We start from the raw sequence: 55,522 nt of genomic DNA on the forward strand, positions 1-55,522 counted from the left end.
GGTCGGCTTCGCCGTCGGCGGCGAATACCGCGCCGAAGAATTCGCCTTCAACCCCAGCCAGGATCTGGCGACCGGCAACCTGACCGGCTTCAACGCCAGCCCGCCCGTCTCGGGTCGCTTCGACGTCTACGAAGCCTACGCCGAACTGGCCGTGCCGATCCTGAAGGACCTGCCGTTCGTCAAGTCGCTGGACCTGGAACTGGCCGGTCGTATCTCGGACTACACGACCCAGCCGGATCCGGTGAAGACCTACAAGGTCGCCGGCACCTGGAAGCCCTTCGACGACCTGATGCTGCGCGTGTCGTACAACAGCGCCATCCGCGCTCCGTCGATCGGCGAACTGTACGCTCCGCAGAGCAACGGCTTCCCGACCTCGACCGACCCGTGCTCGGCTCGCGCCAACCCGAACGCCCAGGTCCGTCAGGCCTGTATCAACTCGGGCGTCGCGGCCTCGCAGGTCGGCGTGCTGAACGCCAACCAGCAGACCCAGACCCTGTCGGGCGGCAACCCGAACCTGAAGCCGGAAAAGGGCGAAACGACCACGGTCGGCGTCGTCTACACCCCGTCGTTCGTCTCGGGCCTGTCGTTCACCCTCGACTACTTCAAGATCGAGCTGAAGGACGCCATCGACACCTTCGGCGGCGGCACGGCCAACCTGATGGCGGTCTGCTACGGCCCGATCGTCAACGGCAACCCGAACTCGCCCTACTGCCAGGCCATCAACCGCCTCGGCAACGGCTCGATCGACTACGTCTCGTCGATCAACCAGAACGTCGCTGCGCGTAACCTCGAAGGCTTCGACCTGGGCGTTACCTACCGCACGCAACTGGAAGACATCGGCCTGCCCAACTGGGGCTCGCTCGCGGTCCGCTCGCTGTACACCAACACCTGGGAGTACACGATCATCCCGGACGAGATCTCGCAGCCGATCAAGTGCGCCGACAAGTTCGGCACGCGTTGCTCGGGCGCCGGCGTCAACCCGCTGCCGCGTCACAAGCTGAGCACCTCGGCCAACTGGCGCTTCAAGCAGTTCGGCGTGAACCTGGTCTGGAACTACCTGGACGACGTGATCGACGACGCTCCGGCGACCCGTTACACGGTCGAGGAAATCGGCCCGAAGAACTACTTCGACCTGTCGGCCGACTGGGACGTCAACGACAACCTGGCCTTCACCGGCGGCGTCAAGAACCTGACCCAGGAAGCCTACCCGATCCTGGGCGGCAACGCCTCGCCGTCGAACAGCGGCTACCCGGCCGTCTACGACGTGCTCGGCCGCGTGTTCTTCCTGAACGCGCGCCTGCGCTACTGATCCTGGACGGCGCGCTCCGCGAGGGGCGCGCCGGACCTGGCGTTTTGAAAGCCGGCGGCCTCGCGGTCGCCGGCTTTCTGCGTTCTGGGTGTTTCCCGGGGTTTAGCCGCGCTGGGCCGCCGCCGCGGCGAGATAGAGCTCGAGATTGGTGTAGCCCGAGCCGTCCTTGGCCGGCGCCGCGCCGTCGGCGGCGGTCTTGGGGTCGAGGCGGTGGGCCTTCTCCCAGGCGTCGGGGATCCCGTCGCCGTCGCTGTCCCTGGCCGGCTTGCCGGCGGGGAGGGCGGGCCAGCCGCCGACCTCGTTCTGGCTGTTGATGACCTTGCCGGTGCGGTCGCGCACGCCGGCGACGACGCGGGCGTCGACGCTGTCGCGGAACACTGAGGCGCCGGCGTCGGCCAGCACCCGCTCATAGGCCAGCGGCGCGGGCTCGGGCCTGACCGGGCCGACCTCGACCGGCGCGGGCAGGCGATAGCCGGCGGGCTCTGGGATGGTGAAGGTCACCAGGCTCCAGGGATCGGCGGGAATGTTGGTGAGCATGCTGTTGCCGGCGAAGTAGGCCCGGGCCAGGCCGTTGCTCTCCTGGAAGGCCACCGCCTTGGTGCTCTGCGGACCCATGATGTAGGCGTTGTCGACGAAGTTGTAGGCGACGACCGCCGCCTTGTCGGCGTCGTAGCCGGCATAGCCCTTGCCCCAGTTGTAGAAGACGTTGGAGCGGAAATCGAACAGGGCCCCGACCGGGTCCTTGTCGGGGCCGTCGTAGTTGCCGGGGCGCGGCATGCGGGCCATGTGGTTGGCCCACAGGTTGTGATGGAAGCTGATCCTCGAGCCCTTGCCGCCGCGGATCAGGCTGCCGTAGCCGTGGTCGCCCTTGGCGTGCAGCGACCGGGCCATGGACTCGGCGATGATCGACCACTGGACGGTCAGGTCGAAGAAGCCCTGGCCCTCCTCGCCATAGCGGGCCGAGGCCGACAGGGTCTCGTCCACCGACCAACTGGCCGAGACGTGGTCGAGGATGATCCGCCGGCCGTTGTTGATCCAGATCGCGTCGCTCTCGGTCTTGCTCTCGTCGCCCAGGCGCGAGCGGATGAAGCGGATGACCACGTCGTCGGCCGAGACGACCAGGGTGTGGTCGCGCAGGGTGATCCCGCCGCCGGGCGCGGTCTGGCCGGCGATGGTGATGCGCGGCTGGCTGATCTTCAGGTCCGACTTCAGCTGGATCGTGCCGGCGACCTCGAAGACGACGGTGCGAGGGCCCTTGGCCTCGACGGCGGCGCGCAGCGAACCGGGACCGGCGTCGTTCAGGTTGGTCACCTTGATCACCGCCCCGCCGCGGCCGCCCTGCGAGAACCGGCCCGCGCCCTCGGCGCCGGGAAAGGCCAGGGTCTGGGCGGCGGCCTGGCCGGCGAGGCCCAGGAGGGCGAGGGCGGCGACGCCGGCGAGCAGGCGGCGCGAAGGGCGACGGATCATGATGCTGTTCTCCCCGAGGCCGGCGAGCGTCGGTCGCGCATCGTCCGGATGGTTCGACCCTGCCCGGGAGATCTGAAAATGTCCACCGGTGTCATTTGGGGCGATCGAGCGACGGCGCGTGACGGTAACCCTATAGTCAGCAGGGGATTGCCGCTTGCCTGATCAATTCGTGCTCGAAATCCGGGCGAACCTGGCAGGCGCATTGCGGCCTGGGCTCGCCAGGCGAAGTTTTCTTCCGAAAATGGGCGGTCGAACCTGACGCTGGTGTCAACCTTACCGGATTGCCGTCGATTCGCGTCCCGGGGGGGAAGCACGCCATGTCCGCCGAAGAAGCCAGTCTCCGCCCGGAGCGCATCCTTGACCTGTCCGAACGCCTGAGCGTGGTGGCCGGGCAGAAGATCGGCGAGATCTCGACCGTCAACCGCGCCGCCAAGATGCTGGCGATCAACGCCCTGATCGTCGCCGCCCGCGCGGGCGAGGCCGGCAAGGGCTTCGCCATCGTGGCCGAGGAGTTCAAGAAGATCTCGACCCAGATCGACGAGGTGGCCGGAGCCCTGGAGAGCCAGGTGCGCGCCGACCTCGACGAGCTGACGGCGATCGGCGGGGCGATCCTGTCGCACCTGCGCGGCCAGCGCCTGGCCGACCTGGCTTTGAACGCCATCGAGATCATCGACCGCAACCTCTATGAGCGCACCTGCGACGTGCGCTGGTGGGCCACCGACAGCGCTGTTGTGGACTGCGCCATGGCGCCCTCGCGCGAGGCGGCGGACTACGCCAGCCAGCGCCTGAAGGTCATTCTCGACGCCTATACCGTCTATCTGGACCTGTGGATCTGCGACGCGGCCGGCCGGGTGATCGCCAGCGGCCGGCCCGACCGGTATCGCGGCGTGCAGGGCGCGTCGGTGGCCAACGCCAGTTGGTTCCAGGAAGCGCTGCGCACCAAGAGCGGCGACGATTTCGCCGTCGCCGATATCGCCCGCCAGCGGCTGCTGGACGAGGCGCCGGTCGCCACCTACGCCACGGCGATCCGCGAGGGCGGCCAGGCCCGGGGCAAGGTCATCGGCGTGCTGGGCGTGCATTTCGACTGGCGCCCGCAGGCCCAGGCCATCGTCGACGGCGTGCGTATGACCGACGAGGAGAAGGCCCGTTCGCGCGTGCTGCTGCTGGACCAGAACCACCGGATCCTGGCGGCGTCGGACGGGCAGGGCGTGCTGACCGACAGCTTCAAGCTCGACACCTCGCACGGCACGATGGGCAGCTACGCCCAGGGCGACCGCACCATCGGCTACGCCCTGACCCCGGGCTACGAGACCTACAAGGGCCTGGGCTGGTACGGCTGCCTGGTGCAGCGCCAGGCGGTGGACACGCCGCTGCCGGTGGCCGAGCGCAAGGTCGACAACGTGCTGCGGCTGAAGGCCTAGCCAGGATGCTCCCCCTGAAGGGGGAGCTGTCGCGGAGCGACTGAGGGGGAAGGGATTGCTGGCTTTGCTGGTGAACTGATCTCACAGGACACTTCCCCCTCCGGCCCTTAGGGCCACCTCCCCCTTCAGGGGGAGGATCTACTCCACCGCCGCCAGCACCTTCCTGATCGTCTCCACGACCTGATCGATCTGGACTTCCTCGACGATCAGCGGCGGCGACAGGGCGATGATGTCGCCGGTGACGCGGATCAGGAGGCCCTGGTCGAAGGCGGCCTCGAAGGCCTCCATGGCCCGCGCCGTCGGGGCGCCGGGGCGGGGTGAAAGCTCGATGCCGGCGATCAGGCCGAAGTCGCGGATGTCGATCACGTGGCGAGCGTCGCGCAGGGAATGGATGGCCGCGCGCCAGTAGGGCTCGATCGCCAGCGCCCGGTCGAACAGGCCCTCGCCCTGATAGATCTCCAGCGTCGCCAGCCCCGCCGCGCAGGCCAGCGGATGGCCCGAATAGGTATAGCCGTGGAAGAGCTCGATAGGCGCATCGGCGCCGTCGAGCATGGCGTCATAGATGGCGGTGCTGGCGGCGACGGCCCCGGCCGGGACGGCGGCGTTGGTCAGGCCCTTGGCCATGCACAGAAGGTCGGGCGTGACGCCGAAACGGTCGGCGGCGAAGGGCGCGCCGACGCGGCCGAAACCGGTGATCACCTCGTCGAAGATCAGCAGGATGTCGTGCCGGTCGCAGATCGCCCGCAGCTTCTGCAGATAGCCCTCGGGCGGCACCAGCACGCCGGTGGAGCCCGAGACCGGCTCGACGATGACGGCGGCGATGTTGGAGGCGTCGTGTAGGGCGATGATGCGCTCCAGATCGTCGGCCAGATGCGCGCCGTGCTTGGGCAGGCCCTGGGCGAAGACGTTCTCGGGGATCCCGTGGGTGTGGGGCAGGTGGTCGACGCCGGTGAGCAAGCTGCCGAAGTACATCCGGTTCTTGGGGATGCCGCCCACCGAGATGCCGCCGAAGCCGACGCCGTGATAGGCGCGCTCGCGGCCGATCAGCCGGGTCTTGGTCCCCTTGCCGCGGGCGCGGTGATAGGCCAGCGCGATCTTCAGTGCGGTGTCGACCGACTCCGAGCCCGAGTTGGTGAAGAAGATCCGGTCCAGCCCTTTGGGCGTCACCTGGGCCAGGCGCGAGGCGAAGGCGAAGGCCAGCGGGTGGCCGAGGTTGAAGCTCGGCGCATAGTCCATCTCGCCGGCCTGCTTGCGGATGGCCTGCGTGATCTGCTCGCGGCCGTGGCCGGCGTTGACGCACCACAGACCCGAGGTGGCGTCGAGGATCTGGCGACCGTCGGGCGTGGCGTAGTGCATGCCCTTGGCGCCGGCCAGCAGGCGCGGATTGGCCTTGAACCGCCGGTTGGGCGTGAACGGCATCCAGTAGGCGTCGAGGTCGTTGGCGCCGAAGTCGGGCATGGCGGGCTCGGGTCTGGCGTTGCGCGATGGTTCGTGCATTGTGATCGCAATTTCGCGTGGTCGCGCAACCCTAAACCGTTCGATCCCCGCGAAGGCGGGGACCCAAGCGGCCTTGGGTGCAGGACCTGGATGGCGCCGCGCATGGATCGAGCGTCGGCTTGGATCCCCGCCTTCGCGGGGATGATCGGAAAGGAGGGGGATAGGTGAAGGAAGTTCGCGCGCGCCGTCCCCTGGCCGATTCCACGGCGGTGCACGACCAGGTCTACGACGCCATTCGCCAGGCCCTGATCACCGGCAAGATCGCCCCGGGCGTGGGCGTGTCCTTGCGCAGCCTGGCGGCCGAACTGGGGGTCAGTCCGATGCCGGTGCGCGACGCCGTGCGCCGCCTCGTCGCCGAGCGGGCCCTCGCCATCAACCCCGCCAACAAGCGCCTCAGCGTGCCGTCGCTGAGCGCCGAGCGGCTGGAACAGCTGGAACTGGCGCGCCAGTGGATCGAGCCGGAGCTGGCCGCCCGTGCCGCGCCGAAAGCCGACGAAGCCCTGGTGCGCAAGCTGAAAGCCATCGACCAGGACCTGGAGGAGGCTCTGCGCGTGGGCGACGTCGACCGCTACATGGTCGCCAACCACGCCTTCCACTTCGCCATCTACGAGCGGGCCGGGGCCGAGGTGCTGCTGGCCATGGCCGGCGGGCTGTGGCTGCAGATCGGACCGTTCATGCGGGTGGTGTTCGGCCGGGTCGGCACCGGCAGCCTGCCGGCCGATCGTCACGCCGAGGCGATGGACGCCCTGAAAGCCCGCGACGCCGAGGGCGCCCGCCGCGCCATCGCCGCTGACCTGTCCGAAGGCATGGACAAGATGCGCGCGGCGGTCGAGGCCGGCGCCGGCTTGACAGCCGCCCCGACGGGGCAAACTGTGATCACAGTTTCATGAGGCCGGACGTGAGCGTTCCCGCAGCCATCTCCGAACAGCTGAGCCGACTGGTCCTTCCCGGCCGGGCGGTGATCGACGGCGCGCTGGTCGGCGCGGTCTCCGGCGGAACCTTCGACAATGTCGGCCCCCGCGACGGAGCGGTGCTGAACCAGGTGGCCGCCTGCGACGTCGCCGACGTCGAGCGCGCGGTGGCCGCCGCCCGGGCCGCCTTCGAGGACGGCCGCTGGCGCGACCTGCATCCGCGCCAGAAGAAGAAGCTGCTGTTCCGGCTGGCCGAGCTGATGGAGCGCGACGCCGAGGATCTGGCCCTGCTGGAGAGCCTGGACGTCGGCAAGCCGATCCGCGACGCCCGGGCCGTCGACATCCCTCTCGCGATCAACACCACCCGCTGGTACGCCGAGGCGCTGGACAAGGTCTATGGCGAGGTCGGGGCTTCGCCGGCCGATCGCCTCTCCTTCGCCACCCACGAGCCGCTGGGCGTGATCGGGGCCATCGTGCCGTGGAACTTCCCGCTGCACATGGCGATGTGGAAGGTCGCGCCGGCTCTGGCCATGGGCAACTCCGTGGTCCTCAAGCCMGCCGAGCAATCGCCGCTGACGGCGCTGAAGCTGGGCGAACTGGCCCTCGAGGCCGGGCTGCCGGCAGGGGTGCTCAACGTCGTGCCCGGGTTCGGAGCGATCGCCGGCCAGGCCCTGGCGCGGTCGATGGACGTCGACATGATCGCCTTCACCGGCTCTGGCCCCACCGGCCGTCGGCTGATGGAGTATGCGGCCCAGAGCAATCTCAAGCGCGTGTCGCTGGAGCTGGGCGGCAAGTCGCCCCAGATCGTCTTCGCCGATTGCCCGGATCTTGATGCGGCCGCGCAGGCCGCCGCCTGGGGCGTGTTCTATAACCAGGGCGAGGTCTGCACGGCCGCCTCGCGCCTGCTGGTCGAGGCCCAGGTCAAGGACGAGTTCCTGGAGAAGGTGGTCGCGGTAGCCAAGACCATCCAGGTCGGCGACCCGCTGGATCCGCAGACCGGCTTTGGGGCCATGGTCAGCGAGCGGCAGATGAAAACCGCGCTCTCCTATATCGACAAGGCCCGCGAGGAAGGCGGCGCGCCCCTGCTGGGTGGGTCGCAGGTGCGCATCGAGACCGGCGGCTTCTATGTGGAGCCGACGATCTTCGACGGCGTGCGGCCCTCGCACCGGCTGGCCCAGGAAGAGGTGTTCGGGCCGGTGCTGGGCGTCATGAGCTTTACGGGCGAGGAGGAAGCCTTCGCCCTGGCCAACGACACGGTCTACGGCCTGGCCGCGGGCCTGTGGACCAGCGACATCAATCGCGGCCTGAAGGGCGCGCGAAAGCTCAAGGCCGGGCTGGTCTGGGTCAACGGCTGGGACGCCTGCGACATCACCATGCCGTTCGGGGGCTTCAAACAGTCGGGCTTCGGCCGTGACCGCAGCCTTCATGCGTTGCACAAGTACGCCGACCTGAAGTCGGTGTCTGTAACGCTGAGGTAGCTTCCCATGACCGCCCTGAACCTTGTCGAAACAGCCGCCCTGATCGATGGCCTGTGGATCGAGGGCGAGGCGACCTTCGCCGTCACCAATCCGGCCGACGGCGAGACGATCGCCGAGGTCGCCGACCTGGGCGCGGCCGAGACGCGGATCGCCATCGAGGCGGCGCACCGGGCGTTTCCGGGCTGGGCGGCCAGGACGGCCAAGGAGCGGGGCGCGATCCTGCGCAAGTGGAGCGACCTGATGCTCGCCCACGCCGACGACCTGGCCCGGCTGATGACGGCCGAGCAGGGCAAGCCCCTGGCGGAGTCGAAGGGCGAGGTGGCCTATGGCGCCAGCTTCATCGACTGGTTCGCCGAGGAGGCCAAGCGCGGCTACGGTCACACCATCCCGACGCCCGATCCCAAGAAGCGCCTGGCCTCGATCAAGCAGCCGATCGGGGTGTGCGCGGCCATCGCGCCGTGGAACTTCCCGATCGCCATGATCACCCGCAAGGTCGGGCCGGCCCTGGCGGCCGGCTGCACCGTGGTGGTCAAGCCGGCGGCCGAGACGCCGCTGTGCGCCCTGGCCATCGCCCGGCTGGCGGTGGAGGCGGGCGTGCCGGCCGGCGTTCTCAACATCGTCACCGGCACGGACTCCAGCGCCATCGGCAAGGCGCTGTGCGAGGACGGCCGGGTGCGCAAACTGTCGTTCACCGGCTCGACCCCGGTGGGCAAGATCCTCTACGGCCAGTGCGCCGGCACGATGAAGAAGCTGTCCCTGGAGCTGGGCGGCAACGCGCCCTTCATCGTCTTCGACGACGCCGATCTGGAGGCCGCCGTCGACGGGGCCATCGCCAGCAAGTACCGCAACACCGGCCAGACCTGCGTCTGCGCCAACCGCCTGATCGTGCAGGCCGGAATCCACGACGCCTTCGCCAAGCGATTGGCCGAGAAGGTGGCTGCGATGAAGGTGGGGCCGGGGACGGGCGAGGGCGTCGTGATCGGTCCGCTGATCAACGAGAAGGCCATCATCAAGGTCGAGAACCTGGTGCAGGAGGCCGTCGCGGCCGGCGCCCGGGTCGAGGTCGGCGGCGAGCGCCACGAGATGGGCGGCCTGTTCTACCAGCCCACGGTGCTGACCGGCGCGACGCCGGACATGCGGCTGTTCAACGAGGAGATCTTCGGTCCTGTCGCGCCGATCGTGAAGTTCCACACCGAGGACGAGGCGATCAGCCTGGCCAACGCCACGCCGTTCGGCCTGGCGGCCTATTTCTACAGCCGCCACGTCGGCCGCTGCTGGCGCGTGGCCGAGGCCATCGAGGCTGGCATGGTCGGCATCAACGAAGGCCTGATCTCGACCGAGGTGGCGCCGTTCGGCGGGGTCAAGGAGTCGGGTCTGGGCCGCGAGGGCAGCTCCGAGGGGCTCGATGAGTATTTCGAGACCAAGTACCTGTGCTTTGGCGGGGTGGCATGAGCCACGTTTTCGCCAATTCCCTTTCCTCCCGTCATTCCCGCCCTTGTGGCGGGAACCCCTCTATCCGCCGCAAGGGCAGGGGTGTGGCGGGCCGGCCCGCCAAGGCGCTTCACCTGCGAGCTGAACCAGGGTTTCCCGCCACAAGGGCGGGAATGACGGACGATATGGGGGAGGGGGTGGCATGATCGCCGAACTCGCCCACCCCTCGACCCTGACCGACCTGATCGCCGCCGAGCGCGCGCGGTTCCTGGCCGAGCATCCGCGCAGCGTGGCCATGGCCAAGGCGGCCTCGGCCGTGTGGCGGGGCGGGGTTCCGATGCACTGGATGGGCGACTGGGCCTGCCCCAGCCCCATCTTCGCCGCCCAGGGCGTGGGCGCGCAGGTCACCGACGTCGACGGCAAGCTCTATGACGACTTCTGTCTGGGCGACACGCCGTCGATGTTCGGCCACGGCGAGCCTTCCGTGGCGGCGGCCGTGGCCGACCAGGCCAGGCGCGGCGCCGGGTTCATGCTGCCCACCGCCTCGGCGGTGATCGTCGGCAAGCTCTTGGCCGAGCGGTTCGGCCTGCCGCTGTGGCAGGCGGCGACCACGGCCAGCGACGCCAACCGCGCGGCCATCCGCTGGGCGCGGGCGGTGACGCGGCGGCCGGTCGTGCTGGTGTTCGACGGCTGCTACCACGGCATGGTCGAGGACGCCTTCGTCGTGCTGAAGGACGGCGCGCCCGCGATGAAGCCCGGCCTGCTGGGGCAGGTCCAGGACCTGACGGCCACCACCCGCGTCGTGCCGTTCAACGATCTCGTCGCCCTGGAAGCGGCCCTGGCCCCTGGCGACGTCGCCGCCGTGCTGGCCGAGCCGGTGATGACCAACTGCGGGATGATCCTGCCCGACCCCGGCTTCCACGACGCCCTGCGCCGGCTGACGCGCGAGGCCGGCGTCCTGCTGATCATCGACGAGACCCATACGATTTCGACCGGCCCCGGCGGCTACACCCGCGCCCACGGGCTGGAGCCCGACGTCTTCGTCCTGGGCAAGGCCGTGGCCGGCGGCGTGCCGGCGGCCGTCTGGGGCGTGACGTCGGAACTGTCGGCGCGGATGGACGGGGCGCAGGCGCGGATCGGTCCGGGCCAGTCGGGGATCGGCACGACGCTGTCGGGCAATGCGCTGGCCATGGCGGCCATGCGGGCCATGCTGTCGGAGGTCATGACCGACGCGGCCTACGGCAGGATGCTGGCCGGCGCACAGCGCCTGGCGGCCGGGCTGAACGGCGTGATCGTCGCGCGCGGCCTGCCCTGGTCGGTGGTGCATGTCGGGGCGCGGGTGGAGCTGGTTTTCGCCGATCCGCCGCCGCGCGACGCGGGGGCGATGCGGAAAGTTCTGGACCTTGATGCGGTGGAAGCGCTGCATCTGTGGCTGATCAACCGGGGGGCGCTGATCGCGCCCTTCCACAACATGATGCTGGTCTCGCCCGTCACCGAGGACGCGGCGCTGGATCGGCTGGTCGCGGCGGTGGACGCCTTCGCCGCGGCCGTCGGGGAGGTGAACTGATGGGGCCGATTTTCAACCACCTCTCCCAAGGGGAGAGGGAGGGGCCCGCCGCGAAGCGGTGGGAGGGTGAGGGGGTAAACCCTCGCCGCCTGAGCCCCTCACCCTCCCATGCTGCGCATGGGCCCCTCCCTCTCCCTCTGGGAGAGGTGGTTTCTGGCGGGGGGATCGAATGAGCGTCGCCGATCCGCAGGAATGCCGCGACTTCCTGGCCGCCCATCCGCAGGTGAAGTACGTCGAGGTGTTCTTCACCTCGATGACCGGCGTGCCGCGCGGCAAGCGCCTGCGGGTGCATGAGCTGCAGGCGATCTACGACTACGGCCGGTTCCTGCCGGGTTCGATCCTGGTGGTCGACACCGTCGGGGCCGACTGCGAGGAGACGGGCCTGGTCTGGGAGGACGGCGACGCCGACCGTCGCGCGCGGCCTGTGCCGGGCACCCTGACCTTGGCGCCGTGGCTGGGTCCCGACGTCGCCCAGGTGATGCTGTCGCTCTACGAGCTGGACGGGACGCCCAACGACCTGGACCCGCGCCACGTGCTGCAACGGGTGCTCGACCGCTACGCCGCCGATGGCCTCACCCCGGTCGCCGCCTGCGAGCTGGAATACTACCTCGTCGACATCGAGCGCGGCCCGAACGGCGAACTGCTGCCGGCCAAGTCGGTGCTGACCGGCCAGCGGCCGACCGGCATCCAGGTCTATGGCCTGCCCGAACTGGAGGCCAACGCTCCGTTCCTGCGCGAGCTGTGGGACACCGCCGACACGATCGGCGTTCCCCTGGAAGGCGCGATCTCGGAATTCGCCCCGGCCCAGGTGGAGCTGACCCTCAAGCACAAGCCCGATGCGCTGCGCGCCGCCGACGACGCGGTGCTCTACAAGCGCGCGGCCAAGGGGGTGGCCCTGCGCCATGGCTGCGAGGCGACGTTCATGGCCAAGCCCTGGGCCGACCGGGCGGGCAACGGCTTCCACGTGCATGTCAGCTTCAACGACGCGGACGGAAACAACCTGTGCGCCGCCGAGGATCCGGAAGGTTCTGACCTGCTCAAGCACGCCATCGGCGGCATGAAGGCGCTGCTGGGCGAGGGCATGGCGATCCTGGCCCCCAACGCCAACAGCTATCGCCGCTTCAAGGCCAATTCCTATGCGCCGGTGGCGCCGACCTGGGGCGTCAACAACCGCACGGTTTCCCTGCGCGTGCCGGCCGGTCCGGCGCCGACGCGCCATGTCGAGCACCGCGTGGCGGGCGCTGACGGCAATCCGTACCTGGTGATGGCGACGCTGCTGGCGGCCGCGCACCACGGCATCACAAACCGGATCGATCCTGGCCCGGCGGTGGTCGGCGACGGCTATGCCGCCGCGGCCAAGGAGAACGTGCGCCTGCCGTCCAACTGGTTCGCCGCCGTCGACCTCTTCGAGAAGTCGCAGGTGCTGGCCGACTATCTGGGCGAGCGGTTCGTCGAGATGTTCGTGTCGGTGAAGCGCACCGAGCAGGCGCGGTTCTTCGAGGTGGTCGGACAGCTCGACTATGACTGGTATCTGCGCAACGCCTGACGGCGGGGCGCTGGAGTTAAGGCTTTAGGTTGAACCGGCGGCGGGGAAGGGGCCTCGTCCGCTTCATGCGAACGAAAGAGGGAGTTTCGAGGCCATGAGCACCAACCACTTCCGGGGGGCCTCGCGCCGCTCGCTGCTGACCGCGTTCGGCGCGGCGGCCATCGGCCTGTCGTTCACCGCCTGCGGCGAGAAGCCCAAGCCCGGCGAGGCCGGCGGCGAAGAGGCCAAGCTGAACTTCTATAACTGGGACACCTATATCGGCGAGACCACGCTGGGCGACTTCAAGAAGGCCAGCGGCGTCGACGTGAACATGAGCCTGTTCGCGACCAACGACGAGCTGTTCGCCAAGCTGAAGGCGGGCAATCCGGGCTTCGACGTCATCGTGCCGTCGAACGAGTTCGTCACCCGTATGGCCCAGGCCGGCATGCTGGAGGCGCTGGATCACGCCAAGATCCCGAACATCAAGAACATCGACCCGGCCTTCCTGAACCCGGATTTCGACCCGGGCCGGAAGTTCTCGCTGCCCTACACCTGGTTGCTGCTGGGCATCGGCTATCGCAAGAGCAAGGTCGCGGGCGTGCCCGACAGCTGGAAGTACCTGTTCGACAGCAACCAGTACGCCGGCAAGATCGCGCTGCTGTCGGAAAGCGCCGACCTGGTGCGCCTGGCGGCCAAGTATCTGGGCCATTCGGTCAACGACATCCCGGCCGACATGCTGCCGAAGATCGAGCAGATGCTGATCAAGCAGAAGCCGTTCGTGAAGGCCTTCCACGACGACAACGGCCAGGACCTCCTGCTCTCCGGCGAGGTCGACCTGGTGCTGGAGTACAACGGCGACATCGCCCAGGCGATGAAGGACGACGACGACATCGACTTCGTGGTGCCCAAGGAAGGCAGCCTCATCAACTCCGACTGCCTGTGCATTCCGAAGGGCGCGCCGCGTCCGAACAACGCCCACAAGTTCATCAACTACCTGCTGGACGCCCAGGCCGGCGCCGAGATCAGCAAGACCATCCTCTATCCGACGCCCAACGCGGCGGCCAAGGCGCTGATGCCGGACGACTACAAGAACAACAAGGTGATCTTCCCCCCCGCCGACATCATGTCGAAGTGCGAATACGGGGCCTTCGAAGGGGCGGAAAAGGCCAGCCTCTACGAGGAGATCATCACCCGCGTGCGGGCGGCCTGATCGTTCAAGGGCTCGGGTCGTCATCCCGGCCGTAGCGCAGCGAAGAGCCGGGACCCAGGGGCCGTGCGCACCGCCCCTGGGTCCCGGATAGCGCCTGCGGCGCTTCCGGGATGACGAGCTTTTTTGCGGGGAAGGCATGGAACAGAGCTGGAAGAAGGCCAAGGCGGTGTTCGCCGCCGCGCTGGGACCGCCGCTGGTCTGGCTGGTGGTGTTCTTCGTCGCGCCGATGGCGATCGTCTGGGCCTACAGCTTCGGCCACAATGTCGGGCTGACCGAGATCTCGTTCACCGGCACGATCGCCAACTACGCCCGGGCGCTGGAGCCGCTGTACCTGAAGATCTTCGTCAAGTCGGCCTGGGTGGCGGCGCTGACGACGGCGCTGTGCCTGGTGATCGGCTTCCCGGTGGCGCTGGCCATCACCTTCGCCTCGCAGAAGGCCAAGACCTGGCTCCTGCTGCTGGTCATGCTGCCGTTCTGGACCAACCTCCTGATCCGCACCTATGCGCTGATCGCGGTGCTGCGCACCGAGGGCTACGTCAACCAGACCTTCGAGTGGTTCTGGAACCTGGGCGCCAAGGTCGCGCCGCTGGGCGCCTACCAGCCGCTGGAGCTGCTGCACAACAACTTCGCGGTGATCCTGGGCCTCGTCTACGTGCACCTGCCGTTCATGGTGCTGCCGCTCTATTCGGCCCTGGACCGGCTGGACAAGTCGCTGCTTGAAGCGAGCCTGGACCTCGGCGCGGGACACCTGCGCACCCTGTTCCGGATCGTCGTGCCGCTGGCCCTGCCGGGCATCGCCTCGGGCATCCTGATCACTTTCATCCCGGCGCTGGGCGCTTACCTCACGCCCGACCTGCTGGGCGGGCCCGACAGCCAGATGATCGCCAACGTCATCGAGCGCCAGTTCAAGCGCGCCAACGACTGGCCGTTCGGCGCGGCCCTGTCGTTCCTGCTGATGTACCTGACCTTCATCGCCATCGCCGTGCAGGCGCTGCTCTCCAGGGGCAAGAAGAAGGAGGGCGTGGGATGACCAAGCGCGCCCCGCCAGGCCCCCTGGAATATCTGCGCCGCTGGCCGATCCGGCTGTGGCTGCTGGCGGTGGGGGTGTTCCTCTACGCGCCGCTGATCGCCCTGATGGCCTTCAGCTTCAACGACAGCCGCCGCAACATCGTCTGGAAGGGCTTCACGCTCAAATACTACGAGAAGGCCTTCAACAACGACGGCCTGATCGAGGCCTTCGCCAACAGCCTGACCATCGCGGCGGTCTCGACCCTGCTCAGCGTCGTGCTGGGCGCGCTGGTGGCCCTGGCCCTGTGGCGCTTCCGCTTTCCGGGCAAGACGGTGGTGGACGGGGCGCTGGCCCTGCCGATCGTGGTGCCCGAGATCTGCATGGGCGTGGGCATGCTGGTGTTCTTCGCCAAGGTGCTGCCCTGGCCGCAAGGGCTGGTCTGGCCGCTGAACCTGGGGGCGATCATCATCGCCCACGTGACCTTCTCGTTCCCGTTCGTGGCGGTGGTGGTCAGGGCGCGCATGGCCAGCTTCAACCGCGAGCTCGAGGAGGCCGCGCGCGATCTTGGGGCCGGCGAGTTCCGCACCATCAAGGACGTGATCCTGCCGCACATGAYCCCGTCGCTGGTGGCCGGAGCCCTGCTGGCCTTTACGCTCAGCCTGGACGACTTCGTCATCACCTTCTTCACGGCGGGCCCGGACACCGTGACCTTCCCGGTGAAGGTCTATTCGATGGTGCGCTTCTCGGTGACGCCCGAGGTCAACGCGGCCTCGACCATCCTGATCGTGCTGACCGTGATCCTGACCGCCGTGGCGCTGAAGCTGCAGGGCGACCCGGCCGCGGCCGCCGGGGCGCATGGGGGGGATGGCAAATGAGTGTCGCCCGACTGGGACCTCCCCCCGTGGGGGAGGCGGCCGAAGGCCGGTGGGGGGAAGTTTTCAGCCGCCGCAGTCTTGGAGGGCTCGCAGTCACGCCCCCCACCGATCGCTACGCGATCGCCTCCCCCAGAGGGGGAGGTTCCTCGCGAGCCGAGGAACACAGGCCGCTGACGTTTTCGGGGGAAATGACGAAGTGACCGAAGCCAAACCCATCATCACCTTCGAGAACATCACCAAGCGCTTCGGCAAGCTGGCGGCGGTCGACAACGTGTCGCTGAGCATCCGGGAGGGCGAGTTCTTCGCGCTTCTGGGGCCGTCGGGCTGCGGCAAGACCACCCTGCTGCGGATGCTGGCCGGGTTCGAGACGCCTACCGAGGGGCGGATCCTGATCGACGGCCAGGACATCTCGAACGTGCCGCCCAACAAGCGGCCGGTGAACATGGTGTTCCAGTCCTACGCCGTGTTCCCGCACATGACCGTGGCCGACAACGTCGCCTACGGCCTGAAGGTCGACCGGGTGAGCAAGGCCGAGCGCGACCGCCGGGTCGAGGAGGCGCTGGAGCTGGTGCAGCTGGGCGGCCTTGGCCAGCGCAAGCCCGACCAGCTGTCGGGCGGGCAGCGGCAGCGCGTGGCCCTGGCCCGGGCGCTGGTCAAGCGGCCGCGGGTGCTGCTGCTGGACGAGCCGCTGTCGGCCCTGGACGCCAAGCTGCGCGAGCAGATGCGCACCGAGCTGTGCACCCTGCAGGAGAAGGTGGGCATCACCTTCATCATGGTCACCCACGACCAGGACGAGGCGCTGGCGCTGGCGTCGCGCTGCGCGGTGATGAGCAAGGGCGTGCTGCAGCAGGTGGCCGCGCCCAACGACCTCTACGAGTTTCCCAATAGCCGCTTCGTGGCCGACTTCATCGGCAGCGTGAACCTGTTCGAGGGCGTGCTGGCGGTGGATGAGCCGAGCCACGCGGTGATCCGTTCGCCGGGGCTGCCGACCGATATCTTTCTCGACCACGGCGTGACCGGCCCGCGCGGCGGCACGGTGTGGGCGGCGATCCGCCCCGAGAAGATCGAGCTGCACAAGCGTCCCGACGACGGCGAGCCGCCCAACATGGGCGATGCGCCCAAGGGCACGAACGCGGTGGCGGGCGTCATCAAGCACGAGGCCTATCTGGGCGGGGTGTCGACCTACGAGGTGGAAATCGAGGGAGGTCGCCGCGTGAAGGTGCAGCGCCCCAACCTGACGCGCTGGGACCAGGAGGACTTCCGGCTGGGCGAGGCGGTGTGGATCGCCTGGCACGCCTGCTCGCCGGCGGTGCTGCTGTCGTGATCTGTCTTCTTTCCAATCCTTCCCCCATCAAGGGGGAAGGCAGGTGAGACCCGTCGCCGGCGTCATCTGCTGCACCCGCACCGTCGGGATCGAGCCGGCCCAGGCGGTGATGAACCGCTATGTCGAAGGCGCGATGCGGTACGCCGACGCCGCTGCGCTTCTCGTGCCGTCGATGCCGGGGTTGATGAAGGCCTCGGAGGTCGCCGCCCGGCTGGACGGCCTGATGCTGACCGGCAGCCCGTCGAACCTGGATCCGGTGTTCTACGACGAGGCCGTCGAAGACGCGCCGGGGCCGTTCGACCGCGATCGCGACGTCATGACCCGCGACCTGATCAAGGCCATGCTGGATCTGGGCCGGCCGGTGTTCGGGGTCTGCCGGGGCTTCCAGGAAATCAACGTCGCCTTTGGAGGCTCCCTGCGGCGCGACATGGCCACCAGCGCCGAGCTGATCGCCCACCACGCGCCCGACGAGGTCGATTTCAACGGTATGTTCGACCACCGCCATCCGGTCGACCTGACCCCTGGCGGGGTGCTGGCCACGGCCTTCGGCGCCGAGCAGGCGGTGGTCAATTCGGTGCACTACCAGGGCGTCGACCGGCTGGGCGAGGGCCTGTCGGTGGAGGCCCGCGCGCAGGACGGCGTCGTCGAGGCGGTGTCGGCCAGCGTCAACGGCGCGCCGGTGCTGGCCGTGCAGTGGCATCCGGAATGGAAGCCGGAGGCCAACCCTCAGTCCCAGACCTTCTTCCAGCTTTTCGGACGGGCCCTCAGAGGCTCGCCGCTCGTCGTACGGGAAACCCAGACATGACCGCTCCCCTCCGCAATCACGACATCGCCGAGCTCAAGCGCCTGGACCTGGCCCACCACCTGCCGGCCCAGGCCGACCACAAGGTCATCGCCGAGCAGGGTGGCAGCCGGATCATCACCCGGGCCGAGGGCGTCTACATCCATGACGGGGAAGGCCACCAGATCCTCGACGGCATGGCCGGGCTGTGGTGCGTGAACGTCGGCTACGGCCGCGAGGAACTGGCCAAGGCCGCCTACGACCAGATGCTGGAGCTGCCGTACTACAACACCTTCTTCAAGACCGCGACGCCGCCGCCGATCGAGCTGGCGGCCAAGATCGCTCAGAAGATGGGCGGGCATCTTTCCCACGTCTTCTACAATTCGTCGGGGTCGGAGGCGAACGACACGGTCTTCCGCCTGGCGCGCCATTACTGGAAACTGAAGGGGGAGCCGCAGCGCACCGTCTTCATCAGCCGCTGGAACGCCTATCACGGCTCGACCGTGGCCGGCGTCAGCCTGGGCGGCATGAAGCACATGCACAAGCAGGGCGACCTGCCGATCGCCGGGGTCGAGCACGTGATGCAGCCCTATCAGTTCGGCGACGGCTTCGGCGAGGATCCGGCCGCCTTCCGCGACCGGGCGGTCAAGGCGATCGAGGACAAGATCCTCGAGGTGGGCCCCGAGAACGTCGCGGCCTTCATCGGCGAGCCGGTGCAGGGCGCGGGTGGGGTGATCATCCCGCCGGAAGGCTACTGGCCGGCGGTCGAGGCCCTGTGCCGCAAGTACGGGATCCTGCTGGTCTGCGACGAGGTGATCTGCGGCTTCGGGCGGCTGGGCGCGTGGTTCGGCCACCAGCACTACGGGATCAAGCCCGACATGATCGCCATGGCCAAGGGCCTGTCGTCGGGCTACCTGCCGATCTCGGCCGTGGGCGTGGCCGACCACATCGTCGCCGAACTGCGGGAGAAGGGCGGCGATTTCATCCACGGCTTCACCTATTCGGGCCACCCGACCGCGGCCGCCGTCGCCCTCAAGAACATCGAGATCATGGAACGCGAGGGCCTGGTCGAGCGCACGGCCGGCGAGACTGGCCCCTATCTGGCCCAGGCGCTGGCGTCGCTGAACGACCATCCGCTGGTCGGCGAGACCCGCTCGCTCGGCCTGATCGGCGCGGTCGAGATCGTGCGCGAGAAAGGGACCAACCATCGCTTCCTCGACAAGGAAGGCGAGGCCGGTCCGATCGTGCGCGACCTCTGCATCAAGAACGGCCTGATGGTGCGGGCCATCCGCGACAGCATCGTCTGCTGCCCGCCGCTGATCATCACCAAGGCCCAGATCGACGAACTGGTGGGGATCATCCGCAAATCGCTCGACGAGGCCGAGCCGGTGCTGCGGGCGCTGAAGCCGAAGGAGGAGGTGTGAAGATCGGTGTCACTGTGAAACTGTGATACTGTGAAATCATGAAAAACATCACAGTCTCTATCGATGACGAGACCTATCGGCGGGCCCGCATCAAGGCCGCCGAGCAGGAGACGTCTGTCTCGGCTCTGGTGCGGAAGTTCCTGGTCGAGGTGGCCCAGGACGAGAGCGAGTTCGAGCGGCTGAAGCGGCGCGAGGCGGAACTGCGGGCGAAGATCCGGGGCTTCCGCGCGGCCGACAACGTGCCGCGCGACGAACTCTATCGGCGCGGGGAGTAGGTGGCGGTCTTCTTCGACACCAACGTGCTGATCTATTCGATCAGCGAGGCGCCGGACGAGGCCGCCAAGCGCGAGGCCGCCAGGATTCTGTTGGATCGGACCGACGGGGTGCTGTCGGTGCAGGTGCTGCAGGAGTTCTACGTTCAGGCCACGCGTCCGTCGCGTCCTGGACGACTGGAGCCTGAAGACGCGGCTGAGTTCGTCCGGACCTGGACCCGCTTCAAGGTGCAGGACAACACCCTGGCCGTGCTGCTCTCGGCCCTGGAGATCAAGGCGCGCTACGGCTTTTCCTACTGGGACAGCGCCGTGATCGCGGCGGCCCGCGCCGCCGGCTGCACCGAACTTTTCACCGAGGATCTCTCGCACGGCCAAGTCGTCGAGGGTGTCCGCATCATCAACCCATTCCACTAGCCCAAACTTCAGCAAGCGCGAGGAGCGCCCCTATGAAGCCCAAGCACAAGAAGAACCACGACGGTCCGAAGGTCACCCGGGGGGTCAAGACGCTGGACGAGGCTCAGGCCTGGTTCCGCAGCCAGAACATCGAGGAGATCGAGTGCGTCGTGCCCGACCTGGCCGGCGTCGCGCGCGGCAAGATCATGCCGGTGCGCAAGTTCCTGGGGACCCCGTCGATGAACCTGCCGCTGGCGGTGTTCTACCAGACCATCACCGGCGATTTCCCCGAGTTCGAGGGGGCGGTGAACGCGGTGCAGTCCGACACCGACATCTTCCTCACTCCCGACTTCGCCACCCTGGCGGCCGTGCCGTGGGCGCAGGACCCGACGGCCCAGGTGATCCACGACGCCTTCCACCCCGACGGCCGGCCGGTGGAGGAAAGCCCCCGCCAGGTGCTGCGCCGGGTGCTGTCGCTCTATCGCGAGAAGGGCTGGAGCCCGATCGTGGCGCCGGAGATCGAGTTCTATCTGGTCGAGAAGAACGTCGACCCGGACTATCCGCTCAAGCCCCCCGTCGGTCGTTCGGGCCGTCCCGAGACCGGGCGCCAGGGCTATTCGATCAGCGCCGTCAACGAGTTCGACGCCCTGTTCGAGGACATGTACGAGTACTCCGAGCGCCAGGGCCTGGAGATCGACACCCTGATCCACGAGAGCGGGGTGGCGCAGATGGAGATCAACCTGCGCCACGGCACGCCGCTGGAGCTGGCCGACCAGGTGTTCATGATGAAGCGCACCATCCGCGAGGCGGCGCTGGAGCACGACATCTACGCCACCTTCATGGCCAAGCCGATGGCCACCGAGCCGGGCAGCGCCATGCACGTGCACCAGTCGATCCTGACCGAGGACGGCGACAACCTGTTCTCGGATCCGAAGACGGGCGAGGCGACGCCGGCCTTCTACGCCTTCATCGCCGGCCAGCAGCGCTACCTGCCGGCGATCATGGCCATCCTGGCGCCTTACGTGAACAGCTACCGCCGGATCGCCCGCGACAGCGGCGCGCCGGTCAACACCCAGTGGGGCTACGACAACCGCACCTGCGGCCTGCGGGTGCCGCCGTCGGACCCGGCCAACCGCCGGGTGGAGAACCGCATCCCCTCGTCCGACGCCAACCCGTACCTGGCCATCGCCGCGGTGCTGGCCTGCGGATACCTGGGCATGACCCAGAACCTGGCGCCGACCGCACCGGTGGAGATCGACGCCAGTGCGCGGGGGATCGAGCTGCCGCGCAGCCTCTTGGAGTCGGTGACCCTGTTCGAGGAGGCCAAGGCGCTGACCGACATTCTCGGCGCCACCTTCTGCAACGCCTACGCCCGGGTGAAGCAGGCCGAGTACGAGACCTTCATGCGCACCATCAGCCCGTGGGAGCGGGAGTTCCTGCTGCTGAACGTGTAGGGGCGGATGAACACCGGCCACCCCGCTGCCTCCTGGTACGCCGAGACGGCGCACGCCTTGCCGCCGCTGCCGGCGCTGGACGGCGAGACCACGACCGACGTCTGCGTCGTGGGCGCGGGCTACACCGGCCTTGGCGCGGCGCTGGAGCTGGCCACGCGGGGCGTGTCCGTCGTCGTGCTGGAGGCGGCGCAGGTCGGGTCCGGCGCCTCGGGTCGCAACGGCGGCCAGGTGCACATGGGCCAGCGCAACGACCAGGCCTGGCTGGAGAAGATGCTCGGCCGCGACGATGCGACGGCGCTGTGGCGGATGGCGCTGGACGCCCGTTCGCACCTGACCGCGACGATCGCCGAGCACGCCATCGCCTGCGACTTCGTCCCGGGCATGATCCACGCGCGCCACAAGAGCGGCGGCGAGGGCGAGGATCTCGACCACATCGAGTTCATGGCCGCCCGCTACGGCTATCATGAGCTGGAGCCGATCGACGAGGACGCCCTGGCCGAGGACCTGGGCACGGGGGTCTATCACGGCGGGGTGCGCGACAACGGCGGCGGCCACCTGCATCCGCTGAACCTGGCGCTGGGCCTGGCGCGGGCGGCGCTTTCGAAGGGCGCGGTCATCCACGAGCGCAGCCGGGCCCGGAGCTGGAGGCGCGAGGGCGGCCGGATCATGGTGGAGACCGCGGCGGGCCGGGTGCTGTGCGACCAGTTGATCCTGACCGGCGACGGCTATCTGGACGAACTGGCCGGCGGCGAGGCCCGCGCGCGGGTGATGCCGATCAACAACTTCGTGCTGGCCACCGAATCCTTGGGCGAGCGCGGCGAGGCGATCATCCGCTCGAACGCCGCCGTGGCCGACAGCCGCTTCGTCGTGAACTACTTCCGCAAGAGCCCGGATGGGCGGCTGCTGTTCGGCGGCGGCGAGAACTACCGGCCGGGCTTTCCGCCGGACCTGCCCGGCTTCGTGCGCCGGCACATGCTGAAGATCTATCCGAACCTCGCCGACGTGAAGGTGACCCACGCCTGGGGCGGAACCCTGGGGATCACGGTTCACCGCTCGCCCTATGTGCGCGAGCTGGCGCCGGGGGTGCGCGTGGCGGCCGGCTATTCGGGGCAGGGGGTGATGCTGGCGCCGTGGTTCGGCAAGCTGCTGGCCGATGCGGCCCTGGGCGAGCCGGCCGGGGTGGAGCTGCTGTCGCGCCTGCCGACGCCGCCGTTCCCGGGCGGGCGGCTGCTGCGCTGGCCGCTGACCGTGGCGGGGCTTTCCTGGTACGCGCTGCGCGACCGGCTATAGGGCCTTGGACCGAGCTCGCAGCGACAGGCAATAGGCGATCGTCACGGCCAGCCCGGCCAGGATCGCGCCGGAGCCGCCCATAACCGCCACGTCGAAGGGCGCGAAGGCCCAGAGCCCGGCATAGACCAGGCCGCTCAGCGCCATCGACCAGCCGCCGACCCGGTGCACCCGCCGCGCCAGGACGTTGGGGACGAAGCGCTTGGGCATGCGGTTGCCGAACCAGGCGACCATCAGGCCGATGGCGCCCATGACCAGCCGGTTGACCGTGTCGGTGTCGATATAGCCCAGCTTGCGCGCCAGGCTGGCGGCCAGGGCCAGGACGACGATGCCGACGCCCCAGGCGAGGTCGGCGATCACTTCCTTCTTCATTCCGCAACCTCCTGTCGGGGCGCCGATGCTTGCTCGCCGACACCGAACGAGTGGACGAAACCCAGCAGCGCCTCTTCGAGCACCGAGAGCTTCAGGTGGTAGATGACCGACTTGCCCGACTTCTCGGCGTGCACCAGGTCGGCCTCGCGCAGCACCGCGAAATGGGCCGACATGGTCGGCTTGGAGACGTCGAACTGGTCGCTGAGCTCGCCGGCGCTGAGCGGCCCCTTGCGAAGGAGCTGCAGCACCCGTCGGCGGGTGGGATCGGAGAGGGCCTTGAACACCTGGCTCATGATAAGACGATTAGCTAATCATCGAAATGAGTCAAGCGGCGACTGGCCTCGGCCCTCGCGTCGCGCTAACACCCCCTCATGGCGCGAACCAAGCTGAACCCTGAATTCGAGATCGAGGTCGACGGCGAGACCTATGTCTGGCGGCTGCAACGCACGCCCCACTGGTCGAAGGACCCGACCGAGCGGCACGGCATGGCCATCGCCGTCCATCACGTCGAGGGCAAGCGCGAGGTCGTCATCGAGTTTCCGCCCGGCGAGCAGCCCCGCTACGGCGCGCCGCAGCTGAAGACCGAACAGGTGCCCAAGAAGCTGGTGGCGACGGCCATCGCCTCGGCGCTTGAGGCCGGGTGGGAGCCCTGGTCGCGCGGCAAGCCGGTGATCATCGCGGTGGACGAGACCGGCGCCTGAGGGCGGCGGCTCGGCGAAGGGCGCGCAGCCTTAGGTCGGATCGACATTCCGGCAACCTAGCCTGTTTCCTCCGAGCTCCCCCGCGTAGGCGGGGGTCCAAGCTGCTTTTCGGGGGCAGTCAGGGCCGAGGACAATCCGCAGACGCCGCTTGGGTCCCCGCCTTCGCGGGGAAGAGCGGGTTTAGGGGACGTCTGTCGGGTGAATGTCGATAAGCCCTAGTCCAAGGCGGCCAAGCTGGGTTTGACGGCAGGCGGCCGGTCGGCGCGCCGGGCGTCGCGCGGCCGATTGACACCCGCCGCCCGCCGTTCTCCGATACCGTCGGTACCAAGCGTGGCGGGGTGAGATGCAAGGGCAGGTTTCGGAGCCGACGGGCAGTCTGGCCACCGCGCTGGGCCATGCGGCGCGGCTGCTGTCGCACGATCCCGAACTGGCGCGCGAGCAGGCCCTGGCGATTCTGGAAGCCGCGCCGCGTCATCCCGGCGCGACCCTGATCCTGGCTGCGGCCCTGCGGCTGGCGGGCGACCCGGCCGCCGCCTTGCCGGTGATCGATCCGCTGTCGCGCGCCCTGCCCCAGGCCGCGGAGGTGCAGCTGGAGCATGGCCTCGTCCTGCTGGATCTTGGCCGCACGCAGGAGGCCGCGGCGGCGCTGCGGCGCGCCACGACGCTGAACGCGAACCTGGGCGAGGCCTGGCGGGCGCTGTCGGTGGCCCTGACCGTGCTGGGCGACCTGGTCGGCGCCCAGGCCGCGGGGGATCGCCAGGTTAAGGCCTCGGTGCGCGATCCGGCGCTGATCGCGGCGGCCTCGGCCCTGGTCGAGGGCAAGCTGCCGCAGGCCGAGCATGGCCTGCGGGCTTACCTGGCGGCGCGCCCCGACGAGCCGGCCGCCCTGCGCATGCTGGCCGAGGTGGCCGCGCGGCTGGGCCGCTATGAGGACGCCGAACGGATTCTGACGGAGACCCTGGCCTTCGCCCCCGGGTTCACCGCCGCGCGGCACAACCTGGCCACCTTGCTCTATCGCCAGAACAAGACCTTGGAGGCGCTGGCGCAGCTCGATCTGCTGCAGGCGGCCGACCCGCGCCATCCGGCCTACGCCAACCTGCGCGCCGCCGCCCTGGTGCGGATCGGCGAGTACGAGGCGGCCGTGGCCATCTATCGCCAGGTGCTGGAGCATCATCCCCACCAGCCCAAGGGCTGGATGAGCTATGGCCACGCGCTGAAGACCCTGGGCCGCCGCGCCGAGTGCGAGGCGGCCTATCGCAAGGCCGTCGAGCAGGCGCCGATGCTGGGCGAGGCCTGGTGGAGCCTGGCCAACCTGAAGACCCTGCGCTTTTCCGAAGAGGACCTGGCCGTCATGGAGGGCCAGCTGGCCCGCGACGACCTGGCCGACGAGGATCGCTTCCACCTGCACTACGCCCTGGGCAAGGCGCTGGAGGACGCCGGCCGCTACGAGGCGTCGTTCGGGCACTACGCCAAGGGGGCCGAGCTGCGTCGTGTCCAGATCCGCTACGACGCCGACGAGACCACGGCCCACGCGACGCGCAGCAAGGCGCTGCTGACGCCGGCCTTCTTCGCCGAGCGCAAGGGCTGGGGCGCGGCCGCGGCCGACCCGATCTTCGTCGTCGGCCTGCCGCGCTCGGGCTCGACCCTGATCGAGCAGATCCTGGCCAGCCACTCGCAGGTCGAGGGCACGATGGAGCTGCCCGACGTCATCGCCATCGCCAAGCGGCTGGGCGGACGCCGGGGCGAGGGGCTGTATCCCGAGGCGCTGGCCGGGCTGGACGCCGAAGCCCTGCGGGCGCTGGGCGAGGAGTACGTCGAGCGCACCCGGGTGCAGCGCAAGACCGACCGGCCGTTCTTCGTCGACAAGATGCCCAACAACTTCGCTCATGCCGGGCTGATCCACCTGATGCTGCCCAATGCGAAGATCATCGACGCGCGCCGCCACCCGCTGGGCTGCTGCTTCTCGGGGTTCAAGCAGCATTTCGCGCGGGGCCAGACATTCAGCTACGGCCTGGAAGACATCGGGCGCTACTACGCCGACTACGTGGACCTGATGGCGCACGTCGACGCCGTGCTGCCGGGGCGCGTGCACCGGGTGATATACGAGGAGATGGTCGAGGATCCGGAAGGCCAGATCCGCCGGTTGCTGGATCATTGCGGCCTGCCGTTCGAGGCGACATGCCTGGATTTCCACCAGAACGACCGCGCCGTGCGCACGGCGAGCTCCGAACAGGTGCGCCAGCCGATTTTCCGCGACGGAGTGGACCAGTGGCGCAACTATGAACCCTGGCTTGGTCCGCTGAAGGCGGCGCTGGGCTCTGTCCTGACGGCCTATCCCGCCGCGCCTGTTATTTGACCACCGGAAGACGGCGCTGCCGTTTTTGCAACAGTCCGGTGAATTGCGCAGTCGCCGAGCTTTGCCGGATTGTCGGACTCACGACATTGAAAGAACGTCGTTCTCTCTGGGGCCAAGGAGCGAACACGTGTCGATTAGGCGTTCAAAAACAATGCGGTCGGGCCTTCTGGTCACGGCCCTGATGTCGAGCAGCGCGCTTTGTGGGGCGGCGCTGGCGCAGGAGAGCGGGGTGGCGCTGGAAGAGGTGGTCGTCACCGCCCAGAAGCGTTCGGAAAATCTGCAGGACGTGCCGGTCAGCATCCAGGCGCTGGGCCAGGCCAAGCTGGAGCAGCTGGAGGTCGCCGACTTCGCCGACTATGTGAAGTTCCTGCCCAGCGTGTCGTTCCAGGGCTCGGGGCCGGGCTTCAACCAGGTCTACATGCGCGGCGTCGCCAGCGGCGGCGACGGCAACCACTCCGGTTCGCTGCCCAGCGTGGGCATCTATCTGGACGAGCAGCCGATCACCACGATCCAGGGCGCGCTCGACGTCCACATCTACGACATCGAACGGGTCGAGGCCCTGGCCGGGCCGCAGGGCACCCTGTACGGCGCCAGCTCGCAGGCCGGCACCATCCGCATCATCACCAACAAGCCCAGCACGGCCGGCTTCAAGGCCGGCTACAGCCTGGAGGTCAACAAGGTCGACCACGGCGGCACGGGCTACGTGGCCGAGGGTTTCGTCAACCAGCCGCTGTCCGACACCATCGCCGTGCGCATGGTGGGGTGGAGCAAGCGCGACGCCGGCTACATCGACAACGTGCCGGGGGCGCGCACCTATCCGACCTCGGGCGTGACCATCAACAACGCCGGCGTGGCCGAGCAGAACTACAACGAGGTCGAGACCCACGGCGCCCGGGCGGCGGTGAAGGTCGAGCTGGGCGAGAACTGGACGATCACGCCCCAGGTCATGGGTCAGGTGCAGAAGAGCGGCGGCTTCTTCGGCTATGACCCCGACATCGGCGACCTGCAGGTCAGCCACTACTATCCGGAAAGCGCCGACGACCGCTGGTGGCAGGCGGCCATGACGGTCGAGGGCAAGATCAGCAACCTCGACATCGTCTATTCCGGTTCGTACCTGCAGCGCACGACCGACACCGAGCAGGACTACACCGACTACTCGTACTTCTACGACACGCTGTACGGCTACGGCGCCTACTGGACCGACGACGCCGGCAATCCGGTGGACCCGTCGCAGTTCATCCAGGGCAAGGACCGCTACAACCGGATCAGCCACGAACTGCGGGTCAGCTCGCCGCAGGACGCGCGCCTGCGCTTCGTCGCGGGCCTGTTCTACCAGCGCCAGGCGCACGGCATCCACCAGGACTACCAGATCTCGGCCCTGGGCGAGTCGCTGTCGGTTCCGGGCCACCCAGGCACCATCTGGCTGACCGAGCAGAAGCGCGTCGACCGCGACACGGCCGCGTTCGGCGAGGTGTCGTTCGACATCCTGCCCAACCTGACGGCCACCGCCGGCATCCGCTTCTTCGAGGCCGACAACTCGCTGGTGGGCTTCTACGGCTATGGCGCGGGCTACGGCTCGACGGGCGAGCGGGCCTGCTTCAAGGGGCCGGTGATCGCCGGTTCGCCCTGCACCAACCTCGACAAGCGGGTGAAGGAGACGGGCAACACGCCCAAGCTGAACCTCACCTACAAGATCGACCCCCACAAGCTGGTCTACGTGACCTATTCGGAAGGCTACCGGCCCGGCGGCATCAACCGGCGCGGCACCCTGCCGCCCTACCTGTCGGACTACCTGAAGAACTACGAGTTCGGCTGGAAGACCAGCTGGGCCCAGAACCGTCTTCGCTGGAACGGCGCGGTCTATCTGGAGAAGTGGAACAAGTTCCAGTTCTCGATCCTGGGGGCCAATGGCCTGACCGAGATCAAGAACGCCAACGAGGCCGAGATCAAGGGCGCGGAGACCGACCTGACCCTGGCGGTGTCCGAGGGCTTCACGATCAACGCCGCGGCCGCCTACACCGACGCCAAGCTGACGGCCAATTACTGCGGCGCCACCGACAGCGCCGGCGTGCCGATCACCGACTGTCCGCCGGGCTCGGTCGAGTTCCCCGACGGGCCGCAGGCCCCCAAGGGCACGCGCCTGCCGATCACGCCGAAGTTCAAGGCCAACCTGACGGCGCGCTACGAGTTCACCTGGAGCGACTACGACGCCTTCGTCCAGGGCTCGGTCGTGGGGCAGACCTCGTCCTATTCGGACCTGCGCACGGTCGAGGCGGGCATCCTGGGCAAGCAGGAGGGCTATGCGACCTTCGACCTGTCGGCGGGCTTCTCGCGCGCCAGCTGGTCGGTCTCGGCCTATCTGACCAACCTGACGGACGAGCGGGCCAGCACCAGCCGGTTCGTGCAGTGCGCCGAGGCGGTCTGCGCCGACAAGGTCTATGTCATCCCCAACCAGCCCCGGACCTTCGGCCTGAAGTTCGGCCAGAAGTTCTGATCGCTGACGAAAGCCCGCGCCGCCCCCGTCTCGCGACGGGGGCGGTTGCGCGTCCGGGACGGGGGTGAAAGCATGGCCGTATGAGTACTTCGTCGCCCAAGGCCCTCGGATTCTGGATGTGCAGCGCCCTGGTGGTGGGCAACATGATCGGCTCGGGCGTGTTCATGCTGCCCGCGTCGCTGGCGCCGTACGGTTGGAACGGCGTGCTGGGCTGGATCATCACCATCGCCGGCGGCCTCTGCCTGGCCTTCGTCTTCGCCCGGCTGTCGGCGGCCCTGCCGCGCGAGGGCGGCCCCTACGCCTATACCCAGGAGGCCTTCGGGCGGACGGCGGGATTCGTCGTGGCCTGGGCCTACTGGATCTCGCTGTGGGTGGGCAATGCGGCCATCGCCACCGGCGCGGTCAGCTATCTTTCCGTCCTGGTTCCCGGCATCGCCAAGACGCCGGGCCTGCATGCGCTGGTGACGCTGGCCCTGATCTGGGGCCTGATCGGCGTCAACTGCCTGGGCGCGCGGCTGGCGGGCGAGGTGCAGGTGGTGACCACGGTGCTCAAGCTGCTGCCGCTGGCGGCGGTGCTGGGCCTGTCGGCCTGGCTGCTGGGCCGCGACGGCGCCGCCGCGATCACCGCGCCGCTCGATACTGCGCAACTGGGCGGCCCGGGCCTCGTCGCCGCCTCGGCCCTGACGCTGTGGGCCTTGCTGGGCCTGGAGTCGGCCACCGTACCGGCCGACAAGGTCAAGGATCCGGCCCGCACCATCCCGCGCGCCACCCTGTTCGGCGCGGCCTTCACCGGCGTCGTCTACCTGCTGGTCTGCTCGGCGGTGGTGCTGCTTTCGCCCCCCGACGCCCTGAAGGCCTCCAACGCGCCGATGGCCGAGTTCATCGGCCGGTTCTGGGGCTCGGGCGCGGCCATGGCCGTGGCCGCCTTCGCCGCCATCAGCGCCTTCGGGGCGCTGAACGGCTGGGTGCTGCTGCAGGGCGAGATGCCCTACGCCATGGCCCGGGGCGGGGTGTTTCCGAAGTTTCTCGCCAAGTCGTCGGGCAGGGGAACGCCGGTGCGGGCCCACCTCGTCTCGGGCGTGTTCCTGACCGCACTGGTCGGGATCAACTACGCCAAGTCGATGGCCGACCTCTTCACCTTCATCGCCCTCCTGGCGACCACGGCCTCGCTGTTCACCTACCTGGCCTGCGCCCTGGCGGCGCTGAAGCTGCAGGCCAAGGGCCTGGTTCCCGGCTCGCGCCTGTTGACCGTGGTGGCGATCCTGGCCGGCCTCTACGCCGTCTTCACCCTGTTCGGCGCCGGCAGGGAGGCCGTGATGTGGGGCCTGGTGCTGCTGGCCGCCGGCCTTCCCGTCCATCTCCTGATGCGCCGTACGGCGCGCGCCTGAGGACCGACCCATGATGCTGCGCTCGACCCTGACGGCGGGCGTCGCCGCCCTGACGCTGCTGGCGGCCGGCTCCGCCCTGGCGCAGGTCTCCTACGTGCGGGCCGGCAGGCTGGTCGATCCGGTGGCCGGCAAGGTGCTGACCGACCGCCTGATCCGGATCGAGGGCGAGCGGATCACGGCCGTGAGCGCCTGGACCGGCGCGCCGACCGACGGGCCCGTGCGCGACTGGTCGGGCCTGACGGTGCTGCCCGGCCTGATCGACATGCACACCCACATCGTCGACCAGGAGCAGACCGAGAACATCGCCGAGCCGCTGCTGACCACGGCCGCCGAGCAGGCCTATATCGGCGCGGCCCATGCCCGCTCGACCCTGATGGCCGGCTTCACCAGCGTGCGCGACGTCGGGACCTGGCGGGCGTTCGGCGACGTGGCGCTGCGGGACGCCATCGACAAGGGCCTGGTCCCCGGGCCGCGGATGTCGGTCGCCGGGGCCTATGTGACCACGCCCGGCGGGGGCGGGGAGGTGACCGGCATCGCCGCCGACGTCGGCATTCCCGCCGAGATGCGCCGGGGCGTGGTGCAGGACGTGGCCGACACCCACCGCAAGACCCGCGACATCCTGGTGCACGGCGCCGACTTCCTGAAGCTGATCGCCACCGGCGCGGTGCTGACCGTCGGCACCGAGCCCGGCCAGCTGGAGCTTTCGAAGGAAGAGATCGAGGCCGCCGTCGAGGAGGCCGCCAAGCGCGGGACCTACGCCACCGCCCACGCCCATGGGGCCGAGGGGATCAAGGTGGCCGTTCGGGCCGGCGTGCGCTCGATCGAGCACGGCTCGCTGATCGATGACGAGGGGATCGCCCTGATGAAGGCCAGGGGCGCCTGGCTGGTCGCCGACATCTACAACGGCGATTACATCGACGAGATCGGCACGAAGAACGGCTGGCCGGCCGAGACCCTGCGCAAGAACCGCGAGACGACCGACGCCCAGCGCGAGGGCTTCCGCAAGGCGGTGAAGGCGGGCGTGCGCATCGCCTATGGCACCGACGCCGGCGTCTATCCGCACGGCCTGAACGCGCGCCAGCTGCCCTACATGGTCCGCTACGGCATGACGCCGATGCAGGCGATCCAGTCGGCGACGACCAGCGCGGCGGCTTTGATGGGCAAGGACAAGGACGTCGGCTGCGCCCAGGCCGGCTGCTACGCCGACCTGATCGCGGTGGCGGGCGATCCGCTGGCCGATGTCGGCGTGCTGGCGAACGTGGCCAAGGTCATGAAGGGCGGAGTTATCTACAAGGGCGAAACCTTGCCGGAGAATTAGCCATTTCGCGGCTGGCTCGGTGCGTGCATTGTGCGCCGCAACTCAATGTTGCTGTGCAGCATTGAAACAGCTGTCGCGAAGCGGTCCGTGGGGGAAAGCTGGCGTCAGCCTCGATGCAGGAGCCTCCCCATGGCCGACTCGAACCACTACTACGTCCGTCCCGTCGCCGGCGTCTGGCACGTGACCTGGAACGACTCGCCCGACCTGATCAGCTCGTGCCCCAGCCAGCATGAAGCCGTCGCCCTGGCCCAGCTTCTGGCCCGGCACATGACGAGCCAGGGCCGCTATGCCGAAGTGCACGTGGCCGAGCCGGAAGCCCGCCGCCCGACCTGGGGCCGCAAGGGCCTGGCCGGCGCCGCCGCCGTCGCGGCCTGATCCTTCCATTCCAATCTAGGCCGACTTGAAGCCGCTCCGATCCGTCGGGGCGGCTTTTTTCTCAAGGCAGCCAGGCCTTGGCCGCCGTCTCCAGCGCCAGCACGGCCTCGCCCGGGCTGAAGGTGCTGGGGTCCAGGCACAGTTCCAGCCACAGCCCGTCGACCATGGCCGTCAGGGCGATGGCCGCCAGGCGCCGGTCGCGCGCGCCGCAGTCGGCCAGCAGGGTCTCCAGCCGCGCCCGATAGGCGGCGTAGGAGGCGGCGTGGATGGCGGCGATGCGCGGCTTGGTCTTCACCAGCCCCCAGAAGCCGATCCAGGCCGCCAGCAGGTCGGGGTCCAGAACCGGCGGGGCGAAACTGGCCGCCAGATAGGCCGACAGGCGGGCGCGAGGGGCCTGGCCGGCGCCGGCCACTGCCGCCTCCAGCGCCGCGTCGATCCGCTGGTCCACCGCCTCGTAGGCGGCGGCGATCAGTTCATCGACGCCCTCGAAATAGTGCCGCAGCAGGCCGGCCGAGACACCGGCCTCGGCGCAGATCGTCCGCACGGAAGTCCCGGCCACGCCCTCGCGCGCCAGCACGGCCTCGGCCGCCGCGACCAGGGCCTGGCGGCGGACGTCGGGCGCTTCGCGGGTGAAGGGGGCGCGGGTCAGGGGAGGACCCCCTCAGTCGCTCCGCGACAGCTCCCCCAGAGGGGGAGCATCTTCAAAAGTCACTCCGCATCCCACCGGAACGCCGCGTCGATCCAGTCGCCGATGCGGCCGTCCGGACGCGCCAGGGCGTAGATCGCCGCCATCTCCTCGTTGGTCAGCGCGAAGTCGAAGATCGCGAAGTTCTCGGCCAGGCGCGCCGGGTTCTTGGTGCGCGGGATGGTGACCACGCCCTGCTGCACCTGCCAGCGCAGGGTGACCTGGCCCGGCGTCTTGCCGTACTTGTCGCCGATCGCCTTCAGCACCGGGTCGTCGCCGACCTTGCCCTGGGCCAGGGGCGACCAGGCGGTAATCGAGGCGCCCAGCTTGTCGGCGACAGCCCGCAGGGTCTTCTGCGACAGATAGGGATGGTACTCGACCTGGTTGGTGGCCAGCGGAGCCTCCGACAGCCTGGCCGCCTCCTCCCACAGCGCCGAGGGGAAGTTCGACAGGCCGATCGCCCGCGTGCGGCCGTCGGCCTTCACCGCGTTCAGGGCGGCGATGGTCTCGGCCAGGGCCGGCTTGGGCTTGGGCCAGTGCAGCAGCAGCAGGTCGACCTGGTCGACGCGCAGCTTCTTCAGGCTCTCGTCGACCGAGCGCTGCAGATCGCCGTCGGCGAACTTGTCGATCCACACCTTGGTGGTGACGAAGATATCGCCGCGGGCCACGCCGGTCGCCGCCAGGGCCGCGCCGACGTCCTGCTCGTTGCCGTAGATCTGGGCGGTGTCGACATGGCGATAGCCGAGCTCCAGCGCCTTCTCGGTCACGCCCTGGGCTAGGCCGTTCTCCAGCTGGTAGGTGCCCAGGCCGATGGCGGGGATCTCGACGTCGCCCGAACGGACGCCGGGGGTGGGGTTCGACATGGAAAGCTCCGCAAAATCTGGTCAGCCGGATATAGGCGCCGCGCCCGGCTTCGCCAGCCGAAGTTGCAGGTGCTGCAGGCCGGTCAGCAGCAGCGTGAGCGCGTAGAAGCCGGCCGACATCACGACCATGGTCACCAGCACGGCGGGATAGCCGCGCTTGGCCACGTCGAGGAACGGATAGGGATAGAACCCCGACACCGCCCCGTGCAGCAGCGTCCAGGCGCCGAAGGCGGCGGGGAAGACCAGCGCCTTCCAGGCCTGGTCCCAGCGCGCGGTCTCGCGGGGCGGGACCGCCAGCAGGTCGGCTAGGTAGAGCAGCGGGGCCGCCGTGTGCAGCAGGGTGTCGGCGACCCACTGCCAGCCCTTGGGGTCCCACAGCCCGGCCAGCAGCCAGTGATAGATGGCGCCGGTCACGGCGATGTAGACGCCGACCGCCACGCGGGTCCCCGCGCGTCGCGCCCACCCCGCCGGCCGCGATCCCGGCGCCAGGCCCGGCGCGACCAGCACCAGCCCGACGGCGATGTTGCTGAGGATGGTGAAGTAGCTGAAGAACCGTACGGTCGAGACCGCGGCCCGGGCGGCGTCCTCGCCCGCCACCATCAGGACGTACTGCAGCACGACGCCGAACCAGACGACGCCGGCGGCGATCAGGCGCCAGGAGCGGACGCGATCAGGCCTGCTGGTCATGGGCCTTGAGCACCTTCTTCGGCACGCAGGCGCGCCAGTGGCGCTCGAGCAGGCGGGTGACGGTTCCGGCCTCCGCCGCCGACAGCCGCGCCAGCACCATGGGATAGTTGCGATAGTGGTCGGTGAAATAGAAGGCCTCGGGCGCGGCCTCGATCAGCATCTCGCGCTCGTCGAACGGCACGCCGGGCAGGACCAGGCTGTCGCCGTCCTCCTTCAGCCGGGTCAGGAACTTGCCGTTCGCCTTGAGGCAGGGATAGCCATAGGACGTCCCGTCCGCGACCAGCGGCAAGGCGAAAGCAAAGGCGCGGACCTCGTCATAGGTGATGGGCATGGGCGAAGCTTCCTTTCCGCGACTATAGAGGGACCATGAGCGCGGAAAACACCCTGAAGACGCCGATCCTCGTGCTGGGCGCCACCAGCCTGATCGGGACGTTCCTGATGGACCGGCTGCAGGCCGCCGGCCACGAGCCGATGGGCCTGTCGCGGAGACCTCCGGGTGGAGACGCCTGCTGGATCGACGCCGACCTCAAGGGCGAAGACCTGGCCGAGCAGCTGCCGGGCGCGGCCACGGTGTTCTCGCTGTCGCCGATCTGGCTGCTGCCCGGCGTGCTGCCGCTCTTGCAAGCGCGCGGCATGAAGCGCCTGGTGGCCTTCTCCTCGACCAGCCGTTTCACCAAGGAAACCTCGCCCGAGGCCTCCGAGCGCGCCGTGGCCAAGGCCCTGGCGGACGCCGAGGACGCTGTCGAGGCCTTCTGCCGGGAACACGGCGTGGCCTGGACGATCCTGCGACCGACCCTGATCTATGCCGAGGGCCGCGACGGCAATGTCAGCCGCCTGGCCGGCCTGATCCGCCGCTTCAAGGTGCTGCCGCTGTCGGGGATGGGCGAGGGCCTGCGCCAGCCGGTCCACGCCGACGACCTGGCGGCCGGCGCCATCGCCGCCGCCACGGCGCCGGCCGCCCGCGACCGCGCCTACGCCCTGGTGGGCGGCGAGACCCTGCCCTATCGCGAGATGGCCCGCCGGGTGTTCGAGGGCCTGGGCCGTCGCCCGGCGATCCTCGTTCTGCCGCCCTGGCTGTTTGGCCTGCTCCTGACCCTGGCCCGCCCGTTCTTCCCCGGCGCCACCGCGGCCATGGGCGCGCGCATGAGCCAGGACCTGACGTTCGACTCGTCCGACGCGGTCAGGGATTTCGGGTGGGCGCCGAGGGATTTCCGGCCGCGGTTTTAAAACGCTCTCCCTGAAGGGGGAGCTGTCGCGAAGCGACTGAGGGGGAAGTTCCAGCGGCGCGTCCGCAGCCGCTTCCCCCTTCAGGGGGAGGATCGTCAAGCCAGCCCGGCCCGGCCGTAATACAGCATCCCCGCCGTCGGCCGCTTCAGCCCGCGACGAATGCGCGGGCCGAACTTGGTCGCCGACAGCAGGCGCGAGACCATCGCCTCGTCGCCGGCCCGGCGGAACGCCCGGGCCGAGGCCGACCACAGGGCCGTGGTGGTCGGATGGGGCAAGACGACGCCGCCGGCGGCGCCCAGGGCCAGCAGGCTCCAGCCGGCGAAACGATTGGCGGTGCGGTCGGGACGGGTCATCGGACATCTCCTTTCATGGGGTGGAGGAGGACCGCCGGGGCTGGGCGAGTGGCGGTCCTCCTCGGGCCGCCGAGCGAGCGTTTACTCGGCGGCGATGGGGGCCGCGTCGAACGCGATCCCCAGTCTGGAAGCGACGCCCGCGGCGTAGGCCGGGTCGGCGCGGTGGAAGTGAACCAGCTGGCGACGGACGATCGCCTCGGGCACGCCCCGCATGGCGCCGGCGATGTTGTCGAACAGCGCCGCCTGCTGGGCCGGGCTCATCAGCCGGAACAGCGCACCCGGCTGGGCGTAGTCGTCATTGCCGACCCGGTGATCGAAGCGGTCGGCGTCGCCGTACAGGGGCAGCGGCGGCTCGGCGGCCGACGGTTCCTGCACCGGCCCGCCGAAGCTGCTGGGCTCGTACCAGGCCTCCGTCCGCTTCGGCGCATCGAAGCGCATGGCGCCGTCGGCGTGGTAGTGGTTCACCGGGCAGCGCGGACGATTGACCGGCAGCGCCTCGTAGTGCGTGCCCACCCGGTAGCGGTGCGCGTCGGCATAGGCGAACAGGCGGCCCTGCAGCACCTTGTCCGGCGAGAAGCCGATCCCGGGCACAATGTTCGACGGCGAGAACGAGCTCTGCTCGACCTCGGCGAAATAGTTGTCCGGGTTGCGGTTCAGCTCCAGCACGCCGACCTCGATCAGCGGGAAGTCGGCATGCGGCCACACCTTGGTCAGGTCGAACGGATCGAAGGCCGTCTCGCGGGCCTGGGCTTCCGTCATGATCTGCACCTTCAGGGTCCAGCGCGGGTAGTCGCCGCCCTCGATGGCCTCGAACAGGTCGCGCTGGGCGCTCTCGCGGTCGCCCGCGATCACCGCATTGCCCTCATCGTTGGTCCAGGTGCGGATCCCCTGCTGAGACTTGAAGTGGAACTTCACCCAGACGCGCTCATTGGCGTCGTTGATGAAGCTGTAGGTGTGGCTGCCGAAGCCGTGCATATGGCGATAGCCCTGCGGCAGGCCGCGGTCCGAGAACAGGATCGTCACCTGGTGCAGGCTTTCAGGCGACAGGCTCCAGAAGTCCCACATCGCCGTCGGCGAGCGCAGGTTCGACACCGGATGGCGCTTCTGGGTGCGGATGAAGTCGGGGAACTTCAGCGGGTCGCGGATGAAGAACACCGGGGTGTTGTTGCCCACCAGGTCCCAGTTGCCCTCCTCGGTATAGACCTTGAGGGCGAAGCCGCGCACGTCGCGCTCGGCGTCGGCCGCGCCGCGCTCGCCCGCCACCGTCGAAAAGCGCAGCAGCACTTCGGACGTCGCGCCCGGCTGCAGGGCCTTGGCCTTGGTCCAGGCGCTGATGTCGTGGGTGATGGTCAGCGTACCGTAGGCCGCCGAGCCCTTGGCGTGGACCACGCGCTCGGGGATGCGCTCGCGGTTCTGGTGGGCCAGCTTCTCGATCAGCTGGTAGTCCTGCATCAGCAGGGGGCCGCGCGGGCCGGCCGACAGGCTGTTTTGGTTGTCCGCGACGGGCGCGCCGGCCGTGGTGGTCAGGATGGTCTTGGTCATGTCGCCCTCGTCGAATTCCGTAACGCCACTGTCGCGGGCGGCGTTCGATAAATCCAATTGATCGTTTTTCTCCGTAAGATCGGAGAAATTTATCGAACCATAGCGCGGGCGATCACGTGGTTCTTGGAAGGACGCATCGGCTCGACCCGGCGGGCGCGGCGGTTTAAGCCAAGCCGCATGACCGCCATCCTGCCCGACGCCGCCGCCGCCAACTGGGTCGACCGCTACGCTCCCGAGCGCTTGCGCCCCTGGCTCAAGCTCGGACGTTTCGACCGCCCGGCCGGCATCTGGCTGCTGATGCTGCCCGGCTGGCAGGGCATCGCCCTGGCCGCGGCCGAGAAGGGCCAGTTGCCCAATCCCTGGCTGCTGATCGCCTTCTTCGTCGGAGCGGCGCTGATGCGGGCGGCCGGCTGCGCCTTCAACGACATCGTCGACCGCGACTTCGACGCCCAGGTGGCCCGCACCGCCCTGCGCCCGATCCCGGCCGGCCTGATCACCGTCAAGCAGGCCTGGCTGTTCCTGGTCGGCTGCAGCCTGACGAGTTTCCTCATTCTGATCTGCCTGGGCTGGGTCGCCATCGGCCTGGGCGTGGCCTCGCTGCTTCTGGTGGCCGGCTACCCGTTCATGAAGCGCATCACCTGGTGGCCGCAGGCGTGGCTGGGCCTGACCTTCAACTGGGGCGCCCTCCTGGGCTACGCCGCCGCGACCCACACGCTGAGCTGGTCGGCCGCCCTGCTCTACGCCTCGGGCATCTTCTGGACCCTGGGCTACGACACGATCTACGCCATCCAGGACATCGAGGACGACGCCCTGGCCGGGGTGAAGTCGTCGACCCGCCGCCTCGGCTCCAAGGTCCGCGAGGGGGTGGCGATCTTCTACGTCCTGGCCTTCGCGCTGGCGCTGGCCGCCGCCTGGGTCGGAGGCCTGGGACCGCTGTACCTGCCGCTGCTGGGCCTTTTCGGCCTGCACCTGTCGCGCCAGGCCGTGGCCGTGCGCGTCGACGACGGTCCCGGCGCGCTGAAGATCTTCAAGTCCAACGCCCAGGCCGGCGCGATCCTGGTGCTGGCCCTGGTGGCGGGCCTGTGGACCCCGGCAGGGTTCTAGAACGGCCCCGCGCGGTAGATCCGCTCCATCGATCGCTCCAGCTCGCCCAACCGCCGGTCATAGGCCCGGTTCAGGCAGGCGCGATTGGCCTTGCAGGTCGCGCGATCGTTCAGCCAGGCCTGTTGGCCGTCCATCAGCGCGCCGCGCGCGCCCATGCCCATGGTGCGCTTGTTGATGTCGTAGAGCACGCTCATCCGCACGTCCTTGTTGTCCAGCCCGCGGTCCGCGCAGATCGCCCGCTCGTCGGCCCGCCGGGCCTTTGCGCAGTCGAAGCTGGCGGCGTGCGCGGCCCCGGCGAGCCCGAGCGAGACAAGGGCGACGGCGACGAACAAGCGCATGAAAATCCTCCGGAAACGGGCCTGACCTAACGGCATTCTGTCGGGCTGAACCTGAATGTGCGATGATCCGTTCCATGGCCGTCGCCGCTCGCATCAAGCCGCAGGAGCTGTTCGCGCCCGAGGACTGGGCCCGCCTGTCGGCGCGCTCGTCCTGGCGCGGGATCGCCATGATCGCCCACGCCTGGGGGGTGATCCTGGCGGCCGGAGCCCTCTTCGTGGTCTGGCCCAACCCGCTGACCTACGTCGTCGCGGTGATGCTGATCGGCGCGCGCCAATTGGGGCTGGCGATCCTGATGCACGAGGCCGCGCACGGCGGCCTGCACCCCAATCTCAAGGTCAACGACTGGCTGGGCGAGTGGCTGTGTGCGGCCCCGCTGGGCGCCTCGCTGAACGCCTACCGCCCCTATCACCTGACCCACCACAAGTTCGCCCAGCAGGCCGAGGACCCGGACCTCGTGCTGTCGGCGCCGTTCCCGACCACCCGGGCCTCGCTGCGCCGTAAGATCATCCGCGACCTGACGGGCCAGACCTTCTTCAAGCAGCGGCTGGGGCCGATCATCGCGGGCCTGAAGAAGCGCCAGCACGGCCAGGCCCCGGGCGCGATCTTCGCCCGCGCGGCTGCCGTCCAGAAGCGGTTCCTGCTGATCAACCTGGCCATGCTGGTCGCGCTCAGCGCGGCGGGCCTGTGGTGGGCGTGGCTCGCGCTGTGGCTAGTCCCGATGGCCACCTGGTTCCCGCTGGTCACCCGCCTGCGCAACATCGCCGAGCACGCCCTGGTGGCCAAGGACGAGCCGAACCCCTTCCGCCACGCCCGCACCACCCGCGCCAACTGGCTCGAGCGGGCCCTGGTGGCCCCCTACCACGTCAATTTCCACGCCGAGCACCACCTGTTCATGCACGTGCCGTGCTGGAACCTCCCCCGCGCGCACCGGCTGCTGGCCGAGAAAGGCCTGACCGAAGGGATGCTGACCGCGCCGGGCTATCTGGCCGTGCTGAAGGCGGCGTCGGGCAAGGTGACGGCGTAAGCCCCCTCCGGCCCTCCGGGCCACCTCCCCCAGAGGGAGAGGATCTAACAGCGCCGCGCAAGATGCTCCCCCTCTGGGGGAGCTGTCGGCAAAGCCGACTGAGGGGGTCTCGCACGCCGCAAAGCGGTTATAACCCGCCCATGATCGTCCAGACCCTGGAAGGCCGCCGGGCCTTCATCGCCGACAACACCCGCCTGCTGCCCACGCCGCACGCGCCCGAGCTGGTGCTGCATCTGGCCGACGAGATCACGCCGCTGTGGAAGCTGACCGAGGAAGCGCTGGAAGAGATCGGCCTGCCGCCGCCGTTCTGGGCCTTCGCCTGGGCCGGCGGCCAGGCCCTGGCGCGCTACGTGCTGGACCATCCCGAGATCGTGCGCGGCAAGACCGTGATCGACTTCGCCACCGGCTCGGGCATCGTCGCCGTCGCGGCGATGAAGGCGGGGGCGAAAAGCGTGCTGGCCGCCGACATCGACGTCTTCTGCGAGGCGGCCGTCGGGCTGAACGCGGCGGCCAACGGCGTCGAGATCGCCTTCACCGACGAGAACCTGCTCGACGCCCCGCCGCCGCCGGCCGACGTGCTGCTGGCCGGCGACATCTGCTACGAGGGACCAATGGCCCAGGCGGTCATGGCCTGGCTGGCGCAGGGCCGCGCGGCCGGGGCCAGCGTGCTGATCGGCGACCCTGGCCGCACCTACTTCCCCAAGGACGGCCTGGAAAAGCTGGCCGAGTACCAGGTGCCCACCACCCGCGAACTGGAAGACCTGGCGATCAAGCGCACCAGCGTCTGGACTCTGCCCTGAGCGGAAGTTAGAACATAATAAGAACATTCTGAGGAATACGCCCATGCGCGAAGACGGCAAGATCGACTACATCGAGTGGGCGGGCGGCGAGCTGCCGGCGACCAAGGCCTTCTACGCGGCCGCCTTCGGCTGGAGCTTCACCGACTACGGCCCCGGCTACACCGCCTTCGAGGGCCAGGGCGCAGACGGCGGCTTCGTGGGCGACATCACCGAAGAGCCGGCCAAGCCGCTGGTCATCCTCTACGCCCACGACCTGGAAGCCATGGAGGCCAAGGTCGTCGCCGCCGGCGGCGTGATCGTGAAGCCGATCTTCGAGTTCCCCGGCGGCCGCCGCTTCCACTTCATCGACCCGGCCGGCAACGAACTGGCCGTCTGGAGCGCCACCGGCTTCGAGTGACCCCCTCAGTCGCTTCGCGACAGCTCCCCCAGAGGGGGAGCATCTCGGCGCAATAAATCCTCCCCCTCTGGGGGAGGTGGCCCGGAGGGCCGGAGGGGGCCGTTTTCAGCTGCCGCGAGCGATGGCCGCCCTCCCGCCGATCGCCTGCCATAGGGGAGGATCCCTCAGCCCGCCCCCCGCAAAAACCGTCACACATCGCTTTCAAACTCCGACGCCTGACGATCGGCCGGGCTCGGGGGAAGCGACATGGACGAACGGACGTGCGGTTCCTGCGGCCTGTGCTGCAAGGTGCTGGCCATCGAGGCCCTGGCCAAGCCCGATGGCGTCTGGTGCGGCTGCTTCCGCAAGGGAGGCGGCTGCGGGTCTTACGAGACCCGCCCCGGCGCCTGCCGCGACTTCCACTGCCTGTGGCTGAGCTCGGAAAAGCTGGACGACGCCTGGCGGCCCGACAAGGCCGGTTTCGTCATGTATCCCGACCGCGACGGCAAGCGCCTGAACGTGGTGGTCGATCCAGGCAGGCCCGCCGCCTGGAAGCGCGAGCCCTACTACCGCCGCATCAAGGCCATGTCGCAGCGCGCCTACGACGGCTACGAACTGGTGGTCTGCGTCGGCGACCGTCGCACGGTGGTGTTCCCCACCGAGGACGTCGACCTGGGCGTGCTCGACCCCAGCCACAAGCTGGTCAGCGGCTATGTGACCCGCGACGGGGCGCAGGTTCCCTTCGCCATGGTGCTGAGCGACGCGGCCGTGTGACCCTGCAAGGCGTCAGACGCGGGGCGATCGAAAGGAATGTCCAGGCCGAAACCTGGCAACAGGCCGTCGGCAGGTCGTTCCTTATCCCCGCCAACAGGCCTATCTAGCCGCCCATGAGCGATTTCGACGACACGGACGACCAGGGGGACGACAACGGGGGCAGGCGCCGGGCGCTGTCGAACGTGCAGGTGCTGGGCTTCCTGGCCCGCTTCTGGCTGCGCCGCAAAGCGATCTTCGCCGCCGGCGTCACCCTGACCCTGATCGCCGTGGCCTTCGACCTGGCCCTGCCCTGGGCCTCGGGCAAGCTGATCGACGTGGTCGCCGCCGGACAGAAGGGTCAGGCCTGGGGCGCGTGGGCCGCCTTCGTCGGCGTCTACCTGGCCTTCTCGCTGATCCGCAACGTCGCCCACCGGTTCTGGATTCCGCTGGCCGCGCGCAACATGGAGGAGATGACCAACGAGGGTTTCTCCCGCGTGCAGGCCTTTTCGTCCGACTGGCACGCCGACAGCTTCGCCGGCGCGACGGTGCGCAAGCTGACCCGCGCCATGTGGGGCTATGACAGCGTCACCGACGCCTTCACCATCTGGCTGGCGCCCAGCCTGATCGTGCTGATCGGCCTGTCGGTGATGATGCTGGTGCGCCAGCCGCTGGCCGGCGCCATCTCGCTGGTCGTGGTGGTGCTGTACCTGGCGGTGAACCTGTGGGTCACCGAGCGCTATGTCCGCCCGTCGAACCTGAAGTCCAACGCCCTGGATTCCGCCATCGGCGGGGCCCTGGCCGATGCGGTCACCTCCAACCCCACCGTCAAGGCCTTCGGCGCCGAGGCCCGCGAGACCGAGCGCCTGGCCCAGGTCACCGCCGCCTGGCGCGATGCGGTGATGGTCACCTGGAACCGCTTCACCGACGTGTGGCTGGGCCAGAACCTCTTGCTGGTGCTGCTGCAGGCGGGCCTGTCGGGGGCCATGGTATGGAGCTGGCTGCAGGGCAAGGCCGGCCCCGGCGACGTCGCCTTCGCCATCACCGCCTTCCTCTTGATGAGCGGCTATCTGCGCAACATGGGCGAGAACATCCGCATGCTGCAGAAGGGCCTGGACGACAGCGAGGACGCCGCCGCCTGGGCCACCCTGCCGCCGCAGATCGCCGACGCTCCCGGCGCGCCCGCCTTCGTTCCCGGACCCGGCCAGATCGCCTTCCAGGGCGTGACCTTCGCCTATCGCAACGCCGGCGCGCCGCTTTACGACCGCTTCTCGCTGGAGATCGCGCCGGGCGAGAAGGTGGCCCTGGTCGGCCCGACGGGCTCGGGCAAGTCGACCTTCGTCAAGCTGATCCAGCGCCTGCACGACCTGCAGGGCGGGCGGATCCTGATCGACGGCCAGGACGTCGCGCGCGTGACGCAAGGATCCTTGCGCCGCGCCATCGCCGTGGTGCCGCAGGACCCGGCGCTGTTCCACCGCTCCCTGCTCGACAACATCGCCTATGGCCGCCCCGACGCCACCTTCGACCAGGTGGTGGAGGCGGCCAGGAAGGCCCGCGCCCACGACTTCATCCTGAAGCTGCCGCACGGCTACGACACCCTGGTCGGCGAGCGCGGCATCAAGCTGTCGGGCGGCGAGCGCCAGCGCGTGGCCATCGCCCGCGCCTTCCTGACCGACGCCCCGATCCTGGTGCTGGACGAGGCCACCTCGTCGCTGGACGTCGAGACCGAGGCCCTGGTGCAGGAGGCCGYCGAGGCCCTGATGCAGGGCCGCACCACGATCGTCATCGCCCACCGGCTGTCGACCGTGCGCGGCGCCGACCGCATCCTGGTGTTCCAGAACGGCCGCGTCGTCGAGGAAGGCCGCCACGCCGACCTCAAGGCGGCGGGCGGGGTCTATGCCAGGCTGAACGCGGTCAGCGAGGGCGCTTAAGGCGTCACCGCCAGCAGGTTGACCGACTTACCCCGCGGCCTTTTTTTCCGGCGGCGGCGCCAGCTTGGCCTCCGGCGGCTCCCTGCGCTCGCAGCCTGGCTGGCCCAGCGTCATGTGATGGCGTTGACCGGCGATCTCCAGGTCAGGCAGCGACGGCGGCAGGGGCTTGAGCTGTCCGGCCGCGAAGACGTCGCGGATGTTGTAGGTCGGGCAACTGGACAGGGTCACCTGGCCGTATTCCCGCCACCGTCCGGTCTCGTCGCGCCGATGGATGACGATGTCGTAGCCGCTCGACAGCAGCAGTTCGGGATCGCCCGCGCCGTCGATCTGAACCAACGTGCCGATGCACCAGGTGTCCGGGGCCAGGCCGCAGCCAGACAACGGCGGCGCGCCGAGCGCGGTGAACTGGGCCACGAAATCGGCCGGCAGCACCTGGCCGGCCGGCAGCATCTGAACCTTCTTCAGAGCGGCCTTGTTGGCGTTGGCGAAGATGGGGTTTTCGCGGGCGGCTGAGGCTGCGCGCCGATCGGCGGCCTCCTGCCACGTCTTGGGCGCGGCCCTGGCCGCCCGGGCGATGGCCGGATCGGCGTGCTTCTCCAGCGCCTCGACCGCCTTCACGCCGCGCTGCCCGGAGCGAAGACGCAGGAACTCGAAGTCGAACGCCTCGGGCTTGACCTTGCCGGCTTCCAGGCGCGCCACCTGGCTGTTCACCGACAGCCGCGCGGGATCGGCGAGCGGCGTGAACAGCGCCAGCAGCACGACGATGGCGACGAAGGCCATGGCGATGTTGGTCGCCTCCAGCGGCTTCATCCAGGCGCCGGGCTTGAGAGCCGCGATCGCATAGCCGACGGCGTAGCCTGCCGCGACGATCACGCAGGCCGCGCCATACACCCGATCGGGCGTGAAGCCGTACTGGTCCACCCGCAGCCAGATGGCGTAGGCGGCCAGGATGGTGATCGGCGCCAGCAGCAGGCCGGCGATCCGCGCGGCCCAGGCCAGCACCTTCGGCGGCTGCTCGGTCCCGTCCTGATAGGCGGCGTTGGTCAGCACGATCAGGGCTGCGGCCGCCGTCAGCAGCAGGGCCGCGGCCTTCTTGGTGGCCCACAGCAGCGCCAGGCCCTGGAACGGCAGGGTCGCCAGGAAGCCGGCGGCGATCAGCACCATCAGCGGCAGCAGCCAGGCCAGCAGGGTCAGCGATACCGTCCGCACGCCGCGCACCAGCCCGGCCCGCACGTCGGTCAGCTGCACGGCGGCGGCGAACATCACCGCCGTGGCCGGAAAGCCGAACCAGGCCTGCTCGATCAGTTTCTTGATCGCGTCGACGCCGATCATCGAGAACAGCGCCGAGGCCAGCACCAGCAGCAGCCAGAAGGCGCCGGTGAACAGGATCGACAGCGCCAGCTGCACCCCGTGCTTCCAGGTCTCGTCGAAATAGGTGGCGAAGCGGGCTATCGGCCGCCGCTCCATCTCGGCCGGCTGCACCAGGTGGTGGCCGATGAACAGCAGGGCCGCCACGGCATAGACCACCACGCCGTTCGGCCACATGCCCTCGGACGAGTACTGCAGCCTGGCCGCGTTGGCGGCGTAGCCGGTCAGGCCCACGGCGACCGCGAAGGCGACCAGCTTCCAGATCGCCAGCCGGCCAAGGCGCATGGTGGACAGCCCCGCCAGCACCACGAACGGCGTGAAGAACACGCCCGCCGCCAGGGCCATGAACAGCGCCGGACTGGTCGCCGGCCACAGCCGATGGGCGGCCGCGTGGTCCAGTCCGAACAGCAGCAGGCCCTGGACCAGGCCCGTGGCCAGGCGCAGGACCGCGACGCGGCGCTGGGCCTTGAGGTCGACGGTCTCGGGCGCGGGCTCGGTCATGGCGTCTTTTCGCTCAACTCTGAAAGGCGCTGGCAAGGGAGCACACCCATGAAGGCGCGACTAGGGCGAAGCTTGCCGCTTCGCCCCTCTGCACGCCTTGCCCCGACGCCCGCCCACCCCTAGGTTCCGCCGCGTTCCAGGAGTTTCCGTACCCATGGCCTACCGCTCGCTTCGCGAATTCATCGACGTGCTGGAGGCCCAGGGCGAGCTGGTGCGGGTGAAGGAACCCGTCTCGTCCGTGCTCGAGATGACCGAGATCCAGACCCGCCTGCTGGCCACCGGCGGCCCGGCGGTGCTGTTCGAGCACGTGCTGCTGCCCGATGGCTCGCGCTCGCCGATGCCGGCGCTGGCCAACCTCTTCGGCACGGTCAAGCGCGTGGCCATGGGCGTCACCCTGGGCGGCGAGCCGCGCACCACCGCCGGCGAGTTGCGCGAGGTGGGCGAACTGCTGGCCTTCCTGCGCCAGCCCCAGCCCCCTAAGGGCCTGAAGGACGCCATCGACATGCTGCCGCTGGCCAAGACGGTGCTGTCGATGCGCCCGGGCACGGTCAAGAAGGCGCCCGTGCAAGAGGTCGTGCTGACCGGCGACCAGATCGATCTTGCCAAGCTGCCGGTGCAGACCTGCTGGCCGGGCGAGCCGGCGCCGCTGATCACCTGGGGCCTGGTGGTCACCAAGGGCCCCAGCGACGACCGCGAGGACGACTTCAACCTCGGCATCTACCGCATGCAGGTGCTGGGCAAGGACAAGGCGATCATGCGCTGGCTGGCCCACCGCGGCGGGGCCCAGCACTACGCCCGCCACAAGAAGGCCGGCAAGAAGGAGCCCCTGCCCTGCGCCGTCGTGCTGGGGGCCGATCCCGGCACCATCCTGGCCGCCGTGACGCCGGTGCCCGACACCCTTTCGGAGTACCAGTTCGCCGGCCTGATGCGCGGCGCCAAGCTCGACCTCGTGCCGTGCAAGACCGTACCGCTGATGGTTCCGGCCCAGGCCGAGATCGTGCTGGAGGGCCACGTCCTGCTCGACGAGTACGAGGACGAGGGCCCCTACGGCGACCACACCGGCTACTACAACAGCGTCGAGAAGTTCCCGGTCTTCCAGGTGACGGCGATCACCATGCGCAAGGACCCGATCTATCTCACCACCTTCACCGGCCGTCCGCCGGACGAGCCCTCGGTGCTGGGCGAGGCGTTGAACGAGGTGTTCATCCCGCTGATCCGTCAGCAGTTCCCCGAGATCGTCGACTTCTGGCTGCCGCCCGAGGGCTGCAGCTACCGCATCGCCGTGGTGTCGATGAAGAAGGCCTATCCGGGCCACGCCAAGCGGGTGATGCTGGGCGTGTGGAGCTACCTGCGCCAGTTCATGTACACCAAGTGGGTGATCGTCGTGGACCACGACATCAACGCCCGCGATTGGAAGGACGTGATGTGGGCGATCAGCACCAAGATGGATCCCGCGCGGGACATCACGGTGATCGAGCACACCCCGATCGACTATCTCGACTTCGCCTCGCCGGTCAGCGGCCTGGGCAGCAAGATCGGCCTGGACGCCACCGACAAGTGGGAGCCCGAGACCAATCGCGAATGGGGCGAGGAGATCCGCATGGACCAGTCGGTGATCGACGCGGTCAGCGAGAAGTGGTCGCGCCTGGGCCTGCCCGGCGAGGGCAAGCCGATCTGGAAGGGCAAGTAATCCATAGCGTCTGAAATCGGGGGATTTCGTGGACCCATTCGAGTTCTTCTTCAGCTTCTACGGCCTGCTGCTGGGCTTCTCGGTGGCCGAGCTGGTGGGCGGCTTCGCCCGCCTGCTGCACGAGCGGCGTAACGTGCGGTTCGGCTATCTGACCCCGCTGCTGGCGCTGTTCGTGGCCATCGACATCGCCAGCTTCTGGAACCAGGCCTGGGTGATCTTCCGCCCAGCGCCCTACAACTACGCCCTGCTGATCGTCGGCCTGGTGGTGGCCAGCACCTTCTATGTCGCCGCCACCCAGGTGTTCCCGCGCGAGCTGAAGGCGGGCGAGGACCTGGACGACCATTTCTGGACCCGCAAGCGCCTGGTGCTGCTCAGCGTCATGGGCGCCAACCTGCTGATCCTGTTCCTGTTCATAGGTCTGCTCTTTCTGAACGGCGAGATCGCCAAGCTGCGGCTCTCGCTCGGTTTGTGGCTAGGCACCCCGATGTTCATGATCCTGACACTGATCGCGGCCCTGTCGCGCCGGCGCTGGATCGTCACCGCCGCGCTCGGCGTGCTGCTGGCCTATCAGGGCTGGCAGATCTTCGGCTCGGCCAAGGCGCTGGTCGACAAGGGCGGCTGGTCGCTGTTCGGCGGCTGACGCAGTGCGTGGCCCTCGCCCTTCGACAGGCTCAGGGTGAGGACCACTTCCGAACGCCGGGCAGAAGAAAAACCTCATCCTGAGCCTGTCGAAGGGCGAGGTTTTCGCCGCCTACGCCGCCTGCCGACAAGACTTCACCCCTTGCCATCGCCACCTGGAGGCGCGACGAACAGCACCATGCGCTCGACCGCTCTGCTCACCCTCGCCCTGCTTGCATTGGGAACGCCCGCCATGGCCCAGACCCCCGCCGCCAAAGCCCCCTGGGACCAAGCCTTCCTGCCCCCGGCCCCGCACTGGCAAGGCGCCAGCCAGGCGCTGATCCGCGACGCGTCCGATCCGTGGGTCACCGCGTTCGAGGCCGATCCCGAACACGACTTCTCGCCCAACTACGTCGACACCCGCGCCTGGTTCGACAAGCTGGACAAGGCCAGCAAGCTGGTGCGCGTCGAGGACTTCGGCGTCTCGCCCGAAGGCCGGCCGATCTTCGCCGTCATCGCCAGCAAGGACGGCGAAAAGCTGGACCCGAAAAAGCCGCTGCTGCTCGTCCAGTGCGGCATCCACCCCGGCGAGATCGACGGCAAGGACGCGGGCATGATGCTGCTGCGCGACATGGCTTTCCACGGGAAGGACGGCCTGCTCGACAAGGTCAACCTGGTGCTGATCCCGATCCTGTCGGTCGACGGCCACGAGCGCTCGGGCCCCTATTCGCGCCCCAACCAGCGCGGGCCGCGCATCCAGGGCTGGCGCAACACCGCCACCAACCAGAACCTCAACCGCGATTTCATGAAGCTCGACCAGCCCGAGATGCAGGCGCTGAAGCGGCTTCAGGCCAAGTATCACGCCGACCTTTACGTCGACGTCCACGTCACCGACGGCATGGATTACCAGTACGACGTCACCTACGGCTACAACGGCGAGGACGGCGTCTGGTCGCGCTCGCCGGCCACGGCCAAGTGGCTGGACGACGCCTTCAAGCCGGCGATGAACAGGAGCCTGGAGGCCGAGGGCCACATCCCGGGCGAGCTGGTGTTCGGGATCGACGAGCGCAACCCCAAGGCCGGTCTGTCGGACGGCGGCCTCGGCGAGCGGTTCTCCAACGGCTGGGGCAGCGCCGCCCACGTGCCGACCATCCTGATCGAGAACCATAGCCTGAAACCCCACGCCCAGCGGGTGCTGGGCACCTACGTCTTCATCGAAACCTCGCTGAAGCTGCTGGCCGAAAAGGGCGGGTCGTTGCGCACCGCGGTCGCCGCCGACAGCGCCCTGCGCCCGGCGACCATCCCGGCCAACTTCGTCGCCGACGACAAGCCGACGGTCACCCGCGCCTTCAAGGGCATCCGTTACGAGACCTATGACAGCGTCGCCTCGGGCAAGACCGAGATCCGCTGGTTGGGGCAGCCCGACCCCGAGCTCTGGCAGCTGCCGTTCTACGGTTCGCACCCGACGCTGCAGCTGGCCCGTCCGAAGGCCTACTGGGTGCCCAGCTATCGCGCCGACATCATCGAGCGGCTGAAGCTGCACGGGGTGAAGGTCGAGACCCTGGACGCGCCCAGGAGCGTCGCAGTCGAGATGCTGCGTCTGGTCGAGCCCAAGCTCGCCCCGCGCGCCAACGAGGGCCACGTGCAGATGAGCGTCGAGCAGGTGACGACGCAGAAGCGCGACTGGACCTTCCCCAAGGGCTCGGTGCGGGTGTCGACCGACCAGCCGCTGGGCGATCTGGTCGTGCTGCTGCTCGAGCCGCAGTCGAGCGAAAGCGTCTTCGCCTGGGGCATGGTCCCCGAGGTGCTGAGCCGCGTGGAATATATCGAGCCCTACGCCATCGCGCCGCTGGCCGAGAAGATGATGGCCGCCGATCCGGCGCTGAAGGCGCAGTTCGAAGCCAAGCTTGCCGCCGAGCCCAAGTTCGCCGCCGATCCCGACGCGCGCCTGGCCTGGTTCTACAAGCGCACGCCCTTCTACGACGACCGCCACCTGCTCTACCCGATCGCTCGGGAGAACTAGCCGCCGCTGGAGCGTGGGGTTCAGTCGTCGAGCCCCACGATCTCCTCAGCCCGGCGGGTCACGGCCGACAGGCGGTCGGCCCAGTCCTCGGCCAGGGCCTCGGGATCATCGCCGCGCCCCGCGCCCGTGGGGCCGTCCCAGACCATGGCGGCCTTGGCGAAGGGCAGCGGGATCAGGGTGGCGTCCCACGACCCCAGGCGGATGCAGGGCTTGGCGGCCAGGCCCACGAAGATCACCGGCGCGCCGGTGACGCGGGCCAGGGACGGGGTGCCCTTCTCCATATGCTCGGCCGGGCCGCGCGGGCCGTCCGGCGTGATGGCGATGCCGCCGCCGTCCTTCACCCACTTGACCATGTCGCGGAAGGCCTGCTCGCCGTGCTTGTTCTTGGCCAGGTCGGTCTTCTTGGCCGACGAGCCGCGGATCGACGGGAAGCCGAGCTTTTCGACGGTGCGGGCGATGAACTCGCCGTCATTGGACAGCGAGATCAGGGCGCGCATGTCCTGGCGGGCCGGGCTCTGCGGCCAGCTGAGCGGCGACATCGGAATGCGCGAATGCCAGAAGCACAGGATCGCGCCCGTGCCCTTGGTGCGCCCTTGGGCCCACACGGCCTCGGCTTTGTCCTGGCCCTCGACCGTCATTCGCAGCGTCGAGAAGACCAGCTTGGAATAGCCGGCGAAGATCGAGGACAGGACCTTGATGACCAGGGGGGAACGCAGAGGCCTCAAGAGGCGGTCTCCTCGGAACCGGAAAGGGGAGCGTGGTCGAGGTCCTGCGCCTTGGCCAGCCGCGCGTAAAGGCCCTTGGCGCGCACCAGGCCGGCATGGGTCCCGGTCTCGACCACCTTGCCCTTGTCGATGACGTAGATGCGGTCGGCGTGCTTCACGGTCGACAGGCGGTGGGCGATCAGGATGGTGGCGCGGCCGGCCATCAGCCGCTCCAGCGCCGCCTGCACCAGGGCCTCGCTCTCGGTGTCGAGCGCGCTGGTGGCCTCGTCGAGCAGCAGGATCGGGGCGTTCTTGAGGAAGGCCCGGGCGATGGCGATGCGCTGGCGCTGGCCGCCCGACAGCCGCGTCCCGGCCTCGCCGACCCGGGTCTCGTAACCTTCCGGCAGAGCGGAGACGAAGTCGTGCGCCGCAGCCTGGCGGGCGGCGGCCTCGACCTCGGCGTCGGTCGCGCCCGGCTTGGCGTAGGCGATGTTGGCCCGGATGGTGTCGTCGAACAGGAACGGCTCCTGCGTCACCAGGGCGATGCGGTCGCGCAAGCTGGCCAGGGTCACCGAGCGCACGTCATGGCCGTCGATGCTGACCGCGCCGCCGGTCACGTCATAGAAGCGCGGGATCAGGTTGAGGATCGAGCTCTTGCCGCCGCCCGACGGGCCGACCAGGGCCACGGTCTCGCCCTTTCGCACCCGCAACGACACATCCGACAGAGCCGGCGCGCCTTCCCCGTAGGCGAAGTCGACATGGTCGAGGCTGACCGAGCCGTCGCCCGGCGGCAGGGCCGGGGCGCCGGCGGGCTCGACGATCGTCGGCGCGACGTCGAGGGCGGCGAACAGGCGGCGGGCGGCGGTGAAGCCCTCGGCCATCACCGTCTGCAGGTTGGTCACCTGGCGCAGCGACTGGCCCGCGGCCATCAGCGCGCCCAGGAAGGCGGTGAAGTCGCCGGCGGTGATCCCGCCGGTCATGGCGCGCCAACCGGTGTAGAGCAGCACCAGCGCGACGATGATCGTCGTGAAGGCCTCGGTGGCCGGGGCGGCCATCGACTTGGCGTTGCTTCCCTTGACCAGGTGCTTCTGGCGGCGGGCGATCACCTCGCCGACCCGGGCCTCCTCGTCGGCCTCGCGGTTCTCGATCTTGACGATCTTGATGCCGTCCAGGCTTTCCATGATCGCCGTCGACAGGGCCGAGGTCTCGCCCATCGCGCCCTTGGCGGCCTTGGTGGTCTTCTTGGAGAAGCGGCGGGTGATCAGGCTGACCACCGGCGCGATCAGCAGCACCGCGCCGGTCAGGATCGGGTCGTAGTAGAACATCGTGCCGATGGCGCCGATGACCACCAGGCTCTCGCGCACGTAGTTGACCACGCCCGTGGTCGAGGCCTCGCGGATCAGGCCGGCGTCGTACAGCACCGAGGCGACGTAGGAGCCCGAATGCGCCCCGCGCAGCCGCGCCAGGTCGGCGCGGACCAGCCGCCCGAACAGCCCGACCTGGACGTCGCCGACGATGCCGTTGCCGATGCCGTTGATGATCCGGGCCTGCAGCACCTGGAAGACGGCGCGGACCACGGCGATGCAGGCGATCGCCAGGGGGATGGTCCAGATGGCTTGCCGCGTCGGGTGGGTGATCAGCTTGTCCACCGCCGGGCCGACCAGCCACAGCAGCAGCGCGGTCAGGCAGGCGACGAGCGCCGCGCAGACGACCGAGACCATGAAGCCCTTCCAGCGCGGCCGCAGGTAGTCGCGCCAGACCCGCGCGGCCAGGGCGCGGTTGGAAAGCTCGGTCGCGGGGGTTTCGGTCATGGGCGAGGGGTCGGATTTCGGAGGAGGACTGTCAAGGACACCGGCGCCGCACTGCGGCAGCAAAACGACGCGGGGTTTTGCAAATGAGCCCGGCGAGACGTATCTAGGCGCGTTTTCAGAGGATCGCCACTTGGCCGGTTACGACCTTTCCACGCGCTGGGGGCGCTTCAAGACCTATCTCCACTTCCTGTGGAACGACCACGCCTATCTGCGCGTGGGCTTCACCAACGCCCACTGGGTGAGCCCCGAACTGGTGCGCACCAACCAGCCCTGGCCGTTCCAGCTGGCCTGGTGGAAGAAGCAGGGCATCAAGACGGTCGTGAACCTGCGCGGCGGCTTCGACGGCAGCTTCTACGCGCTGGAGAAGGACGCCTGCGAGCGCCTGGGCATCAAGATGGTCGACTTCGTGATCACCTCGCGCGAGGTGCCGATCCGCCAACGGGTGCACGGCGCCAAGGAACTGTTCGAGACGATCGAGTACCCGGCCCTGATCCACTGCAAGTCGGGCGCCGACCGGGCGGGCATCATGAGCGTGCTCTACGCCCACTATCGCCTGGGCCTGCCGATCGAGGAGGCCAAGAAGCAGCTGTCGGGCCGCTACCTCCACATCAAGGAGGGCAACACCGGGGTGCTCGACTACACCTTCGACCAGTACCTGGAGAAGGGCGCCCCCAAGGGCCTGACCTTCACCCAGTGGGTCGACAGCGACGACTACGATCCGGTCGAGATGAAGAAGACCTTCCGCGCCGGCATGCTGGGCAAGGTGCTGACCGACAAGCTGCTGCGGCGGGAATGAAGTCTTCCCTCTCCCCTTGCGGGAGAGGGTGGCCTCCCGGAGGGAGGTCGGGTGAGGGGTCTCTCAGAACTCCGGGAGAAGAGCTCTGCGGACAGGCCTTTCGACCCCTCATCCGTCATCCTGCGGATGACACCTTCTCCCGCAAGGGGAGAAGGATCCGCTCTTAAGCCACGCTCGGATCCAGCAGCTTGTGGGCGTGGATGATGAAGTAGCGGGCGTGGGCGTTGTCGACGGTGGCCTGGGCCTTCGACTTCCAGGCGGCGTAGGCTTCGTTGTAGGTGGCGTAGGCGCCGACGAAATCCACCTGCGACAGGTCGCGGAATTCGGTGCCGGCGACATCCTTCAGTTCGCCACCGATCACGATATGAAGAAGCTGCTTGTCGGACATGGGGGAGCAAGATCCTGCGGAGTTTTTGATTATGGCAGGTCGATATGCCCGACGCGTGACAGGATCAACGGGTGAAGCGCCCTATTCGCGCAAACCAGGCTCGGAACCGTCGGATTCGGCCGATTGTAGGCGAATTTTCGGCCGAGGTGATCGGTAAGCAACGCTCCGGCCTCGCCGCAGATCAGGTCGGCGGCGGCCAGATCCCACTCGCTCTTGGGGGTCAGGGCGATGGCCGCGTCGAAGGCGCCGGCCGCCACCAGGCAGATGCGGTAGGCGATCGAGTTGCGGCTCTCGACCCGCATCGGCGGCCAGGGCTCGGGCCAGGCCGGATGGGCGAACATCTTGGCGTCGCCCAGCATCGCCGCGCCGTCCAGCGCGGTCGACAGGCTGGGCGCCAGGGCCGCGCCGTTCAGGGTCGCGCCGCCGCCGGCCGTCGCGGCGTAGGTCTCGTCCAGGGCCGGGGCGTGGACGACGCCGACGATGGGCCGGCCGTTCTCGACCACCGCCACCGAGACGGCGAACCACGGCTTGTCCTTCATGAAGGCGACGGTGCCGTCGATCGGGTCGACCACGAACTGGCGGCCGGTGGCCAGGCGGGCCGGGTCGTCGACCGTCTCTTCCGACAGCCAGCCGTAGTCGGGCCGCGCCGCGCGCAGACGCGCCTTCAGGAGGGCGTCGACGGCAAGGTCGGCGTCGGTGACCGGCGAGCCGCCGTCCTTCGACCAGATCTTCACGCCCTTGGCCCGGGCCGCCAGGGCCAGGGCCCCGGCCTCGCGGGCCGCGTCGAGGATCAGGTCGAGGTCGCTCATCATTTGCCCGCGATCGCCAGGGCGTCGACCAGCAGCGACGGACTGTTGCTGGCGCCGCGCAGTTCCAGGTCGGCCCCCACGACCAGCCGGCCGTAGATGTCGATCAGGTTGCCGGCGACCGTGATCTCGGTGACCGGATAGGCGATCTGGCCGTTCTCGAACCAGAAGCCCGAGCAGCCCACCGACCAGTCGCCGGTGTTGCCGTTCAGCGAGGGGCCGAACATCGAGGTGACCAGGAGGCCGTCCTTGGCCTGGCCCATCAGGCCGGCCAGATCCAGCTCGCCCGGCTCCAGGGTCAGGTTGTGGGTCGACACGCCCGGCGCCCCGGCCGAGCCGCGCGAGGCGTGCCCCGTCGTCTCCAGGCCAAGCTGGCGGGCGCTGGCGCTGTTGAGCAGCCAGGTGGTCAGCACGCCGTCGTCGATCAGGGCGCGGCGCACCGTGGTCACGCCCTCGTCGTCGAACGGGGCCGAGCCCAGGCCGCGCACGCGGTGCGGATCGTCGGTCAGCTGCACGCCGGCGGCGAAGATGCGCTGGTTCAGCTTGTCCTTCAGGAACGAGGTGCCGCGGGCGATGGCCGGGCCCGAGATGGCGCCGACCAGCGGGCTGATCAGCGACATGGCCAGGCGGTTCTCGAAGATCACCGGGGCCGTGGTCGAGCCGATCTTGCGCGCGCCCAGGCGCGCGACGGCCTGCTGGCCGGCCTTGGCGCCGATGGCCTCGGGGCTGGGCAGGTCTTCTGCATGCCGCACCGACCGGCCCTCGCCGCCGCGCTCCATGCCCGCGCCCTCGCCGGCGATGGCGCTGGCCGAGACGCCGAAGCCCGTGGCGGCGTGCTGGCCCGAGAAGCCGTCGCTGGTCACCAGGCGCCAGACGGTCGAGCTCCAGCTCGACGAGCCGCCGTCGGAATTGGTCACGCCCTCGATGGCGCGGGCGGCCGCCTCGGCGGCGCGGGCCTGGTCTTCCAGGGTCTCGGCCGAGGGCTCGTAGGCGTCGACCAGGTCGAGATCGGGGAACGGGCCCTTGGCCAGCCGATCCTGCGGCGCGAAGCCGGCATAGGGATCCTCCGGCGCCAGGCGGGCCATGGCGACGGCGCGCTCGACCAGCTTGGCGCGGGCCTCGGGGCTGACGTCGGAACCGGAGACGGTGGCGCTGCGGCGGCCGACGAAGACGCGCAGGCCAAGATCCTTGGCCTCCTCGCGTTCGACTTCCTCAAGCTCGCCCAGGCGCACGCCCACGGAAAGGGACTGGCGCTCGGCGAACACGGCCTCGGCGGCGTCGGCCCCGGCCTTGCGCGCGGCGGCGACGACGTCATGCAACAGGTTTTCGTCCATGGCGTCTTATGGCGAGGCGGGCGGAGCGGGGCAAGCGCCGCCCTCGGGATTTAGGGGATCGCGTAGAGCAGCAGGATGACGCCGCCGAACACGTAGGCCAGCCAGGTGCAGATCATGCCCACGGCGCGCGGCACCGAGGCGCCGCCGCTGCGCGACAGGCCGA

The 55,522-nt window shown here is 69.1% G+C and carries 52 protein-coding genes and 2 pseudogenes (2 of these 54 only partly in view); 36 read left to right on the forward strand and 18 right to left on the reverse strand.

Annotated features, from left to right (window positions below):
• On the forward strand, nt 1–1,309 hold the end of the coding sequence (locus tag AC1DCG_RS02385; RefSeq protein WP_477029556.1) for a TonB-dependent receptor domain-containing protein. The gene continues 1,631 nt to the left of window position 1, outside the view; only the last 1,309 of its 2,940 coding nucleotides appear in the window; its start codon lies beyond the left edge, outside the window; its stop codon occupies nt 1,307–1,309.
• A 102-nt stretch (nt 1,310–1,411) separates the two neighbouring features.
• On the opposite strand, the gene AC1DCG_RS02390 is transcribed toward AC1DCG_RS02385, so the two are convergent.
• Nucleotides 1,412–2,776, reverse strand: a complete 1,365-nt coding sequence (locus tag AC1DCG_RS02390) for a pectate lyase family protein (RefSeq protein ID WP_477029557.1) — start codon at nt 2,774–2,776, stop codon at nt 1,412–1,414.
• Between the two features lie 317 nt (nt 2,777–3,093).
• On the opposite strand from AC1DCG_RS02390, the gene AC1DCG_RS02395 reads away from it, so the two are divergent.
• Entirely contained in the window at nt 3,094–4,197 is a 1,104-nt protein-coding gene (locus AC1DCG_RS02395) for a methyl-accepting chemotaxis protein (protein ID WP_477029558.1), read from the forward strand.
• Between the two features lie 138 nt (nt 4,198–4,335).
• On the opposite strand, the gene aptA is transcribed toward AC1DCG_RS02395, so the two are convergent.
• Nucleotides 4,336–5,655 (reverse strand): omega-aminotransferase AptA, encoded by a 1,320-nt coding sequence (gene aptA, locus AC1DCG_RS02400; protein WP_477029559.1) that lies wholly within the window; start codon nt 5,653–5,655, stop codon nt 4,336–4,338.
• A 203-nt stretch (nt 5,656–5,858) separates the two neighbouring features.
• Between aptA and AC1DCG_RS02405 the strand changes: the two genes are divergently transcribed.
• From AC1DCG_RS02405 to AC1DCG_RS02485, 17 genes and pseudogenes are all read left to right on the forward strand, one after another.
• Complete coding sequence (locus AC1DCG_RS02405) at nt 5,859–6,584, forward strand: GntR family transcriptional regulator (RefSeq protein WP_477029560.1); 726 nt, start codon at nt 5,859–5,861, stop codon at nt 6,582–6,584.
• Nucleotides 6,581–8,083: an aldehyde dehydrogenase gene (locus AC1DCG_RS02410; RefSeq protein ID WP_477029561.1), complete on the forward strand. Its 1,503-nt coding sequence runs from the start codon at nt 6,581–6,583 to the stop codon at nt 8,081–8,083. The genes AC1DCG_RS02405 and AC1DCG_RS02410 overlap by 4 nt, the downstream gene beginning before the upstream one ends.
• Nucleotides 8,084–8,089: 6 nt before the next feature.
• Nucleotides 8,090–9,535, forward strand: coding sequence for an NAD-dependent succinate-semialdehyde dehydrogenase (locus AC1DCG_RS02415; protein WP_477029562.1), 1,446 nt, complete (start codon nt 8,090–8,092; stop codon nt 9,533–9,535).
• Between the two features lie 29 nt (nt 9,536–9,564).
• A pseudogene (locus AC1DCG_RS02420) lies at nt 9,565–9,691 on the forward strand (hypothetical protein); the annotation flags it as partial.
• A 25-nt stretch (nt 9,692–9,716) separates the two neighbouring features.
• Entirely contained in the window at nt 9,717–11,081 is a 1,365-nt protein-coding gene (locus tag AC1DCG_RS02425; protein WP_477029563.1) for an aspartate aminotransferase family protein, read from the forward strand.
• 169 nt (nt 11,082–11,250) lie between these two features.
• A complete protein-coding gene (locus tag AC1DCG_RS02430) occupies nt 11,251–12,627 on the forward strand; it encodes a glutamine synthetase family protein (protein ID WP_477029564.1) in 1,377 nt (458 codons plus the stop codon).
• Nucleotides 12,628–12,721: 94 nt separating this feature from the next.
• Complete coding sequence (locus tag AC1DCG_RS02435) at nt 12,722–13,816, forward strand: ABC transporter substrate-binding protein (protein ID WP_165259330.1); 1,095 nt, start codon at nt 12,722–12,724, stop codon at nt 13,814–13,816.
• A 12-nt stretch (nt 13,817–13,828) separates the two neighbouring features.
• Nucleotides 13,829–13,904 (forward strand): annotated as a pseudogene (locus AC1DCG_RS02440) (hypothetical protein); the annotation flags it as partial.
• A 48-nt stretch (nt 13,905–13,952) separates the two neighbouring features.
• Nucleotides 13,953–14,846, forward strand: coding sequence for an ABC transporter permease (locus AC1DCG_RS02445; protein ID WP_165259329.1), 894 nt, complete (start codon nt 13,953–13,955; stop codon nt 14,844–14,846).
• The gene (locus AC1DCG_RS02450; RefSeq protein WP_477041363.1) at nt 14,843–15,700 is read left to right on the forward strand and encodes an ABC transporter permease; all 858 of its coding nucleotides are present in this window, start codon (nt 14,843–14,845) and stop codon (nt 15,698–15,700) included. The genes AC1DCG_RS02445 and AC1DCG_RS02450 overlap by 4 nt, the downstream gene beginning before the upstream one ends.
• A gap of 196 nt (nt 15,701–15,896) precedes the next feature.
• Nucleotides 15,897–17,024: an ABC transporter ATP-binding protein gene (locus AC1DCG_RS02455; RefSeq protein WP_477029565.1), complete on the forward strand. Its 1,128-nt coding sequence runs from the start codon at nt 15,897–15,899 to the stop codon at nt 17,022–17,024.
• 43 nt (nt 17,025–17,067) lie between these two features.
• On the forward strand, nt 17,068–17,829 hold the full coding sequence (locus AC1DCG_RS02460) for a gamma-glutamyl-gamma-aminobutyrate hydrolase family protein (RefSeq protein WP_477029566.1): 762 nt from the start codon (nt 17,068–17,070) through the stop codon (nt 17,827–17,829).
• On the forward strand, nt 17,826–19,229 hold the full coding sequence (locus AC1DCG_RS02465) for an aspartate aminotransferase family protein (RefSeq protein WP_477029567.1): 1,404 nt from the start codon (nt 17,826–17,828) through the stop codon (nt 19,227–19,229). Before AC1DCG_RS02460 ends, AC1DCG_RS02465 begins: the two co-directional genes overlap by 4 nt.
• A 38-nt stretch (nt 19,230–19,267) precedes the next feature.
• Nucleotides 19,268–19,504 (forward strand): hypothetical protein, encoded by a 237-nt coding sequence (locus AC1DCG_RS02470; RefSeq protein WP_165259320.1) that lies wholly within the window; start codon nt 19,268–19,270, stop codon nt 19,502–19,504.
• Nucleotides 19,505–19,915 carry a PIN domain-containing protein gene (locus AC1DCG_RS02475; protein WP_477029568.1) on the forward strand — a complete coding sequence of 137 codons (411 nt, stop codon included), beginning with the start codon at nt 19,505–19,507 and terminating at the stop codon, nt 19,913–19,915. It abuts the gene before it with no gap.
• Nucleotides 19,916–19,947: 32 nt separating this feature from the next.
• Nucleotides 19,948–21,348, forward strand: coding sequence for a glutamine synthetase family protein (locus AC1DCG_RS02480; protein WP_165259317.1), 1,401 nt, complete (start codon nt 19,948–19,950; stop codon nt 21,346–21,348).
• A gap of 6 nt (nt 21,349–21,354) precedes the next feature.
• Nucleotides 21,355–22,638: an NAD(P)/FAD-dependent oxidoreductase gene (locus AC1DCG_RS02485; protein ID WP_477029569.1), complete on the forward strand. Its 1,284-nt coding sequence runs from the start codon at nt 21,355–21,357 to the stop codon at nt 22,636–22,638.
• Here AC1DCG_RS02485 and AC1DCG_RS02490 read toward each other — a convergent pair.
• Both AC1DCG_RS02490 and AC1DCG_RS02495 read right to left on the reverse strand, forming a co-directional pair.
• The gene (locus AC1DCG_RS02490) at nt 22,633–23,007 is read right to left on the reverse strand and encodes an SdpI family protein (RefSeq protein ID WP_205691658.1); all 375 of its coding nucleotides are present in this window, start codon (nt 23,005–23,007) and stop codon (nt 22,633–22,635) included. The two genes, AC1DCG_RS02485 and AC1DCG_RS02490, sit on opposite strands and share 6 nt — an antisense overlap.
• Nucleotides 23,004–23,300, reverse strand: a complete 297-nt coding sequence (locus tag AC1DCG_RS02495; RefSeq protein WP_165259314.1) for an autorepressor SdpR family transcription factor — start codon at nt 23,298–23,300, stop codon at nt 23,004–23,006. The genes AC1DCG_RS02490 and AC1DCG_RS02495 overlap by 4 nt, the downstream gene beginning before the upstream one ends.
• A gap of 78 nt (nt 23,301–23,378) precedes the next feature.
• Here AC1DCG_RS02495 and AC1DCG_RS02500 point away from each other — a divergent pair, with 78 nt between their 5' ends.
• From AC1DCG_RS02500 to AC1DCG_RS02525, 6 genes are all read left to right on the forward strand, one after another.
• Nucleotides 23,379–23,708: a hypothetical protein gene (locus tag AC1DCG_RS02500; RefSeq protein ID WP_477029570.1), complete on the forward strand. Its 330-nt coding sequence runs from the start codon at nt 23,379–23,381 to the stop codon at nt 23,706–23,708.
• A 343-nt stretch (nt 23,709–24,051) separates the two neighbouring features.
• Nucleotides 24,052–26,064 (forward strand): sulfotransferase, encoded by a 2,013-nt coding sequence (locus AC1DCG_RS02505; RefSeq protein WP_477029571.1) that lies wholly within the window; start codon nt 24,052–24,054, stop codon nt 26,062–26,064.
• A 151-nt stretch (nt 26,065–26,215) separates the two neighbouring features.
• The gene (locus tag AC1DCG_RS02510) at nt 26,216–28,558 is read left to right on the forward strand and encodes a TonB-dependent receptor (RefSeq protein ID WP_477029572.1); all 2,343 of its coding nucleotides are present in this window, start codon (nt 26,216–26,218) and stop codon (nt 28,556–28,558) included.
• A gap of 80 nt (nt 28,559–28,638) precedes the next feature.
• On the forward strand, nt 28,639–29,946 hold the full coding sequence (locus AC1DCG_RS02515; protein WP_477029573.1) for an APC family permease: 1,308 nt from the start codon (nt 28,639–28,641) through the stop codon (nt 29,944–29,946).
• A 13-nt stretch (nt 29,947–29,959) separates the two neighbouring features.
• Nucleotides 29,960–31,264: a Xaa-Pro dipeptidase gene (locus tag AC1DCG_RS02520; RefSeq protein ID WP_477029644.1), complete on the forward strand. Its 1,305-nt coding sequence runs from the start codon at nt 29,960–29,962 to the stop codon at nt 31,262–31,264.
• 129 nt (nt 31,265–31,393) lie between these two features.
• Nucleotides 31,394–31,639 carry a hypothetical protein gene (locus AC1DCG_RS02525; RefSeq protein WP_101718012.1) on the forward strand — a complete coding sequence of 82 codons (246 nt, stop codon included), beginning with the start codon at nt 31,394–31,396 and terminating at the stop codon, nt 31,637–31,639.
• A gap of 61 nt (nt 31,640–31,700) precedes the next feature.
• Here AC1DCG_RS02525 and AC1DCG_RS02530 read toward each other — a convergent pair whose 3' ends face one another.
• From AC1DCG_RS02530 to AC1DCG_RS02545, 4 genes are read right to left on the reverse strand one after another with little or no spacing between them, the layout of a single operon-like run.
• Nucleotides 31,701–32,288 carry a TetR/AcrR family transcriptional regulator gene (locus AC1DCG_RS02530; protein WP_477029645.1) on the reverse strand — a complete coding sequence of 196 codons (588 nt, stop codon included), beginning with the start codon at nt 32,286–32,288 and terminating at the stop codon, nt 31,701–31,703.
• A 59-nt stretch (nt 32,289–32,347) separates the two neighbouring features.
• Complete coding sequence (locus tag AC1DCG_RS02535) at nt 32,348–33,187, reverse strand: aldo/keto reductase (RefSeq protein WP_477031049.1); 840 nt, start codon at nt 33,185–33,187, stop codon at nt 32,348–32,350.
• Between the two features lie 21 nt (nt 33,188–33,208).
• Nucleotides 33,209–33,874, reverse strand: coding sequence for a Pr6Pr family membrane protein (locus AC1DCG_RS02540; RefSeq protein ID WP_477031050.1), 666 nt, complete (start codon nt 33,872–33,874; stop codon nt 33,209–33,211).
• Entirely contained in the window at nt 33,858–34,205 is a 348-nt protein-coding gene (locus tag AC1DCG_RS02545) for an MmcQ/YjbR family DNA-binding protein (protein ID WP_477031051.1), read from the reverse strand. The genes AC1DCG_RS02540 and AC1DCG_RS02545 overlap by 17 nt, the downstream gene beginning before the upstream one ends.
• 35 nt (nt 34,206–34,240) lie before the next feature.
• Between AC1DCG_RS02545 and AC1DCG_RS02550 the strand changes: the two genes are divergently transcribed.
• Nucleotides 34,241–35,101 carry an NAD-dependent epimerase/dehydratase family protein gene (locus AC1DCG_RS02550; RefSeq protein WP_477031052.1) on the forward strand — a complete coding sequence of 287 codons (861 nt, stop codon included), beginning with the start codon at nt 34,241–34,243 and terminating at the stop codon, nt 35,099–35,101.
• A 95-nt stretch (nt 35,102–35,196) separates the two neighbouring features.
• Here the strand turns inward: AC1DCG_RS02550 and AC1DCG_RS02555 are convergent, their stop codons facing one another.
• Nucleotides 35,197–35,454 (reverse strand): hypothetical protein, encoded by a 258-nt coding sequence (locus tag AC1DCG_RS02555; RefSeq protein WP_477031053.1) that lies wholly within the window; start codon nt 35,452–35,454, stop codon nt 35,197–35,199.
• An 81-nt stretch (nt 35,455–35,535) separates the two neighbouring features.
• Nucleotides 35,536–36,996: a catalase gene (locus AC1DCG_RS02560; RefSeq protein WP_477031054.1), complete on the reverse strand. Its 1,461-nt coding sequence runs from the start codon at nt 36,994–36,996 to the stop codon at nt 35,536–35,538.
• Between the two features lie 177 nt (nt 36,997–37,173).
• Between AC1DCG_RS02560 and ubiA the strand changes: the two genes are divergently transcribed.
• Entirely contained in the window at nt 37,174–38,100 is a 927-nt protein-coding gene (ubiA, locus tag AC1DCG_RS02565; protein WP_477031055.1) for a 4-hydroxybenzoate octaprenyltransferase, read from the forward strand.
• Here ubiA and AC1DCG_RS02570 read toward each other — a convergent pair.
• The gene (locus AC1DCG_RS02570) at nt 38,097–38,438 is read right to left on the reverse strand and encodes a lysozyme inhibitor LprI family protein (RefSeq protein ID WP_165263062.1); all 342 of its coding nucleotides are present in this window, start codon (nt 38,436–38,438) and stop codon (nt 38,097–38,099) included. The two genes, ubiA and AC1DCG_RS02570, sit on opposite strands and share 4 nt — an antisense overlap.
• 74 nt (nt 38,439–38,512) lie before the next feature.
• Between AC1DCG_RS02570 and AC1DCG_RS02575 the strand changes: the two genes are divergently transcribed.
• The 5 genes from AC1DCG_RS02575 to AC1DCG_RS02595 all read left to right on the forward strand — a co-directional run bounded on the left by AC1DCG_RS02575 (nt 38,513) and on the right by AC1DCG_RS02595 (nt 43,320).
• The gene (locus AC1DCG_RS02575) at nt 38,513–39,463 is read left to right on the forward strand and encodes a fatty acid desaturase family protein (RefSeq protein WP_477031087.1); all 951 of its coding nucleotides are present in this window, start codon (nt 38,513–38,515) and stop codon (nt 39,461–39,463) included.
• 140 nt (nt 39,464–39,603) lie between these two features.
• Nucleotides 39,604–40,263, forward strand: a complete 660-nt coding sequence (locus AC1DCG_RS02580) for a class I SAM-dependent methyltransferase (protein ID WP_477031056.1) — start codon at nt 39,604–39,606, stop codon at nt 40,261–40,263.
• Between the two features lie 43 nt (nt 40,264–40,306).
• On the forward strand, nt 40,307–40,660 hold the full coding sequence (locus AC1DCG_RS02585; protein WP_165263058.1) for a VOC family protein: 354 nt from the start codon (nt 40,307–40,309) through the stop codon (nt 40,658–40,660).
• 246 nt (nt 40,661–40,906) lie between these two features.
• Nucleotides 40,907–41,413, forward strand: a complete 507-nt coding sequence (locus AC1DCG_RS02590) for a YkgJ family cysteine cluster protein (RefSeq protein ID WP_477031057.1) — start codon at nt 40,907–40,909, stop codon at nt 41,411–41,413.
• A gap of 113 nt (nt 41,414–41,526) precedes the next feature.
• Complete coding sequence (locus AC1DCG_RS02595; protein ID WP_477041364.1) at nt 41,527–43,320, forward strand: ABC transporter ATP-binding protein; 1,794 nt, start codon at nt 41,527–41,529, stop codon at nt 43,318–43,320.
• A 27-nt stretch (nt 43,321–43,347) separates the two neighbouring features.
• On the opposite strand, the gene AC1DCG_RS02600 is transcribed toward AC1DCG_RS02595, so the two are convergent.
• Nucleotides 43,348–45,189 (reverse strand): DUF4153 domain-containing protein, encoded by a 1,842-nt coding sequence (locus AC1DCG_RS02600; protein ID WP_477031059.1) that lies wholly within the window; start codon nt 45,187–45,189, stop codon nt 43,348–43,350.
• A gap of 154 nt (nt 45,190–45,343) precedes the next feature.
• On the opposite strand from AC1DCG_RS02600, the gene AC1DCG_RS02605 reads away from it, so the two are divergent.
• From AC1DCG_RS02605 to AC1DCG_RS02615, 3 genes are all read left to right on the forward strand, one after another.
• Nucleotides 45,344–46,879: a UbiD family decarboxylase gene (locus AC1DCG_RS02605; RefSeq protein WP_101716960.1), complete on the forward strand. Its 1,536-nt coding sequence runs from the start codon at nt 45,344–45,346 to the stop codon at nt 46,877–46,879.
• 28 nt (nt 46,880–46,907) lie between these two features.
• Nucleotides 46,908–47,519, forward strand: a complete 612-nt coding sequence (locus AC1DCG_RS02610; RefSeq protein ID WP_477031060.1) for a hypothetical protein — start codon at nt 46,908–46,910, stop codon at nt 47,517–47,519.
• A 177-nt stretch (nt 47,520–47,696) separates the two neighbouring features.
• Nucleotides 47,697–49,520: a M14 family metallopeptidase gene (locus AC1DCG_RS02615; RefSeq protein ID WP_477037082.1), complete on the forward strand. Its 1,824-nt coding sequence runs from the start codon at nt 47,697–47,699 to the stop codon at nt 49,518–49,520.
• A 20-nt stretch (nt 49,521–49,540) separates the two neighbouring features.
• Here the strand turns inward: AC1DCG_RS02615 and AC1DCG_RS02620 are convergent, their stop codons facing one another.
• Nucleotides 49,541–50,245 carry a lysophospholipid acyltransferase family protein gene (locus AC1DCG_RS02620; protein WP_477031062.1) on the reverse strand — a complete coding sequence of 235 codons (705 nt, stop codon included), beginning with the start codon at nt 50,243–50,245 and terminating at the stop codon, nt 49,541–49,543.
• A complete protein-coding gene (locus AC1DCG_RS02625) occupies nt 50,242–52,035 on the reverse strand; it encodes an ABC transporter ATP-binding protein (RefSeq protein WP_477031063.1) in 1,794 nt (597 codons plus the stop codon). Before AC1DCG_RS02625 ends, AC1DCG_RS02620 begins: the two co-directional genes overlap by 4 nt.
• Before the next feature lie 130 nt (nt 52,036–52,165).
• On the opposite strand from AC1DCG_RS02625, the gene AC1DCG_RS02630 reads away from it, so the two are divergent.
• Nucleotides 52,166–52,831 (forward strand): fused DSP-PTPase phosphatase/NAD kinase-like protein, encoded by a 666-nt coding sequence (locus AC1DCG_RS02630; RefSeq protein ID WP_165263040.1) that lies wholly within the window; start codon nt 52,166–52,168, stop codon nt 52,829–52,831.
• Nucleotides 52,832–52,994: 163 nt separating this feature from the next.
• Here the strand turns inward: AC1DCG_RS02630 and AC1DCG_RS02635 are convergent, their stop codons facing one another.
• The 4 genes in view from AC1DCG_RS02635 to AC1DCG_RS02650 are tightly spaced (at most 50 nt apart) and all read right to left on the reverse strand, a layout consistent with a single transcriptional unit that may run on beyond the window.
• The gene (locus tag AC1DCG_RS02635) at nt 52,995–53,219 is read right to left on the reverse strand and encodes a DUF4170 domain-containing protein (protein ID WP_165263038.1); all 225 of its coding nucleotides are present in this window, start codon (nt 53,217–53,219) and stop codon (nt 52,995–52,997) included.
• 29 nt (nt 53,220–53,248) lie between these two features.
• On the reverse strand, nt 53,249–54,028 hold the full coding sequence (locus tag AC1DCG_RS02640) for a 3'(2'),5'-bisphosphate nucleotidase CysQ (RefSeq protein WP_477037083.1): 780 nt from the start codon (nt 54,026–54,028) through the stop codon (nt 53,249–53,251).
• Nucleotides 54,028–55,359, reverse strand: a complete 1,332-nt coding sequence (locus AC1DCG_RS02645) for a TldD/PmbA family protein (RefSeq protein WP_477031065.1) — start codon at nt 55,357–55,359, stop codon at nt 54,028–54,030. The genes AC1DCG_RS02640 and AC1DCG_RS02645 overlap by 1 nt, the downstream gene beginning before the upstream one ends.
• Before the next feature lie 50 nt (nt 55,360–55,409).
• Nucleotides 55,410–55,522 carry the 3' end of an MAPEG family protein gene (locus AC1DCG_RS02650; RefSeq protein WP_165263032.1) on the reverse strand. The gene runs 289 nt beyond the window's last position, so only the last 113 of its 402 coding nucleotides appear in the window; its start codon lies beyond the right edge, outside the window; it ends in the stop codon at nt 55,410–55,412.

Source organism: Caulobacter sp. 10L414 (genome assembly GCF_056395525.1).

Excerpts from the sequence above, each read along its gene's own strand:
- AC1DCG_RS02560 (WP_477031054.1), bottom strand. The coding sequence starts at position 36,996 with ATGACCAAGACCATCCTGACCACCACGGCCGGCGCGCCCGTCGCGGAC.
- AC1DCG_RS02545 (WP_477031051.1), bottom strand. The coding sequence starts at position 34,205 with ATGCCCATCACCTATGACGAGGTCCGCGCCTTTGCTTTCGCCTTGCCG.
- AC1DCG_RS02640 (WP_477037083.1), bottom strand. The coding sequence starts at position 54,028 with ATGAGCGACCTCGACCTGATCCTCGACGCGGCCCGCGAGGCCGGGGCC.
- AC1DCG_RS02485 (WP_477029569.1), top strand. The coding sequence starts at position 21,355 with ATGAACACCGGCCACCCCGCTGCCTCCTGGTACGCCGAGACGGCGCAC.
- AC1DCG_RS02585 (WP_165263058.1), top strand. The coding sequence starts at position 40,307 with ATGCGCGAAGACGGCAAGATCGACTACATCGAGTGGGCGGGCGGCGAG.
- AC1DCG_RS02510 (WP_477029572.1), top strand. The coding sequence starts at position 26,216 with ATGCGGTCGGGCCTTCTGGTCACGGCCCTGATGTCGAGCAGCGCGCTT.
- AC1DCG_RS02600 (WP_477031059.1), bottom strand. The coding sequence starts at position 45,189 with ATGACCGAGCCCGCGCCCGAGACCGTCGACCTCAAGGCCCAGCGCCGC.
- AC1DCG_RS02605 (WP_101716960.1), top strand. The coding sequence starts at position 45,344 with ATGGCCTACCGCTCGCTTCGCGAATTCATCGACGTGCTGGAGGCCCAG.
- AC1DCG_RS02540 (WP_477031050.1), bottom strand. The coding sequence starts at position 33,874 with ATGACCAGCAGGCCTGATCGCGTCCGCTCCTGGCGCCTGATCGCCGCC.
- AC1DCG_RS02435 (WP_165259330.1), top strand. The coding sequence starts at position 12,722 with ATGAGCACCAACCACTTCCGGGGGGCCTCGCGCCGCTCGCTGCTGACC.
- AC1DCG_RS02615 (WP_477037082.1), top strand. The coding sequence starts at position 47,697 with ATGCGCTCGACCGCTCTGCTCACCCTCGCCCTGCTTGCATTGGGAACG.
- AC1DCG_RS02395 (WP_477029558.1), top strand. The coding sequence starts at position 3,094 with ATGTCCGCCGAAGAAGCCAGTCTCCGCCCGGAGCGCATCCTTGACCTG.
- AC1DCG_RS02515 (WP_477029573.1), top strand. The coding sequence starts at position 28,639 with ATGAGTACTTCGTCGCCCAAGGCCCTCGGATTCTGGATGTGCAGCGCC.
- AC1DCG_RS02500 (WP_477029570.1), top strand. The coding sequence starts at position 23,379 with ATGGCGCGAACCAAGCTGAACCCTGAATTCGAGATCGAGGTCGACGGC.
- AC1DCG_RS02550 (WP_477031052.1), top strand. The coding sequence starts at position 34,241 with ATGAGCGCGGAAAACACCCTGAAGACGCCGATCCTCGTGCTGGGCGCC.
- AC1DCG_RS02525 (WP_101718012.1), top strand. The coding sequence starts at position 31,394 with ATGGCCGACTCGAACCACTACTACGTCCGTCCCGTCGCCGGCGTCTGG.
- AC1DCG_RS02635 (WP_165263038.1), bottom strand. The coding sequence starts at position 53,219 with ATGTCCGACAAGCAGCTTCTTCATATCGTGATCGGTGGCGAACTGAAG.
- AC1DCG_RS02580 (WP_477031056.1), top strand. The coding sequence starts at position 39,604 with ATGATCGTCCAGACCCTGGAAGGCCGCCGGGCCTTCATCGCCGACAAC.
- AC1DCG_RS02470 (WP_165259320.1), top strand. The coding sequence starts at position 19,268 with ATGAAAAACATCACAGTCTCTATCGATGACGAGACCTATCGGCGGGCC.
- AC1DCG_RS02570 (WP_165263062.1), bottom strand. The coding sequence starts at position 38,438 with ATGCGCTTGTTCGTCGCCGTCGCCCTTGTCTCGCTCGGGCTCGCCGGG.
- AC1DCG_RS02490 (WP_205691658.1), bottom strand. The coding sequence starts at position 23,007 with ATGAAGAAGGAAGTGATCGCCGACCTCGCCTGGGGCGTCGGCATCGTC.
- ubiA (WP_477031055.1), top strand. The coding sequence starts at position 37,174 with ATGACCGCCATCCTGCCCGACGCCGCCGCCGCCAACTGGGTCGACCGC.
- AC1DCG_RS02645 (WP_477031065.1), bottom strand. The coding sequence starts at position 55,359 with ATGGACGAAAACCTGTTGCATGACGTCGTCGCCGCCGCGCGCAAGGCC.
- AC1DCG_RS02535 (WP_477031049.1), bottom strand. The coding sequence starts at position 33,187 with ATGTCGAACCCCACCCCCGGCGTCCGTTCGGGCGACGTCGAGATCCCC.
- AC1DCG_RS02445 (WP_165259329.1), top strand. The coding sequence starts at position 13,953 with ATGGAACAGAGCTGGAAGAAGGCCAAGGCGGTGTTCGCCGCCGCGCTG.
- AC1DCG_RS02555 (WP_477031053.1), bottom strand. The coding sequence starts at position 35,454 with ATGACCCGTCCCGACCGCACCGCCAATCGTTTCGCCGGCTGGAGCCTG.
- AC1DCG_RS02425 (WP_477029563.1), top strand. The coding sequence starts at position 9,717 with ATGATCGCCGAACTCGCCCACCCCTCGACCCTGACCGACCTGATCGCC.
- AC1DCG_RS02390 (WP_477029557.1), bottom strand. The coding sequence starts at position 2,776 with ATGATCCGTCGCCCTTCGCGCCGCCTGCTCGCCGGCGTCGCCGCCCTC.
- AC1DCG_RS02465 (WP_477029567.1), top strand. The coding sequence starts at position 17,826 with ATGACCGCTCCCCTCCGCAATCACGACATCGCCGAGCTCAAGCGCCTG.
- AC1DCG_RS02480 (WP_165259317.1), top strand. The coding sequence starts at position 19,948 with ATGAAGCCCAAGCACAAGAAGAACCACGACGGTCCGAAGGTCACCCGG.
- AC1DCG_RS02625 (WP_477031063.1), bottom strand. The coding sequence starts at position 52,035 with ATGACCGAAACCCCCGCGACCGAGCTTTCCAACCGCGCCCTGGCCGCG.
- AC1DCG_RS02520 (WP_477029644.1), top strand. The coding sequence starts at position 29,960 with ATGCTGCGCTCGACCCTGACGGCGGGCGTCGCCGCCCTGACGCTGCTG.
- AC1DCG_RS02590 (WP_477031057.1), top strand. The coding sequence starts at position 40,907 with ATGGACGAACGGACGTGCGGTTCCTGCGGCCTGTGCTGCAAGGTGCTG.
- AC1DCG_RS02495 (WP_165259314.1), bottom strand. The coding sequence starts at position 23,300 with ATGAGCCAGGTGTTCAAGGCCCTCTCCGATCCCACCCGCCGACGGGTG.
- AC1DCG_RS02575 (WP_477031087.1), top strand. The coding sequence starts at position 38,513 with ATGGCCGTCGCCGCTCGCATCAAGCCGCAGGAGCTGTTCGCGCCCGAG.
- aptA (WP_477029559.1), bottom strand. The coding sequence starts at position 5,655 with ATGCCCGACTTCGGCGCCAACGACCTCGACGCCTACTGGATGCCGTTC.
- AC1DCG_RS02415 (WP_477029562.1), top strand. The coding sequence starts at position 8,090 with ATGACCGCCCTGAACCTTGTCGAAACAGCCGCCCTGATCGATGGCCTG.
- AC1DCG_RS02505 (WP_477029571.1), top strand. The coding sequence starts at position 24,052 with ATGCAAGGGCAGGTTTCGGAGCCGACGGGCAGTCTGGCCACCGCGCTG.
- AC1DCG_RS02430 (WP_477029564.1), top strand. The coding sequence starts at position 11,251 with ATGAGCGTCGCCGATCCGCAGGAATGCCGCGACTTCCTGGCCGCCCAT.